Raw genomic sequence first — 45,919 nt, forward strand, 5'->3', positions numbered from 1 at the left:
TTTAGCAAAGTAATTTTTAAATCAAATTTTATATCACTTCAATTTATTGTAAGGTTTCTTAAGTTGATGACATTGGACGCCCAAACCCCTGGCAGGATTACTTATATTTATTTAGATAGCGGTAGATTGTGGGTTCGGATACCTGGAGGGCTTTGGCGATTTCGGAGACAGCTCCTTTTAGATTAAAGGCTCCTTCATCATAAAGCTCTTTTACTATATTTATTTTTTCTTCTGAAGACATCCTGTCCGGTGGTATTTTGGTTTTTGATATTGCTTTTTGTACCATCATATATAAAAGTTCATCGACATTGTCGTAAAATTGCTCTTGTGTATCAAGTGTTTTCCTTTTATCATTTATTGAATCTGTTGATATAAAGCTTAGGTTGTCCATTAGCTGCTTAACTTTATCATAAGGTTCCGTATCTATATTTACGCATAAAACTCCTATTATTTCATCGTCATCATTCTTTATAAAATAACTTGCAGATCTAAAAGTTTTAAAATTGCCAATGGCTTTGTAGTTCGAAACAAAGCTTTTGCTTTTGTAGCTTTTATTTTGAATTATATTTAAAACCAAATCTGTTAAAGGGCCACCTAATTTTCTACCGCTAAGGTGACCATTTTTTATAAAAATTATAGAATTATTTGGGGAGGTTATGTCGTGTATTACTACTTCACAGTTGCTGCCTAGTATACTTGAAATAAATTCTGCCATTGGTATATATTTTGCGAGGATGTCTTTGTTATTCATATTATATTCACTCCGTACTATAAAATCAGTGCACAATTATATAAATAGAATATAGCATAAATATGAAAAAATATACAGAGTTTATTTGCTAGTTTGCTAGTGCTTGTATTCCCCAGTCATTAAATTTATAAATAAGCCAGTTTGTTCCAGAATGGTACAATACTACGTTCATTGTGCTTGGTGTTGTATCACCATCAGCATAACCACTTATTTTGAGATAAAGTAAATTACCGTTAGAAGACCTTGATATTACTTTAAAGGTGTTATCGTATTGGAGCATAAGACCATAATTGCCAACAAGTATATAGTATTTTCCATTAATATATCTAAAGGTTTCATCCATAAACTTTCTTATAAAGGTTTGAGTGTAATAGGAATTTAAATTATAGTTTTTTCTCATAAAATTTTGGAGCATGCTATAGCTAGTTATAGATGGAATCATTTCACTATAGTATTTATTATCCAAAACAGTTGGACTATTGTGATTTGAATTTTTTAAATAAGCCGAAGTGTAGAAATTTCTTACGGCTATATCGCCATTATATAACAATGCTTTTATATCATTATCAGAAATTATAGAAGCAGAAGGTTTTGGTATTGGTTTTGGTGAAACTTGCTGCTTTATATTAGAAGATATTTTTCTAGAGGAAACTGTACTTTCATTTGGTTTAGAGGTAGAGGTTTCAGCAGCAGCATTTTCTGTATTTTTAGAACTATTTGCAGGAGAAGTAGTTGATGCAGAATTAGGATTAGCTTTAGGAGAAACTTTTGGTTTCACCAATTTAGTAGAGGTAGCTTTATTTGTAGATGAAGTTTTTTGCGATTTAAAAAAGTTAACATAAACAAAGGCAAAAATTAGAACTAAAATGATTGATAGGGAAATTATTATTATTTTCTTTTTTGGATTAAAAGACATAATAAAGCCTCCAATTATTTATGAATAACGTACATGATATTATATGATTTTATACATAAAGGATGTTATGGAATTTTGTTGATAATAATTATTAATTAGTATATAATATTATTAGATAGATTATAAATGAGAATAAAATGCTATGTTTTAGTAAAAAATATGAATAACGAAGATGTTAATAGATTATACTATCTTAGTTAATCTAAAGTTTGGAGGGATTGAAATGAATAAGAATACGAAAATTTCCATAATAGGCGCGGGATTTGTAGGATCATCTACTGCTTTTGCAATTATGAACGGTGGACTTGCATCTGAATTGGTAATAGTTGATGTTAATAAGGATAAGGCAGAAGGAGAAGCTATGGATTTATCACATGGTGCAGCTTTTGTAAAACCAGTTGAGGTTAAAGCCGGAGATTATTCAGATACAAAGGATTCTGATATTGTTATTATAACAGCAGGTGCAGCTCAAAAACCAGGGGAAACAAGATTAGATTTAATATCTAAAAACTACAATATATTTAAGTCTATAGTGCCAGAAGTTGTAAAGTACAATCCTAACGCTATTTTACTTGTTGTTTCAAATCCTGTAGATATACTAACTTATATAACTTATAAATTATCAGGATTTCCGAGTGAAAGAGTAATAGGTTCTGGAACTGTCCTTGATACTTCAAGATTTAGATATATGCTTAGTAAGCATTTTGGAATTGATGCGAGAAACATTCATACCTATATTATGGGCGAACATGGAGATTCAGAAATAGCAACCTGGAGTCTTACTAATATAGCAGGTATGGATGTGAATGAATACTGCAGAGTAGCATGCAATAAATGCGATGGAGGACTTAAGTTCAAGATTCATGAGGACGTTAAAAATGCAGCCTATGAAATTATTAAGAAAAAGGGAGCTACTTACTATGCAGTTGCATTAGCGGTAAGGAGAATTGTTGAAGCTATAATAAGAGATGAAAATTCTATATTAACCACTTCTTCGTTATTAGAAGGTCAATACGGCGTGAATGGAATATATATGGGAGTACCTTCTATCATAGGAATTAATGGAGTAAAGCAGATACTTGAAGTTCCGCTAAAAAAAGAGGAGATAGAACAACTTCATAGTTCAGCTAAAACTTTAAAAGAATCGTTAAAAGATATTGACTAAATAATCTTACTATGAGGCTGTGGCACTAAAAGGTTATTAAGTTGTAATTTATAAATAAAGTTAATTATAGAAAAAGTGAAGGGTTTTGCTGTGGCAAAACCCTTCACTATTATTTTTGTATATATATGGGCGTTGATGTAAAATATACATGTAATGTAGGGTATATAGTAATGAGCCGTTTAGCTAATAATAGATTGAAAGTGGTGTATATTTTATGAGCAAATTAAATAAGAAGAATATTTTAATAATAGAGGATGAGAGAGCAATAGGGGAACTTTTAAGCTACTCGCTTACAAGGGAAGGTTTTAATACAGCCTATAGTGAAACAGGTTTTGATGGCATAAAGCTTATTGACGAGTTTAAACCTGATCTCATTGTTTTGGACATTATGCTTCCAGACATAAGCGGATTTGATGTTTGCAGGAAAGTGAGTGCAGAATATAAGATTCCAATAGTTATGCTTACAGCAAAAACGGATATTGTGGACAAGATTCTTGGAATGGAACTTGGAGCCGATGATTATATTACGAAACCATTTGATATAAGGGAAGCCATAGTTAGGATAAAGGCTATATTTAGAAGAATAGATCAGGTAAAAGAGTCAATTGATGATGATAAGGATATTGTCAGCGTAGGAAATGATATAAAGATAATTAAAGAAAGTAGAACTGTAACTTATAAAAATGAAACTGTTGTTTTTACACCTAAAGAATATGATTTGCTGCTTTTGTTAAGTGAAGGAAAGGGAAAAGTGTTTACAAGGGAGCAAATTTTAAATGAAGTATGGGGCTTTGATTTTTATGGTGACACTAGAACTGTTGATATTCATATTCAGCGTATAAGAAAAAAACTTGGAATGAAAAATGATAATAATATTATTAAAACTATATTTGGAGTAGGATATAGGCTGGATTGAAGGTGAAATTATGAGATTTTCTATAAGATATAAAATACTTTTTGGATTTTCCCTAATTTTTCTCTCGGGTTTTTTAGTACTTGGTATGATTTTAAGTTCTTCAATAGAAAAAAATAATGAAAATTTAATATCACAAAATTTTAATGCAAATAAATTATATTTTGATGAATACATAAATGAATTTATATTATTACATGATAGGAGTTCACTTCAAAACATATCCTATAAAGAATGTTCAGATTTTGGAATGAAATTACACACAAAAGATAACTCTAGAATACTTCTATACTCATATAAAGGAAAGCTTATATATGATTCTGATAGCTTTCATGAAAAAATACTTGATAAAGACCTTAAGCAAGCTGAAAATAATAAAAATGCATATACCATAAATAAAATAAATGGAAAGACAATTGTTAGTTTTTCTTATCCTATAATACTTGATAACAAGATTTATGGAATCTTTAGGTATACGAAGGATTATACGGATATATTTTCTTACAGCAGCAATTTAATTGATAAGTTAATGTACTCTCTTGCTGCAATATTTGCTGTAGTATTTATCTTTTCAATATTTCTATCTAGAAGTATATCGGTACCAGTTCTTAAGCTAAGTAGATTAACCAGCGAAATGGCTGAGGGTAATTATAATACAGAAGCTTTAAACATAAAGACAAAGGATGAAATAGGAGTACTTGCGAGAAATTTTATTCTTATGAAGGAAAAAATACAAAAGCAAATCGAAACAATAAAGCAAGATAGAGATAATCTTATGAAGCTTGAAGAGCATAGAAAAGTATTTTTTGATAGCGCTACCCATGAGCTTAGAACCCCATTAACTGTAATTCTTGGATATGCCCAAATGATTAAAGAAAACGGATTTACTGATAAAGATTTTTTTCTTAAAGGTATGGGGCATATAGAAAAGGAAAGTAAAAGATTATATGATATGGTGGTCGATCTCTTAGAAATATCGAAATTAAAATCTGATACTAATGAAATGAAATTTAGTGAAGTTAACTTAAAAAAGATGCTTGAAAATACTTGCGAAGAAATGAGCATTAAGGCAAGTAAATATGAAGTGAAAATAGTTTTTGAAAGTGATGATGATATAGAGGTTATGGGTGATGAAAATTCGCTAAAGCAGGTTTTTATAAATATTATAGACAATTCTATAAAATATGGCGCTGTTAAATCAACGATAAGCTTGAAATTAGAAAGGGAGAATAATAGTGCTTTAGTCATTATAAACAATAGGGGCGATTGTATACCGAGGGACAAAATGGATAAAATATTTGAACCCTTTTATCGTGTTGAAAAGAAAGCTTCTAGGGAAAAAGGCGGCAGCGGCTTAGGCTTATATATTGTAAAAGATATTTTGGATAAGCACAATGGAGAGATAAGTATGGAGAATGTTGAAGATGAAGGGGTAAGAACAAAAATAAAGCTTCCAATACATATGTTTACAAAATAGATACAACTTTATATATTTTTGAAATAATAACTATCTATAATTTAATTAAAGGTTAAGTTAACTGCAGTAATTTAATCTAAAAAGGAGGGATGGAATGAATAAAAATTTAAAATTTAAGCTACCAATGCTTTTAATTACAGCAGTTGTTATTGGTGGAATTAGTGTTGAAAGTTATGGTATAAAGGCAAAAGCAGGAGATAACAATGGCAAAACTGTTGTAGTTAAAGCCTTAGCACAACCTAAGAGTACCGCTGATGATAAACTGGAGATTCAAAATATAAAACAAATACAGGATAAAGATTTAGATGATTTTAATATATTAAGGCATGGAAATCAAATTTTTCATGAGATAGGTAATGAAAATTATACAATGTTTTTGCATGAGGATCTTAATTATGACAATGGAAATTATAAAGCAAATGAAAAGTATGCAGCTGGCGAATCTGCACCAAGATTATCTGGAGTTGGAGAAGATGAAAAACAACAACAAAAAATGAACACGCTTCCACTTTACATTTCACTTTATGAAAAGAAAACTGATAAGGTAATAAAGGATTTTAAGCTTGAAAAGGATGGATGGAGATACCATGTTGAAAGAGCAGAGGCATCCGCAGATGGTAATAAAGTTGTTTTTGTTGGAACTAAATATAAACCTGAAGCTGACCATTTTAATGTTACAGAATCACTATATATGATTGACTTTAATAAGCCAGGTGAGATAGTAACTTTAAAGCAGGGCGAAAGTGAAGGCAATTTGTTCTACAATGCTGACTTTGATGCAAATGGAAATGTAATATATTCATATTTTGATAAGAACACAAGAGGATTATGCATGTATGATATGAAAAATGGTACAACTTCTAAGCTTGTTGACGATTGGGTTGATGCATTTAGATTAAGTGAGGATGGTACAAAAATAGCATATTCTACAGACAAAGATGCTGATAACAGTGCAAATGTTTATGCAGCACAAATAAAAGGAGATAACCTTACAAATGTAATAAGCTTGTGCAAGGATATAAATGTAGAACAGGGCGCTGATCAAAACTTCTTTTGGAAAAATAATGATAAGACACTTGAGATACAAGAAAGATATGGTAGAAGAGGTCACAAGAATTTTGAAGAATTAGATTGCTACAATTATTTTCATGGAGATTATACTAAGCCTGCAAAAAACAATTATATAATTAATTTTAAGTAAGATATGAACTACACCATAAAGGAGTAATATATATAAACAAACAAAAACAACCACGATATATTGCTCAATCGTTTTTGGAATGAAGGTATTTTTTAATTTAGCAGTTGAAATACTTTGACGCTGTTGCAATAATTTCTTAATGCAGCGGCGTTTTTTGCGCATATAAAATTTATATTGAAATAATGTTGTTATTGTTATATAATTTCTATAACAAAAATCAAATTTATTTTGTGGAGGAAAATATATGATAGAACTTACCAATGTAACTAAAACCTATAATGGAAAAAATAATGCAGTTGAGGACTTAAATTTAACAATAAATTCCGGTGAGATATTTGGATTTTTAGGACCTAATGGTGCAGGAAAAAGTACAACCATAAAGATGATTATGGGAATAATAAAAAATGATAGTGGCTGCATTAAAGTAGATGGTGTAGATATAAATGAAAAACCGCTGGAGGCTAAAAGTAAAATAGGATATGTTCCAGATAGTCCGGATATGTTTTTAAGGCTCAAGGGCATAGAATATTTAAATTTTATGTCTGATATATACGATGTTGAAACTTCAGTAAGGCAAAAAAGAATTGAGGAGTTAAGTAAGTACTTTGATATGGAAAGTGCTTTAAGCGATAAAATTCAAAGTTATTCTCATGGTATGAGGCAAAAGATTATTGTGATGGGTGCTTTAATTCATGATCCTAGTGTTTGGATATTAGATGAGCCACTTACAGGACTTGATCCTAAAGCTGCATATAATTTAAAAGAAATGATGAGAAGACATGCTGATAGTGGAAAAACTGTTTTCTTTTCTACCCATGTTCTTGAGGTAGCAGAAAAAGTTTGCGATAGAATTGCAATAATAAATAAGGGTAAAATATTATTTTGCGGAACAATAACTGAAATGAAGGATAGTCTTAAAGAGCAAGGCAGTTCTCTTGAAAAAATGTTTTTGGAGTTGGTGGAAGATGAAAACAAATAAATTTTTTGTACTAACTAAATATCTTATGATGGGCTCCGATATGAGGGGTGGTAGAAAGAAAAAAGGATTGTCAGATAACAGCATATATAGAACCATTATGGCAATTATTTTATTTTTGCTTTTGGCGTGTTCCGTTGGGGCTCTTGATTTGCCGATTTATGAAAGTTTAAAAATGATAAATATGCAATCATTACTTTTGGTTTTAAATTATTCACTTGTAGCCTTTGTTATTTTTTTCTTTGGCGTATTTTATGTAATGAATATTTTTTATTTTTCAAAGGATATAGATTATTTGCTTCCGCTTCCAGTAAAACCTGAGACAATTATAGCAAGTAAATTTGTAGTAACACTTTTGTATGAATATTTTATTGCAGGAATTATCTTGGTGCCATGTACAATTATATATGGAATTAATTCTTCGGCAAATCCATTGTTTTATGTATATAGCGTAATTCTTATAATTTTTTTACCTGTATTGCCTCTTTGTATAGCACTTTTATTGAGCATTTTAGTAATGCCGCTGATAAATTTATCAAAGAACAAAGACCTTTTTAAAATTATAGGGGGAATACTTGCACTTGTATTTGCATTTGGCTTTAACATAGTTGCAAATATGGGAGCTAGAAATGCAGGTCAGATGTCAAATAGCTTGAAAAATTTAAGTAACTCAGTAGGAAGCATTTTCCCAGGCGGTAAGATTGCGGCTGCTGCACTTATTAATAGCGGTAGTTTTTATGGCTTTTTACAGCTTGTGATTTTTGTATTAATAAACATCCTAAGTTTTGTTATAATTTTAGTTTTAAGTAATGCGCTTTATTTCAAAGGAGTTGTAGGCCTTTCAGAATCAGGTTCAAAAAGAAAAGCTATGAATGAAGCAGAACTATCCAAGGCAGTAGCTAGAAGGTCTGTTGTAATGTCTTATACTATTAAAGAATTAAAGCTGCTTTTTAGAACACCAGCGTATTTTATAAACTGCGTAATAATAGTTTTAATATGGCCGCTTGTTATAATAATGCCTATGTTTTTTAGTTCTCATCAAAATAATGGACCTTCTAAGGATCAACTTATAAGCTTATTTGCATCAAGTTCAAATTATCCAATAATTATAGCTGCAGCAGCTGCATTTGGAGTGTTTGTTGGATGCATGAATGTTGTTACTTGTACATCCATTTCAAGAGAAGGCGATAACTTTTTTGTTATGAAGTATATTCCTGTTCCATATAAACAGCAAATTACAGCGAAAATACTTTCGGGAGTTGCTATAGCATTGGTTGGGCAGATACTTTTAGTAATTACTGCAGCTATAATAATGAAAATGCCAATATATATGTCAATATTATGCATTATTATAGGATTAGCTGGAATGTTTCTTTCAGCTACAATTGGAATTTTAATTGATATAATGATGCCGAAGCTTGAATGGGACAATGAACAGAAAGCTGTTAAACAAAATTTAAATGTTTTATTTGCAGTTATACCTGCTCTTATTGTAGGAGTTATTACTGTTGCAGCTATAGTTATTGTGAGACCTAATTTTGCTATTACCTTTATGGTACTTTTAGTTATATATGTTGTTATAGATTTTGTAGTATACAAAGCTGTATGTGAAAAAGGAACTGATATTTTAAAGGATTTTGAAAATTAAGCCTATTTTTCATATAAGATTCTGTTTATTTCGTAGGAACTGCTGTTCCTGCGAAATTCATCTGGTGAAACTCCAAATTTCTTTTTAAAAACCTTTCCGTAATAATTACTACATGAGAAACCCACACTTTTAGCTATATTTTCAAGGGTTAAGTTGCTTTGTGAAGTTAAAAGCTTAACTGAATTTTCTAAGCGTATTTTAATCAGGTAATTATTTGGTGTAATGCCAAGCTCTTTTTCAAACTTTCGCGTTAAATGAAATTTAGAAATTTGAGCTGCTTTTGCCATATCATCTAAACCAATTTGTAAATTATAATGAGTATTGATAAAGTCTTTACAAAGTTCTATACTTGATGGAAGAACCTTTTGCTTTTGCTCCTTATGAAAATAACTGACAAGATTCATTATTAGTTCATAGGCATATTTTGAACACTGATATGCATCTTGAAATTCGTTCCTTACGGACATATCATAAATGTTCCACATTAACTTTTCTATAGCAGAGTCTTTTTTTATTGAAAATACTGGCCCTACTAAAGCTGTAAGCTGATTCCAAAACGGTAAAGCTTCATTAGAAAATTGTATATATAATAATTCCCACTTGTCTGATTTCTTTGGTAGCCTGTAGCAGTGAGAGCTCGGAACCTCTACAATGAAAGCGTCTCCTTCCTTTAATTTATATATGATATTATTGAGTTCAAGTTCACCTTCACCACTTATAGTATATTGTATGAGACAGTGCTCATCTTTACGGTATTTTCCGTTCCATATATAGTCATGAGAAGTAATCGTCTGCCACCCGAGGCCTTTAATAGTTAAAAGTGATATTGGTGATATAAAATTAAAGCCTATTGAAGTTTGTTTTAAATTACTGAGCAATATTTTACCCTCCAGTTGTTTTTTTTATTCTTGTACTCCAGTAAAAATTAAACTAATATAAATAGTATACAGCAATAAAGTATTTATGCATATATTGAAAACGATTGAGTGGAGGGAAAACTATGAATATATATTTCGATGAAAAAGAAAAAATATTTCATTTGCAGAATAAGAATATGAGTTATATTATGCAGGTTATGGAAGGTGGATATTTAGTTCATTTATATTGGGGAAGAAAAATTAAAGAATACCATAAGAGTAACCCTATTATCTTTGTCGATAGAGGATTTTCACCAAATCCGGATTCTAATAATCGTACTTTTTCATTAGATACTATTCCTAATGAATATCCTGCCTATGGAAATGGTGATTTTAGAAATCCTGCATATCAGCTTCAGCTTGAAAATGGGTCTACAGTTACAGACCTTAGATATGCAAAACATGAAATATATGATGGAAAAAGAAAGCTTAAGGGACTTCCAGCAGTTTATGTTGAAGATAAAAATGAAGCAAAAACACTTGAAATAACCATGGAAGATAAGGCTATAGGTTTGACTGTTATTTTGAGTTATACAATATTTGAAAAGTTTGATGCACTTACTCGTTCTGTGCAGTTTAAAAACAATGGCAGTGAAAAAATTAAAATTCTCAAAGCTTTAAGCGCAAGTGTGGATTTTAGAAGTAGTGAGTATGATGTGCTTACATTTCATGGAGCCCATACTAATGAGAGAAATATGGATAGGCGCCCGCTTGTATCTGGAATACAGAGTGTTGAGAGCCGACGTGGAGCAAGCAGTCCTCAGAATGATCCTTTTATAGCACTTCTTGAAAAAAATGCAGATGAAGACTGTAAAGAAGTATATGCCTTTAATTTTGTTTATAGTGGCAATTTTATAGCAAGCGCAGAAGTTGATCAATTTAAAAATACAAGAGTATCCATGGGGATAAATCCTTTTGATTTTTCTTGGATCTTAGGTCAAAAGGAAAGTTTTCAGACGCCAGAGGTTGTAATGGTATATTCCTCTAAAGGTTTAGGTAGTATGTCAAGAACCTACAATAAGCTTTATCAAAGTCGATTGTGCAGAGGAAAGTTTCGTGATACGGTTAGACCTATTTTGGTTAATAACTGGGAAGCAACTTATTTTAATTTCAATGCTGACAAGATAGTAGAAATTGCAGCTGAGGGTAAAAAGCTTGGCATTGAACTTATGGTATTAGATGATGGATGGTTTGGAAAAAGAGATGATGATTTTAGTTCTCTTGGTGACTGGATAGTTGATAAAAATAAGCTTCCAGACGGGCTTAAAGATTTAGCAAATCGAATTCATGATATTGGAATGAACTTTGGCTTGTGGTTTGAACCTGAAATGGTTTCTGAAAACAGCGATTTGTATAGAAGTCATCCAGATTGGTGCCTGCATGTTCCTAACAGACCGCATACCTTTGGAAGAAGTCAACTTGTACTTGATTTGTCAAGAAATGATGTTTGTGATTACATTATTGAAGCAGTATCTAAAGTTTTAAGTAGTGCGCCTATTAACTATGTAAAGTGGGATATGAATCGTCATATGACAGAGGTTGGTTCTGCTAAACTTTCACCAGAAAGGCAAAGGGAAACTGCTCATCGATATATGCTTGGATTATATAAAATATTAGAGGAATTAACCTCTCGCTTTCCAGAAGTACTATTTGAAAGTTGCTCCAGCGGCGGCGGTAGATTTGATGCCGGTATGCTTTACTATATGCCTCAAACCTGGGCTAGTGATAATACAGATGCAATATGCAGGCTTAAAATACAGTACGGAACAAGCGTAGTTTATCCAATTAGCTCCATTGGAGCCCATGTATCAACAGTTCCAAATCATCAGGTTGGAAGGATAACCCCTATGAATATAAGAGGACATGTAGCTATGTCTGGAAATTTAGGATACGAGCTTGACTTAACTAAGTTATCTGAAGAAGATAAAGAACTTGTGAAGCTTCAAATTAGCACTTATAAGGAGATAAGAGAAATTATCCAGTTTGGTGATTTTTATAGAGTACTCAGTCCTTTTGACGGCAATGAGGCAGGATGGAATTTTGTTTCCAAGGATAAATCAGAAATGGTAGGTTATTATTTTAATATATTAGCCCAACCTGCAGCAGCCAGCCGCATATTAAAATTTAAGGGCTTAGATGAAAATACCTTGTATGAAAATATAGCTACAAAAGAAGCTTTTTATGGAGATGAACTCATGAATGTAGGCTTGAGTATACCAATAATAAGAGAAGATTTTTCAAGTCTTATGTGGAGATTTAAGAAAATAAAATAAAGAGCGAAGTAACAATGCTTTGTCACATTAAAAAAATTCTATAAATCTAAAGTTTAAAAATCATAAAATACTAAGATATTTCAATAACTCGCTATCGCTCAGACAGATTGAAATATCTAAGTATTTGACGATTTTTAAACCAAGATTTATTAGAATTTTTTTAAACTGTTCCTTCAACATTGTTATTTCGCTGCCACAGCAGTACAAGGAAAAAATTCCTCCGTACCTACGGAATTTTAGGTGTGAATTTTTGTAACCAATAATTTCAGTACAATATATTGTACTTAATTTCTATTGATTAACTATGTTTACGGCTGATTTTTCGTAGAGAAACGGAGAAAAATCCACCTTGCATTTCTGGATTAGTGAAGTAACAGTATTGAAGAGGTGATTTAAATGAAAGCTAATAAATCATTGCCTTAGATTTATAGTTTTCATTTAACATCTCAAGATACTGTTACTTTGCTAGCATTTCATAAATACCTAGTAATATAATGATTAAGCCTGAAATTACGGCTGCATATTTACCGAGCTTATCTGATAAATATTTGTTGCCTATTGTGAGACCTAGGGAAATTGTAACTATGCTTATAAAAAAGGTTAAAATTGTAGTAAGTATTATGTTTAAACCTGATATACTTGCGCCTATTCCAAGCCCCATGTTATTTAAAGCAAGAGCAATAGAAAGTGAAAAGGATTCTTTTAAGTCTATGCTTCCAGAAGTATCTTTATCTGCGTTTTCTGGATTAGAGAGAATATCTTCTATATTTGACAGGCTATTTTTTTCGGTTGATTTAGATGATTTTTTGTTTTGTCGGAATTCACCGATGATAGCCCAAAGACCTATTAAAATAAGAATGCCGCTTCCAAGTATATTGGTAAAGCCTGTAGGTACAAAAATACCGATAAAGCTTCCTAACTCCATTGATAAAGCGGTTCCGACTGCTGATATTATTGCTATAAGTAAATTGATTAATAAATTTATTTTGATTTTTTTTATACCATAGCACAAGCCAACAACAAAATTATCTGTACTAGCTGATAAAACGAAAAGTATTGTTGAAAGTATTTGCATAGCGCTCCCCTTTTGAAAGTGATACACAATATACTATTCATCAGCTAGTATTTAAGTTACACTTACTGTGGATTTATATATTTAATGTAAGTAAGTGTGTATAAGGTGAAACTTAATATTGCTATTAGCCCATCCAAGATCCCATGGAACATGATACCTATCTGTTGTGTGTGAATTTATAAGAGGGTAACCATGAGAATCGAAACTGGTTACTATTGCAAAATGATCTATATTATTTTTTTTGTCATAGGCTATGAGATCACCTGGAATCAACTTTGAAATAGCACCCTCAGGATAGTAATTTGTTTTTTTAATTAAATTTTCAAAGGTTCCAACCTTTATTATTCTACCTCTTCCACTATATATAAGGTAATTTTTAAAGGCATCAGTATTTACAAAAGCTTTGCTACCTTGACCTTTAGCACAATGCCAGCCGCCATTATATTTTAGCGCAGCACCTTCTTTGTCACTTAAAGTTTGAGAGGCAAAATTTGTGCAATCACCTCCAATGCCTGTAAAATCTAAATATTTTTTATTGTAGTTAAGATAATATTTATCGGCATACTGAACCATTCTTATTCTTCTGTTGTTACCCCAAAGCATTTCATCAATGTTTTTGGGACTATTTGAAAGGTCATGAACCTTAAGTTTACTTGTATCTGGAATAGTTAAGTCTCCTTTATACAAGGCTAAGGCATCCTCAAAACAATCAGTATACCAATCGTTATATACAACCCAATTATTTTTTTTATTTACTAAATCTATACTGTGTCGCAGACCAATAGAAAATGAGTTGTTAACAGGATCTGAATCTGTTTTATACATATAATTAAGCTTGAATACTTCTATTAGATAAACGTGCAATTTGTTGCCGGAGTGTTTAACTCTTTTTAAATCTATAGAAGAAGTTATATCTGTAAATTTTATGTTTCTTCTGTAGCTCCATTCATTTAAATATTTAATACGTTTAATTTCGTGATCTAAAGACCATTTTCCATAGTTTTGAGAGGTGTCAAAAAGTGGAACAAGACTTTTTAAGTCCAATGATATAAATGCTTTAGATCTTTGACCATATATTTTTTCTAGCTCTTTTTTTGCTATTTCTTTATAATCTTTATTAGGTTCTACAATAGGATTTTTATTAATTGCATATATGTTTAGGGGATTTATACTTTGAAATATTGTTAAAAACATAATTGATAAAATAAATACTGCCTTTGCCTTTTTTTTCAAGTTAACCACCTCTTAAAATTTAGTATACGAGTATTATTATTTCCTAAAAGGTACATTAAAAATACTATAAAAAGTAATTAATTATTTTAAATTTAATATATTTTAAAATATGAGCAATAACTTTGGTAGGTAAATAGTGAGGGATAAAAAAATAATAAGAGAGGTTTTAGATGTATCATTACCAGTGGTTTTAGAATTAACGGTTTATAACTTTTTATATATACTAGATATGATGCTTGTGGGAAAGTATGGAGGAGGAAACGAGGTATCACAGTTTGGAATATGTAATAATATATACAATACTTTTTTAAATATATTTATTTTTACAGGAGTTTGTATAGGAGTAACAACTTTGGCAGCTCAAAGCTATGGTGCAAAAAGATACATACAAGCAAAGGAATATGCTGAGATGGGATTTTTTCTTGGAATAATAGTATCAGCAGTTACTGTCATAATTATTTTCTTTAATGCTGAAAAAATACTTATTATATCTGGAGTAAAAAGAGCAGCATTAAATCAAACTTGTGGAGTACTTAGGATGTTTTCAATTTCACTATTTTTTAGCATGAATATTAATGTTATAAATTCTATATTAAGGAGCTATAGAAATAGTGTAGAACCATTTAAAATTTCATTGTATGTTGGCCTTTTTAAGATTATATTTGATTTTGTGTTTATATTCTCAAATATATTTAATGTATCCTCTGTACTTGGAGTTTCAATAGCATCAGCTTTATCACAATTTTTAGGATTTCTTATAGATTATCATTATGTAGTAAAAGTACCAGGAGCTATAAATATAAATATAGTATTTAAGATAAAAATAAAGAAGATAATTGAACTTTTAAAATTATCAATACCATCCTCTGGTGAAGAAGCAGCATATAGCTTAAGCAGACTTGCGTGCACATTTATAATAATGAGGGCTGGAACTGTTGCTTTTGCAGCTAATGAGATTGCAAATTCAATAGAAGCAGTATCACTTATGCCTGGGACAGGCTTTGGAGCGGCAGTAACTACGCTTGTAGGAATTAACTATGGAAGAAGGAATCTTAGAGATTTAAAAAAGTGCACCTATGAATGTTTTTACTATTCATTTTTTATGATGTCATTTTTTGCAGTTATATTTCTGTTTTTTTCTCACTTCCTCGTTGGATTTTTTATAGGAGAAGAAAAAATTTTGTATTATGCCTCTATATGCCTTGCTATAGGAGCTTTTGAGCAACCAGCAATAGCACTTTCTATGAATTTTTCTGGTGCGCTTAAAGGAATGGGCGATACAAAAACACCTTTTATCGTTACATCTATATCATCCTGTATAATAAGACTTCCACTTACTTTTATTTTTATTTATATTTTAAAAAGACCTATATATTATGTTTGGTGGATTACACTTATAGAATGGGCTTTTGATGGAATAGCACTTTGGGTATGCTTTATTATTAAAATTAAAAAAACGAGAATTTAATTCAAAGTAAAGAGTAGAGTGAATGTGTATTGTTCTAAGCTTTTCTGTGAAAAATGATTGTAAAAAATATAACAAGAGCATAGCTCCTGTTATATTTAAAGATTTTTTGTAGTGAAACAAAAGAAAATTAACCATTGCTATGCTTTTTTTAGATTACTTATAAAATTCTCAAATTAGAATTTGAGAATTTTGGTAAGCCTTATTTTTTTAAGTTCAGCATAAAGCTTTCTTCTATAACATACAACTTGAATCCAAGCAGTTCTGCTATCCTTTTTAAAGCTACATCGGATTTTGAAAATTTAAATTGGAGTATCTTATTTTTAGAAAGTCCGCTAAGGCAAATGGATTTACAAAGAAGCTTTCCAGTGCCTTTTTTTCTGTAATTTTTAAGAGTAATAAGCTTTATATCTGCAATATTATTTTTAGTATACAATAGACTTGCTACTGCAATTAAATTGTTATTATGAAAACATCCTAAAACCAATGGAGCAGATAATTCAATTTTTACTTTTTCAAAATCTTCTTTAGAGCAATTATGTTTGAAATTTTCAAATAATTCTTTGTCTGAAAAAGTAAGAGCCCTAATAGTATAACTAGAATCATATATGTCATGTATTAAAGTGCTTTCAGAAAGATAGTATATATAGTTAGTAACGATATTAGAAACATTATCTCCATATTCATTTATAAAACAATCTGCATTAACGTTTTTATAAGAGTAATAACTTTCTATAAATTTATTTACTTCATCATAAAGTAAAGGATCAACTTTTAAAAAGGATCTTTTGTTTATATGATATATGGATACTTTATTAGATTGATTCAATTTATGATCTGAGGTTACCTGAGATGTATAGGACTTATCATGAGTTGTGTAATCCAAAATATCCTGCCAGTAATAATTTATCTTCTTTAGTTTATTATCTGGGATTGTATTCATCATAAATTACCACCACCTTACAATTTAATATGATAGCACAACAAAGTAAAATTAACAATGAATTCATAAAAAAATGGAATAAAATAGAAATTAAAACTCCAAATTTATTCTTTTATATAGTGAGACTAGCTCAATTACAAACTACTTATGTACAATAATCCCTTGGAAATTGGTATCTTGAAACATAAATAGTTTAAGCTTCGCAGTAGTTTCACTATAGATAAACCGCTTCAACTATTAAAGTTCATAATGCCATATTCATACTGTTAAATTATGGTTTAACTCAGAGCACAACTGACAGAGTACAGAACACAGTGAAGGTAAATTTACCTTTCGTTTCTCTAAGTAAAATATTAGTTTTTAGGATAAACTTGGTGTTGGTCATTTCATACTTTCATGTTGTCTATCTATAGTATGTATAATTTTCTATTTGGGGGAAGAGCATACATCTATATTATAGTAAAGATAATAAATAAATATACTAATGCGTTAAAATAATTATATGGAAACGGTTGACATACATTTTAAAACTGTATATAATAAAATTAAGTAAAGGTTTACAAGAATGATATTCTAATCATTAATTAAAGGATGTGGTAAATATGCAGATTTATGCGGAATGTCAAAGAAAAGGCTATATTTTAAGAGGAATGATACATAAACCAGAAAATATAAGTGGTAAGGCTCCAATAGTAATAATGTTTCATGGATTTACCGGAAACAGAATGGAAGGCGGAATTTTTACAGGAATATCAAAAGAATTAGAACAAAGCGGGATAGCAAGTGCTAGATTTGATTTTGTTGGTAGTGGAGAAAGTGATGGCAATTTTGAGGATATGTGTTTACAATCTGAAATTGCAGATGGTGAAACAATATTGGATTTTGTAAAAGAGTTAGATTTTGTTGATCCGAATAGAATTGGTCTGATTGGATATAGCTTGGGAGGATTGATAGCAAGTCTTCTAGCACCAAAAAGGCAAGCAGACATTAAGGCGATGTGTTTATGTTCTCCAGGATTTTCTTTGTACGATGATATTGTGGACAACAAGTCATTAACAGATATTAGTTTAGAAAATATAGAGAAGGATGGATATGTAGATATTAGAGGAAACAAAGTTGGAAGAGAGTTTACTGAGGATATTAAAAATCTTCATATTTCTGAAACCATATCTGCATATAAAAACGATGTACTTATTACTCATGGTAAAGATGATGTTATAGTTCCATATCATTACTCTATAAAATATGCAAAGAAATATGAGAAGGTTCAGCTGCACCTTATAGAGAACGCTTCTCATGGCTATGAAACAATTGGACAAAGGGCAGAGCTGCGAGAGGAAATTAAAAAGTTTTTTGAAAAAAAGCTAAAGTAGTTAAGGTCCTTGATTATTGTTTTATAGGGAGTATTTGAAAAAATATAGGTATTCTTTTTTATGAGTCAGTCATTAGAGTTATAGATAAACAATCTCAGCTTAATATTACTTCACTGAACCTAGAAAACGAGAAACATACACATAGAGAGTAATCGTAAGGCTCATATTATTAATGAACAAAGAATTATGGGATTTTTATTTTTACTCTTGATTTCAGCAAGATATCTAGCATTAGAGCAGAATTGTCTTTATTTTTCAACAATTCTTTCTTTATATGTATCATTGCACATATGGAAACGGATAATATTTATAAAAAATTATATGAAAACGGTTGACATATAAAAAAGAAGCGTATATAATAAAATCATCGAGTAAATGTTTACATAAAAAACAAATCAAAATATGGGGGGAAAAAAACATGAAATGTAAAAAAATATTATCGTTATTAGCCGCATTTACAATTACAAGTTCACTATTAGTAGGTTGTGGAACTAGCAGCAGTAGCAGTGGATCATCCGGTTCATCTAAAAAAGTCAAAATAAGTATTATGAACTCAAAAGGAGAAATTCAATCACAATTGGAAGAGGCAGTGAAAACTTTTTCAAAAGCCAATCCTAATATAACAATAGATGTTGTTGCATGCTCAGCTGGTCAGCCACCATTTGAAAAATTGAGTACAATGTATTCTTCACAAAATGCACCAGCATTAGCAATAGTTGATCCAGGTGATGTTATAAAGTTTAAAGATAAATTTGCTGATTTATCAAATGAAAAATGGGTTAAGGATGCACAAGAAGGAAGTCTTGATACTGTTAAACTTGATGGAAAAACAATGGGTTTCCCACTTACAGTTGAAGGTGACGGTATAATATACAATAAGAAAGTTCTTGATAAAGCAGGAGTAGATCCAACAAAAATAAAAACAACTAACGATTTAGAAGAAGCATTTAAAAAGGTGCAGGCTACAGGAGTAGCACCAGTTGCTCTTTCACCAATGGATTGGTCTCTTGGATCACATTTCTTTGGAACATCATATGCAACACAATCTAAGGATTCTAAAGATAATGCTAAGTTCTTAGACGATTTAAAAGCAGGAAAAGTTAATTTAGCTCAGAACAAACAATTTAATGGATTAATAGCAACTCTTGATGTATTGAAGAAATACAATATAGATAAAGGCGATGCATTAGCAGCTACTTATGAAAAGGATCAACAGTACATTGGAGAAGGTAAAGTTGGTTTCTGGTTCATGGGAAACTGGGCTTGGCCACAAATTAAACAATTTTCAGGAGACAACAAAGACTTTGGATTTATACCAGTTCCTGTAAGCAATAATGCTGATGACTATGGCAACAGTGGAATAGCAGTAGGTGTTACAAAATATATAGGTTTAGATAAAACAAACAATAATGCTGATCAACAAGCAGCAGCTAAGAAATTCTTAAATTGGTTAGTTTATGATAAAGATGGTCAAGACATAATGGTTAATAAAGCTAGCATAATTACTGCATTCAAAAATATAACATTAGCACCTAATGATCCTTTATCAAAATCAATAAAAGATCACATGAATAGCAAGAACACAATAGAATTTATGACAGTTTTACCTTCAGATCACGGAACAAAAGTTGGAGCAGCTATGCAAAAATATGTTGGAAACAAAGAAGATAAAGCAGCTTTAGCTAATGAAATTCAAGCATACTGGAAAACTGTAAAATAAGTTATAAAAAATAGAGGATAAGCATTTCTAAGCTTACTTCGGTAGAATTATTACCAAAATGAAAAGGGCTTTAGGCCCTTTCCATTTTTTTAAGGCAAATACTACAAAGATATCCCATTATGAATTTTTAATAATCCCACAATATTTAAAATAAATAAAATTATCTAGAAATCTTATAAAGGAAAGGATGGTAACTATGAATCAGGAAAAGAATTTTTTACAAAAGTTAAAAACTTATTTAGTATTTGCAGGACCAACTACATTCATATTTCTTACCGTAATTATACTACCATTTATATTTGGTATATATTTAACTTTTACTGATTGGAATGGTATTTCTTCCACTCATTCAATGGTTGGAGCTAAAAACTATTTAGAAGTTTTTAAAGATAAGGTATTTTGGACATCATTTTTACTAACATTAAAATATGTATTTTTTACTGTAATACTTACTAATGGAATTGGATTTTTACTAGCATATATTTTAACAAGCGGAGTAAAGGCTCAAAATGTATTTAGAAGTGGTTTCTTTACACCAAACCTTATTGGAGGTATTTTGCTTGGTTATGTATGGCAGTTTATTTTCTCAAATGTACTTGTTTATATAGGAAAAACCCTACATCTTACTATATTCTCTTCTTCATGGCTTGCTGATCCTAAAAAAGCGTTTTGGACACTAGTAATAGTTGGAGTATGGCAATATTCAGGATATATGATGATTATTTATATAGCAGGCTTTATGGGAGTTCCAAAGGATATATTAGAAGCAGCAGATATAGATGGAGCGGGCAGTTTTAGAAAAATGAGAAGTATAATACTTCCAATGATGATTCCATCCTTTACAATATGCATATTCTTATCCCTTCAAAGATGTTTCATGATATACGATGTAAACTTGTCACTTACAAAGGGTGGACCTTATGGTGCAACTCAAATGATAGCTATGACAGTTTACCAGAAGGCGTTCTTGTCACAGCAATACGGAGTAGGACAGGCTCAAGCATTCTTCTTGTTCTTAATGGTTGCAGTTATAACAGTAGCTCAAGTTTACTTCAGTAAAAAAATGGAGGTGGAAAGCTAATGAAGAGGCAAAGACTTATAGCAAATATTATAAAGACAATTATTCTTGCAGTTTTATTGTTTGTTTATTTAGTTCCATTTTTATTTGTACTATTTAATTCCTTAAAGAACAATCCGGAGATTTTAATTAACCCATTGACTCTAGGAAAGAAAATAAGTTTTGCAAATTATGCAAGTGCGTTTGAAAAAATGGATTATATGCATGGTTTTGTAAATTCATTAATAGTAACTTCTGTTAGCGTTGTACTTATAGTTGTTTTATCTGCTATGACAGCATATATACTTGCAAGAAGAAATTGGAAATTCAACAATGCTGTCTTTCTAATGATGGTTGCATCTATGATAATACCTTTCCAAGGAATAATGATACCTCTTGTTAAGATATATGGCTCTCTTAACATGCTAAACAGTAAATGGGGACTCATATACATGTATCTTGGATTTGGAGTAGCTCTTGCTGTATTTATGTATCATGGATTTATAAAGAGTATACCTAAAGAACTTGAAGAAGCAGCTATGATAGATGGATGCTCACAGCTTCAAACTTTTTGGAAAATAGTATTTCCGCTCTTGAAGCCAACTACAATGACAATATTAATACTTGATATATTATGGATATGGAATGACTTCTTGTTACCTTCTCTAGTACTTATGGTCCCAGATCAAAGAACTTTACCACTTTCAACTTATTACTTCTACGGAACTTATACAGTTGACTATGGTTTATCAATGGCAGGACTTATGCTCACGATTATCCCTGTAATAATAGTTTACTTATTCTTGCAAAAGCACATTATAAATGGTGTACTTCAAGGATCTATAAAATAATTGTGGGGTGATAATGTGGTAAAAAGCTGGTGGAAAGAAAGTGTTGTTTATCAGGTTTATCCAAGAAGCTTTAGAGATACGAATGGAGATGGAATAGGAGATTTAAAGGGAATAATAGAAAAGCTTGATTATATCAAGCTTTTAGGAGCTAATGTAATATGGCTGTGCCCCGTATATAAATCTCCTAATGATGACAATGGATATGACATAAGTGATTATAGAGACATAATGGACGAGTTTGGGACTATGGAAGACTTTGATAAATTACTTGATGAAGCACATAAGAGAGGTTTAAAAATTCTTATGGATTTGGTGGTCAACCATACTTCAGATGAGCATAAATGGTTTATTGAGAGTAGAAAATCTAAGGATAATAAATACAGAGACTATTATATATGGAAGGATCCTAAGGATGGAAAGGAACCAAACAACTGGGGAGGAGCATTTGCTGGCTCAGCTTGGGAATATGATGAGAATACTAACATGTATTTCTTACACTGTTTTTCAAGAAAACAACCAGATTTAAATTGGGAAAATCCTGAGGTTAGGAGAGAAGTCCAAGAGCTAGTTAAATATTGGCTAGATAAAGGTATTGATGGTTTTAGAATGGATGTTATAAATATGATTTCTAAAGATCAGACCTTTCCAGATGGAGTTAAAGCAGAAGGAAGTCTCTATGGTGATAAAGATCCTATAGTAATGAATGGACCAAGAGTTCATGAATATCTTAAGGAGTTAAACGAAAAAGTTTTAAGTAAGTATGACATAATGACTGTTGGCGAAACTCCATTAGTAACTCCTGAAATTGCCATGCAGTATGTTGGAGAAGATAGAAATGAATTAAACATGGTATTCGAATTTGAGCATATGGATATTGATAGAGATGAATCGAAAGCTATGAAACAGCCCTTTGACTTAATAAAATTAAAGAAGGTATTTACAAAATGGCAAAAGGGTCTTGAGAATGGTGGATGGAACAGTCTTTACTGGAATAACCATGACCAAGCAAGAGTTGTATCTAGATTTGGAAATGACAAGGAATATTGGGAGAAGTCTGCTAAGATGCTTGGTACATGCCTTCATATGCAGCAGGGAACTCCTTATATATATCAAGGTGAAGAAATAGGTATGACTAATGTTCACTTTGAAACCATAGAAGATTATAGAGACATAAGTGCTATAAATCGGTATAAGGAAGAAGTAGAAGTAAAAGGTAGGGATAAAGATAGTTTTATGAATTATCTTCATGAACTTTCAAGAGATAATGCACGTACCCCAATGCAATGGAATAGCTGTGAAAATGCAGGATTTACGGAGCCAGAAGTTAAACCTTGGATAAAACTGAACCCTAGATATAAAGAAATAAATGTAGAAACCCAAATAAACAATCCAAATTCTATATTTAATTACTATAGAGAGTTGATAAAAATAAGAAGAGAAAACGAAATAGTTGTGTATGGTAAATATGATTTGATTTTAGAAGATGATAAAGAAATATATGCATATACAAGGACTTTGGATAGTAAAAAGCTGCTTGTTATATGTAATTTCAGCAAAAATGAACCAGTATTTAATTTGCCGGAAGATATTAAATACAATTTCTCTCAAAAGATAATCAGTAATTATGATGTAGATGATAGTAAAATAGAAAAAATAAAATTAAAACCATACGAATGCAGAGTTTATATGCTTCAATAATAAATGGTAAAGTGGTGGAAAAAATGTTTGAATTTGAAGATAATATAGTGTTTAAAGAAAAAGAGAATGATGTTCTTACTGTAGGTGAACTTTTAATTGATATGATATCAAAGGATTATGGAGAAAACTTTGAATCAGATAGCTACAATAAGTTCTTTGGAGGATCACCTGCCAACATAGCAATGAATGTAAAAAAATTAGGTATAAATTCGTGTGTTGTTTCAGCAGTTGGAAGGGATAACCTAGGAAAATTTTTAATAAAAAAGCTTGAAAGTGCAAATATTAATACTGACTATGTTGATATGGTTGATTATTCAACAAGTTTGGTTTTAGTTACCAAAAGTAAAGCTACTCCTATACCAATATTTTATAGAGAAGCAGATTATCATTTGTGTTTTAGCCCTAAAATAGCCGACATTGTGAAGAATTCAAAGATTGTACATTTTTCTTGTTGGCCTATTTCAAGAAAAAATTCTAGAGAAACTATATTTAGAATTATTGAAGAATGTAAAAAGAATGGTACTATTATTGGCTTTGATCCTAATTATCATAAAATGATTTGGGATAAGAGCGAAGAAGGAACTCAATACGTAAAAGAAATAATTCCCATGGTTGATATTATAAAGCCATCAGAGGATGATGCAGAAAGAATATTTGGTAAAGATACCCTTGAGAATCAAATTAAGAAATTTCTCGAGCTTGGTGCTAAATTTGTAGTAATGACACTTGGGGAACAAGGAGCAATAGCTTCAAATGGAACTGAAACCATAAAATTTAATACCTTGGCTACTGAGGTTGTTGATACTACAGGAGCAGGAGATGCATTTTGGTCTGGATTTTATTCAGCCATAATAAAAGGTTATAGCATAAAAAAAGCTCTAGAGCTTGGATTTGCAGTAAGTGCTTATAAGCTTAAATATACTGGAGCTGTGGTAGAACTTCCAGTGCTTGAAGAAATAAAAAGTATATATAATTTATAGAGAGTACTTATATTATAAATGGAAAGCAAATTCTGCTTGAAATTTATGGGATTAAGGAAGATGGAAAGTATAAGATAGATAAAAAATTTGAAAATTATATCCCCGTATTAGAAAACAATATATTTATTTGGAAGAATATGTTTTACAGCATATATACACATATTCTTCCGCAACTGAAGAGAAATTGGTATAAGGTTATGGTAAATTGCAAAAAGTCAATTTATGGATGTTTTTTGGATTTATGTATTCTTCTTATGCTTATTTCTCTATTTGTTTTATATTCAATACTACTATCTAACATAAATGTAATTTTAATAGACAAGTTTACTTCAATATTATATAATTAAGTGTACTTTAACTTAAGGTTAGGGAGTGTTTTTATGGCAACAATTAAGGATGTGGCTCAGTTAGCAGGAGTAGCTGTTACAACAGTTTCGAGAGTGCTTAATAATAAAGGATACATAAGTAAAGAAACACGAGAAAAAGTTAATGAGGCTATGGAAAGGCTTAATTATCAGCCAAATGAAGTGGCAAGATCCTTGTATAGAAAAAAATCTAATATTATAGGACTTATAATTCCAGATGTATCACATCCGTTTTTTGCCAAACTTGCTAATTATGTTGAATATTATGCATATAAAAATGGATACAAGATATTGTTATGCAATTCTTATAGAGATAAGGCTAAAGAAAAAGATTATATAAATATGCTTAAAAGAAATCAAGTTGATGGTATAATAATGGGAAGTCATACTCTTGAGACAGCAGAGTATTCAAAACAGAAGTTGCCTATAATAACTTTTGACAGAAATCTTTCTGGTAATATACCATTTATAACCTCTGATAATTACAAGGGAGGTACCTTAGCTACAAAGCTTTTAATTAAGAAAGGCTGTAAAAAGCTTGCTCATATAAGTGGTACTCTTGAGCTCAATACTCCGGCCAATAAAAGGTATAATGCATTCATGGATATTGTAAAGGAGCAAGATATAGATTTTGTAGTTAAACAAACAAAATTAGATACCTTTGAAAATTACATAAAGCTAGTGCGCAACATGTTTGAAGAGCATCCTGATATAGATGGAATATTTGCCAGCAGTGATATGATAGCAGCATCCATTATACAAGTAGCTAATTCTATTGGCAAAGAAATAACAAAGGACTTAAAGATAGTAGGCTATGATGATATTGATCTTGCATCTTTAATTGTTCCTCGGATAACCACTATTAGACAGCCGCTGAAAGAAATGGGAAAAATGTCTGTGAAGCTTCTTATAGATCAAATAGATGGCAAAGAGGTTAAAACAGAAAATATTTTACCTATAGAATTAATAGAGCGTCAAACTACATAGAAATTAAAAAAGAGGGGAAAATATGTTTAAGAGTAATACTAATGTTAAAGTTAGATATGCAGAGACAGATAAAATGGGAATAGTGTATCATTCTAATTATTACATATACTTTGAGGTTGCAAGAGAAGATTTTATTAAAGAAGCAGGAATTAGTTATAAGGATATGGAAAATGTGGGAGTAATGATGCCTATAGTAGAAACAAGATGTAAGTATCATGATGCTGCTACATATGCAGATGAACTTACTATTCAAACTTCCCTTAAAGAACTTTCCCCTATTAAGGTTGTATTAAAATACGATGTTATAAGAAAAACTGATAATAAAGTAATTGCGGATGGAGAAACAACTCAAACTTTTGTAAGCAATAATACTTTTAAAATAGTTAATTTAAAGAGAAAATATACTGAAATATGGGATAAAATATGTGCCTTGAAATAGAAAAGGTTACAAAAACAACGCCGAAATTGATAAAATGATACTAAGTGCCCCTTGAAATAATCAAATTGATATTAATGGGGGACATTTTTTTCGTTTATTATGAAAATGTTAAAATTTTATAAATTATAATTGATATTATAATTAAAATGATTATAATAGTCTACATATACAAAAACCCTAAATTAATATTTTTTATTTGTATTACTAAGGAGGATAAAAATGTTAAAAAAGTTTCTTGATATACTTATAGGTGAGCCGTTGGCAAACGAACAAAGTGCTAGTGAAAAATACAATGTGCCTTTCGGACTTGCTGTAATGGCCAGTGATGCAGTTTCTTCTGTTGCTTATGCAGCACAGGAAATTTTGCTTGTTTTGCTGCCTGTAATAGGAGTTCTTTCCTATCAGTGGCTAGGCACTGTATCTTTTATGATAATAGGCTTACTCATTATACTTGGAATTTCTTATATACAGATAATAAAAGCTTACCCCCATGGCGGTGGTGCATATATAGTTGCTAAGGAAAATCTTGGAGTTGCACCAGGGCTTATAGCAGGAGCAGCACTTCTTCTTGACTATATACTAACCGTTGCAGTTAGTGCTAGTGCAGGTGTAGCAGCTATTACATCAGCATTTCAATCGCTTCATGATTATAAGGTTGTTATTACTGTAGTACTTATAATTGTTTTAACTATTCTTAATTTAAGAGGAGTTGGAGAATCTTCAAAAATATTTAGTATACCAACATATTTATTTATATTTAGTATGCTTTTTATGATTGTATATGGACTTATTAGATATTCTATGTATGGTGTGACAACACAGCCTATGGTTCATGAAGTTGTTAAATCAGGTGGGCAGATTGGAGTATTCTTAATTTTAAGAGCATTTTCATCAGGATGCTCTGCATTAACAGGAATAGAAGCTGTAAGTAACTCGGTGCCTAACTTTAAGGAGCCAAGTCAAAAAAATGCTATTAAAGTAATGCTTCTTCTTATTACTACTATATTTTTAATATTTGGTGGTACATCTATTCTTGCTAGATTTTATCATGCAGTATATTTTGAAAATAGTAAGGTTACAGTATTATCTCAGATTGCCTTTGCTGTATTTGGAGGCAGAACTTTTATGTTTTATGTCATACAAATAACTACTGCAATTATACTTATAATGGCATGTAATACTGCATTTACCGGATTCCCAATGCTTATGTCTGTAATTGCAAGAGATGGCTATATGCCAAGAAGCTTTGCTACGAGAGGAAAAAGACTTAGCTATTCAAATGGAATTGTATTTTTAACTTTTATAGCTTGTGTCCTAACTTTAATTTTCAAAGCAAATACGGATTTGTTAATCAACCTATATTCTGTTGGAGTTTTCTTATCATTTGTTTTAGCACAGACAGGAATGGTTGTACATTGGAATAGAAGTACTGAGCCTGGAAAATTTAAGGGGAAAATTATTAATGGCTTGGGAGCAGTAATAACCCTTGTAACAACAGTAGTTATAATGTCTGTAAAATTTGAAGAGGGTGCATGGGTTGTAATACTACTCATTCCTATACTTTCATATATGATGATGAAAATTAAGAAACACTATAACAAGGTAGCTGATGGGCTTAGGACAAGTGAGGATGAGCTTAAAAACTTTGAAATAAATGATCATTTTAATCATATTATAGTGGTTCCTATTTCAAGCTTAAATAAGGCAACTTTGGGAGCTCTTAAATATGCTAGAAGCATAACACCAGATGTAATAGCACTTAGTGTATCTCCTAATAAGGCGTATATAGAAAAACTTCAAGGAAGATGGAAGGAGCTTAATACAGATATACTCTTAGTATGTAAGTATTCTCCATATAGAGCTGTTATTAATCCACTTATTGAGTATATAGGTATAATAGCTAAAGCAGCAGATAAAAATGAGAAGGTGACAGTTGTTTTACCTCAGTTTATGACTACTGGTTGGGGAGGACAATTCCTGCACAACCATACGGGTTTGATACTTAGAGAAGCTCTTCTTAAATATGATAATACAGTTATCTCTATGTACCCATATCATTTAAAAGTATAGAACAGGCGAAGTAATAAATTTTTGGAGTGTTAAATAAAATTAATAAATCTAAGAGCCTAATCCTTAAAAAGCTAAGAACTTTCAATAAACTCACGTTGTTCAAACAATTGAAAGTTCTAAGCCTTTTAAGGATTAGGCTCTAATATTTATTAAAATTTTATTTAAATCACTCCTTCAAATTTGTTACTTCGCTCCTATGATAGTGCAAGGAAAAAATTCCTCCGTACCTACGGAATTTTCAAGTGGGAAAGGAGTCTAGATAATGTATAACTTGTGTGGACGCTCTATACCTTTTTATAATATAGGCATTAATGAAACAACAGTTATATCTATAGTAGAATATTTAAGGAAACATATAATAACTCTTCTAAAAGAAGTTTGCCATCTGATTGGTATAAATTTAGCAAGCTTGGAAATTTAGTAAATTCACTACAAATGCTCGGTGTTAAAGAAAATCTTCCACAAAAATATACTGACTTAAAATATATTGTTTTAAATATAATGGCTTTTTGATTACTAATATTTGCATATTCCAAGTAAAAATAAAAGCAAAGTTATGTAAATAATATAGACAAAGCGAAAAATTAGTTTGTAGAATTGATGTAAAAAAACAATACTTAAAATAATAAATTAATAAAAAAACGGTGATAAAAAGCAAAATCATTATTTTTAGGAAGACTTGGTTTACTTTTGTAAAGACGTAAAGTAAAATACAAAATAAACTTGAAGAGAATAATATTTTAAAAATGATGATAGGGACAAGTAAATATAAATATACCTTAAAGAGAGTGCGCATGATGAAAAAGCATAGCTATATTATATTGAAACTCACCCTTAAATTGCGATCTGAAATTAGTAGGGTTGTGCCGGGCAAAGCCGTTAAACTACATGGAGTCATCTTCAAAAAAATAATGGGGACATATAGCGATTAATTTTGCGTAATATTTCGCCAACTGAACCAGCTAAGACTGCCTAGTATTACGCAAAATTATCTTGCAACAAGACCTTATTATTTGTTTTAGATGCCTTAAGTAATAAATTTGGGTGGTACCGCGATAGACCTTTCGCCCCATGGAAAGGTCTATTTTTTATGCTTAATTTAGAAAATAATTTTTACTGGCCAGTGAAATTATATATTAAAAAATTAAATTTGAACTCATTGGATGGAGGTCTTTTAATGGAATCAGTTGGTTATATTTCTGAAAAAATGGATTATGTCCCGGTATCTAAACTGCATTATAAAATATTATGGCTTATAGGTCTTGGAATATTTTTAGATGGCTTTGATGTATATTTAGCAGGAGGGGTTTTAGGGGTATTGTTAAAGAGTGGATGGTCAAACATTGGCTTAAATGCTGCTTTTATTTCTGTAACTTTTGTAGGTCTTTTAGTAGGCTCGCTGCTTACTGGATTTTTGGGAGACAGCTTTGGTCGTAAATTTTCTTATCAGCTTAATCTTTTAATATTTGGAGGAGCATCTCTTGTGGCAGCATTTTCACCTAATATGATTTTTTTGATAGCTTGTAGAGGAATAATGGGAATTGGTCTTGGTGCTGAAATTGTTACAGGATACGCGCTGCTTGCGGAATTTGTGCCATCGAAGACAAGAGGAAAATGGGTATCTATGCTTTCTCTTATAACAAATTGTTCTACCCCAGCAGCTGCATTTTTAGGATATATTATAATACCTAGGTTTGGATGGAGATGGATGTTTGTATTTGTAGGAGTATTCTCTTTAATTGTATGGTATGTTAGAAAAAGCATGCCTGAATCTCCAAGATGGTATGAATCGAAGGGGATGGAAAAGGATGCACAGGATGTAGTGAATATATTTTATAATGAAGCAGAAAAAGAATTGGGGAGTTCAGTACCTCAGCCTAGTGTCATGAAGAAGAATACAAATAAGCATGAAGGAAAATTTTCTGATTTATTTAGTAAAAATATGATTTCAAGAACCATAGTAGGATGTGTGGTTCTGATTGCAATAAATACATTGATATATACTTTTGTAAGCTGGGCACCTACATTTTTTTTAAGAAAAGGCATAAATGTTTCCAAATCTTTAGGATATACAACTATAATGATGATAGGAGCACCACTTGGAGCTTTAGTTGGCAGCTTTATTGTAGATAAATTTGGTCGTAAATGGTGCCTAACTATATTTATGCTTTTAGCTGGAGGACTTGGATATGCATATGCTTCACAAAATGTTATGTGGATAATATTAACCTTTGGATTTTTCTTAACCGTAATTATATATATATTACTTACACTTGGTCTTGCTATTTATGTTCCAGAATTATTCCCTACTAATGTAAGGCTGAGAGGATCAGGGTTTTGCAATGCTATAGGAAGGCTAGCAACTATATTCAGTCCCTATGGAGTTGCATGGATACTTAAAAATTATAATACCACAATTGTGTTTATAGTACTTGGAATTATACTTGTAGTAGTAGCTCTTATTATTGCTATTTTAGGAGTTGAAACAAAACAAAAATCTCTAGATGAAATAATGTGAAGTAATGGTATTTCAAAACATTAAATAAAATTCATAAATCTAAGGGGCAAATTCTAAAAATCCTAAGAAATTTCAATAACTCGCTAACGCTCAGACAGATTGAAATTTCTAAGGCTTTTTACAATTTGCCCCTAAGATTTATTGAGTTTTATTTAAACTGTTTTTTCAATACCATTACTTCACTCAGAGGGGGAAAAGCAAGGAACATTTTCCGCCGTGCCTACGGAAAATGAATACTTAATAATTTTTATACAGAAAATTTTAATAAATCAATGTAAGCTTATGGAATTCTTGAATCCGATATTAGTACTTATTTCAATGGGGGGAGCTTTAGTATATTATTTTCTAGGCAAGATAAAATAACTTTTTATGGTAAGAGAAGATTGCATTATGTTTTTACATATGATAATATATCGTACATAGATATAATCGTTACACGATATAAATGAGGTGGAGTATGAATAAAACTGATAAAGCAAAAAAGGTAATAAAATTAAGAAGTGCAGTAGATGAATTGATACATGGAAGATATCATAAGCTTGCAAAGAAGTACAATCTTAGCCTTGAACAATTTCACTTATTAATTGAACTTGATGAACTTGCAATAAACCTTAGTGACGAGATTTCAGCGCCTACTATAGGTGATATTGCAAAGAATATTAATAATTCTCAAAATACTGTATCCGAGAAGGTGAATAGACTTGAAAAAAAAGGACTTGTCAAAAGAGTAAAAAATGATGAAGACAGAAGAATAAGCATGGTAATGCTCACGGACGAAGGAAGAAAGCTTATTAATGCTATAAATGAAGAAGCTAGCAGCAAATTTTTGCTTGATTCTATTTCAGCTTTAGAAGAAAGTGATATTGACAATTTGTTAAAGGGATTAGAAAGATTATATGAAAAAATGAGGAGTGAATAAAAAATGGATTTTGATAAAATTATGAATTATATAGAGGATTTGTACAAAAATGATAGTGAAATGGACAGAAAGACTTTTATCGAGGGAACTGAACTCAAAGATTTTATACCTGTTGTTGACAATGATGTTGCAAGAATGCTTAAACTGATTATATATTTAACTAAACCTAAAAAGATATTGGAAATTGGAACAAGCATAGGGTTTTCAGCTTCGTCTATGGCAAGGGTAGTAAAAGAATATGGTGGTAAGATTGTTACAATTGAATATGATGAAAAAGTAGCACGTCAAGCTGAAGAAAATTTTAGAAAACAAGGCTTAGATGAAGTAATAGAAATTAAAATAGGAGATGCTAAAACTATAATTCCAAGCTTGGATGAAGAGTTTGATATGATTTTTCAAGATGTAGATAAAAGGCTTTATCCTGTTTTATTTGAAGATTGCATGAAACTTTTAAGGCATGGTGGAGTTCTAGCAGCAGAAGATACTTTGTTCCCAGTGCTTGATTTAGAAGAAAGATGGCATAATCTTATAGAGCCTATCAAAGAATTTAATAAACTTGTTGTAAATGATGATAGACTTTTTAGCACAATGCTTCCTATTGGTGATGGTTTTGTAATTGCTATAAAAAAATAATATTTGAGCTAATAAATTGATAAAAAATTAAGAATAAAAAATCAAATCGTTATTTTTGAAAAAATAAAGTTTACTTTTAAATATGCATAATGTAAAATACAAAATAAGTTAATTAAAGAATATTGCAATGAACAGAAGTATTAGAAATCGAGTGAATTTTCAGAGAGCCGTGTTTGCTGGGAGGCGGTAATTTTTAGATTTTGAACTCATCTGTGAGCAGTTGCCTGAAGCTTTTAGGGTTAAACGGAATTCCACCGTTATAAGGATAGATGGTATAAACCATATTTTATAATATGGAGCGCTGTTGAAGGTGGGTTTTTAATTTGAACCAATTAGAGTGGTACCGCGGGTTAGCCTCGTCTCTTTATTTTATTTAGAGACGAGGCTTTTTTTATAGAGTACAGATTACTTGTAAGATTAATATAATGATAATTTAAAAATTTCAGATTTCTATATAAAATATGAATTATAAGGGAGTGTTTTGTTATGCATCACATAAAGTACAGTAAATATCCAAAGGTCGATATTAAGAATCGTGAGTGGCCAGATAAGGAAATTGAAAAAGCACCAATATGGTGCAGTGTTGACTTAAGAGATGGAAATCAAGCTTTACCTATTCCGATGAATGTTGATGAAAAAATTAAAATGTTCAAGATGCTTGTTGACATTGGATTTAAGGAAGTAGAAGTTGGTTTTCCATCATCCTCAAATACAGAATATGAATTTTTAAGAAGATTAGTTGATGACAAACTTATTCCAGATGATGTAACTATACAGGTGCTTACACAGTGTAGAGAGGATCTTATAAAGAAAACCTTTGAATCTCTTAAGGGAGTGAAAAAAGCTATTGTTCATATTTATAATTCTACATCAACACTTCAAAGAGAAGTTGTATTTAGGAAGGATAAAAAAGAAATAATAGATATAGCTTTATATGGTGCAAAGCTTGTTAAAGAATATGAAACTCAATATCCTGATACAAAATTTATGTTTGAATATTCACCAGAAAGCTTTACAGGAACTGAACTCGACTATGCACTTGAGGTTTGCGAAGCTGTGCTTGGTGTATGGAAACCTACGAAGGATAATAAGGCGATTATAAATTTGCCATCTACCGTTGAAATGTCTACACCGAATGTGTATGCAGATAGAATAGAGTGGTTTTGTAAGCATCTTTCAAACAGAGAAGCCGTAATAGTAAGTCTTCACACTCACAATGATAGAGGGACTTGTACAGCTTCGAGCGAGCTTGGACTTCTTGCAGGAGCTGATAGAATTGAAGGTACGCTTTTTGGAAATGGAGAAAGAACCGGAAATCTTGACATAATGAATATGGCACTTAATATGTACTCTGAAGGTGTGGATCCAGAACTTGATTTTTCAAATTTGAACAAGGTCGTAGACTTATATGAAGAGTGCACTAAAATGACAGTGCCAGAACGTCACCCATATGCAGGAAAACTTGTATTTACAGCATTTTCAGGCTCTCATCAGGATGCTATCAGAAAGGGACTTCATGCAATTAAAGAAAAAAACGGAACTAAATGGGAGGTTCCATATATTGCAATTGACCCACATGATCTTGGTAGGGAGTATGAAGAAATTATACGTATAAATAGCCAATCTGGAAAAGGTGGGACTGCATATATAATGGAAAGTGATTTTGGCTTTATACTTCCAAAGTCAATGCATCCAGAGTTTGGTAAGATAATAAAGGCAAAATCAGATGAACTTGGAACAGAGCTTACTCCACAGCAAATATTTGAGTTCTTTAAAGCAGAATATCTGGATAGAAAAGATCCGTATTATCTTAAAAATTATAAACAGCATTCAATTCAGAATGTTGAACAAGATGAAAATACAGTAGATATTGAAGCTGTCATTTCTGTAAGAGGAAAGGATGCAAAGATAGAAGGAATAGGTAATGGACCTGTAGATGCTTTCTTTAATGCACTGCACTCAAACAATATAAATGGCTGCAAGTTTATATCCTATGATGAACATGCATTAAATGTTGGTTCACATTCCAAAGCTGTTGCTTATATACAAGTTGAAAGCAATGAAAAAAGATACTTTGGAGTTGGAATATCAGATAATATAGATACGGCATCACTTAATGCACTGGTATGTGCACTAAATAGAATAAGTGCGAAGTAACAATGCTTCGTCACATTAAAAAAATCCTATAAATCTAAGGCTCAAAAATTGTAAAATACTAAGATATTTCAATAACTCGCTATCGCTCAGACAGATTGAAGTATCTAAGCATTTTACAATTTTTGAGCCAAGATTTATTAGGATTTTTTTAAACTGTTCCTTCAGCATTGTTACTTTGCTCTCCCACGGTAGTTCAAGGAAAAAATTCCTCTGTACCTACGGAATTTTAGGCATGAATCTTTATAATCAATTAAATTTTTACATAATATATTGCTTTTAATTTCCATTGATAATTATATTTACAACGAATTTTTCGTAGAGAAACGTAGAAAAATATACCTGCCATTTCTGGCTTAGAGAAGTAAGCACTTTTTTTAAATAGTCGCATAGATTTATAGTTTTCATTTAACATCTCAAAATACTGTTACCTTATGCAAAATTATAATTTATCAGGATCAATATTGAATTTAAAGTGTCCCTTAAATAAAAAATAAAAAAAATATAAATATTAAAAATTGAAAGTCTATGATAATTTTTGTTCAGAAATGTTTTATAAATTTATGTAATGTACGCTAGTATACTTTTAAATGTAGAGAAAATTAATACAGATAATTCTGAATATAACAAAAAATGATTTGAAAATATTTAACAATAATTATTTTACTTCATTTTTTCACATCTAGATAGTTAAAAGTGAAATTGTTTGTCTAAATTAAATATAGCAATATGTTTAATAATGTGCTAATATGTATGTGTATTAAATAACAATATAATAAAAAATACATATTTTTAAAAGCTAATTTTGATAAAATGATATTTTACAAGTGATAATATAAATTTGATTATATATATAAATTTAACATAAGTGAATTGATTTGGTCATTATTAAATTTAAAGTGACTGATGAAATTCGATAGCAAAAGGCAATCTTATTTAGGAGGTATGTTTTATGGAGTTTAGAATTGAAAGTGATTCTATAGGAGAAAAAAGGGTTCCAAAAGATGCATATTATGGAGTACAAACTTTAAGAGGTGCTAATAATTTTAATATTACGGGACTCAAGCTTAATGTAGAATTCATAAAAAGTATAATTCAAGTTAAAAAAGCAGCAGCTATAACAAATGAGGAAATAGGATTATTAAAAAAAGATATTTCTGAGGCTATTATAACTGCGTGTAATGAAATACTAGAAGGTAGCTTTTATGATGATTTTATAATAGATCCTATTCAAGGGGGAGCGGGAACCTCCATGAATATGAATGCCAACGAAGTAATAGCAAATAGGAGCATAGAAATTTTAGGTGGGGAAAAGGGAAATTATGATATCGTAAATCCAAATGATCATGTAAATATGGGGCAATCTACGAATGATGTTATACCTACAGCTGGGAAAATTACAGCTTTAAAACTAATGTCAAAAGTTATAAAAAAATTGAACGAGCTTTGTGATGCTTTTGATAAAAAAGGTGAAGAGTTTAAGGATGTAATAAAAATGGGAAGAACTCAGCTTCAAGATGCAGTTCCAATTACATTAGGGCAAGAGTTTAAAGCATATAGTTCTGTAATAAGAAGAGATATAAATAGAATACAGAAGCTTGAAGAAGAACTTAAGATTTTAAATATAGGTGGCACAGCAATAGGTACCGGAATTAATGCTGATACAAAGTATATAAAGAGGATAATACCTAATTTGTGTAAGGTTACTGGAATAGAGCTCTATCAGGCAGAAAATTTAATAGATGCAACTCAAAATTTAGACAGCTTTAGTGCTATTTCTGGAGCAATAAAAACTTGCGCAGTTAATTTATCTAAGATAGCGAATGATTTAAGGCTTATGTCATCTGGGCCTAGAACTGGCATAGGGGAAATAAATCTTCCAGCTATGCAAAATGGTTCTTCTATAATGCCTGGAAAAGTAAATCCTGTAATTCCAGAGGTTATAAATCAAATAGCTTTTAATATAGTTGGAAATGATGTTACTGTAAATATGGCAGTTGAGGCAGGCCAACTTGAATTAAATGCTTTTGAACCGGTAATTTTTTATAATATATTTCAAGCTGTAGAGATGCTTACAAACGGTGTTGATACCTTCATTACTAATTGTATATCAGGTATAACCGCAAATAGAGAGAGATGCAGTGAACTTGTTAATAATAGTGTGGGTATAGTTACAGCTATTTGTCCGTATATTGGATATAGGTCAGCTGCGAGAATTGCCAAAAAGGCAATAAAAACAGGAGAGCCAGTAAAGAGCATATTATTAAGTGAAGGTATCTTAAAAGAAGCTCAAATTAATGATCTTATAAATCCGTTGCAAATGATTAAACCCGGTATAATGGGAAGATAATAAAATACAGTTAAGGAAAATTTTTGTTTCACCAAAGATTTATATTTTAAGAATTAAGGATAGAAAAAATACTATTCTTAATTTTTTTTACTTATTATTGATATAATGTAATTTATATATCAATTTATATTGTATAATAAGATAAGTAATATTCATATAAATTTACCATGAGGATGGTGAAAAAAATGAAAAGAATTGAAAAGGTGTATGAGTTTATAAAAGAAGAATCATTAAAATACAATGAAGAGAAATTTAAAAACCAAGGTGGATTAACCGCTGTATACATATCTCAACAATTGAATGTTTTGAGGAATAACGTAAGTAGTGATTTAAATAGTCTTGTCCGTGAAAAAAAGGTTATAAAAATAAAGAAAAGACCTGTTTTGTATTTTGACAAGGCAAGAGCTGAGCAAATAGTAGGAAAAAAATTCTCAAAAGAAGAATTTGAAGTGCCAGAGTTCGAAAGAATTTTCCATAAAAACTTAGAGAAAAATGAAGATAATCCTTTTGAACGTTTAATAGGAGCAAAGGATAGTCTTAAAAATCAAGTTGAACAGGCAAAAGCGGCAATAATGTATCCACCGAATGGACTGCATACCTTAATTGTTGGACAAACAGGAGTTGGTAAAACTTTATTTGCAAACTTGATGTATAAGTATGGAGTGTACACAAAAAAATATAACAATAAAACACCTTTCGTAGTATTTAACTGTGCAGATTATTATAACAATCCACAGCTTCTCATATCACATATTTTTGGACACATAAAGGGGGCATTTACAGGGGCAGATACGGAAAAAGCAGGGCTTATAGAAAAGTCCAATGGCGGTATATTATTCCTAGACGAGATACATAGACTTCCACCTGAAGGACAAGAAATGATTTTTTACTTTATGGATAGTGGAACCTATAACAAGCTTGGAGAAACAGATAGAAATAGAAGCGCAAATGTACTTATAATCGGAGCAACTACTGAAGAACCAGATTCATATCTTTTGAAAACCTTTGTAAGAAGAATACCAATAGTAATAAATATTCCACCACTTGAAAATAGATCTATAGATGAAATATTGGCGCTTATAAGATATTTACTTGTTAAAGAAGCTAACAGGGTAAACAAAAATATAGTAATAACGTCCGAGGTTGTAAAAGCATTAATCGGAAGTGTTTCTTTTGGTAATATAGGACAGCTTAAATCTAATATACAGCTTATATGTGCAAAAGGATTTTTAAATAGTATTAATTCTGAATCTGATATTGAATTGAATTTGAAGATTTTGCCTTCAAATATTAAAAATGGGCTAATTAATATTGGGAATAGGCGTGATTTAATAAAGGTTATAACAAAATATGTAGACTCTCATATAACTATAACTCCACATAGTGAAGAAGAACTTGTAGTTGAAGAGGATCAATATGAGCTTCCTTTTAATTTATATAAGATTATAGAAGATAAGTCTAGTGTACTTAGAAATGAAGGTATGGATGATGAAAGTATAAAGAAATTTATAACTACAGATATAAATGTACATCTTAAATGCTTTTATGAAAAATTTAGTGTTAATGTGGAGAATCGTGATAAACTTTTAAAAATAGTAGACAAGCAAATAATTGATATTGCAGAAGAAATAAAAAATATTGCAGAAGTTAAATTAAATCGTAAATATAATGATAGATTTTTATATGCTTTAAGTTTACACATAAGTGCATTTTTAAAGAGAGTTGAAAATGGAGAGAAAGTTAAATATACAGATATGAGTGAGTTTGCTTCAGATAGCCACAAGGAATACAGTGTTGCTGTTGAAGCTACTAGACTTATAGAGAAGGAGTTTAAGTTAAAGGTTCCTAAGATGGAGGTTATGTATTTGACACTTCTACTTAGTTCCATAGAGGAAGATAAAGTGGGGAAGGTTGGAATTATAGTAGCAGCCCATGGCGATAATGTTGCTACAGGAATGACCAATGTAGCCCAAAAATTGCTTGGGGATAGTGATAACATTGTGGCAGTTAATATGCCCTTGGAGGTTAGTCCTAAGGTTGTATTAGATAAAGTAATACAAAAAGCAAAAGAGGTTGATCAAGGTAAGGGAATCTTATTATTAGTAGATATGGGATCACTTACTACCTTTGATACTATTATAGAAAAAGAAAGCAATGTTAAAGTTCGATGTATAGATATGGTATCAACTCCTTTAGTACTTGAGGCAGTGAGAAAAGCGAATATGCTTGAAGTGGATGTTGATATGCTTTATAATTCCTTAAAAAACTTTAAAGGATATAGCTCTGGATATGATGATAGCAGCAAGGAGGCTGGAAAGAAAAGGGCAGTTGTAACTATTTGTTCAACAGGAAGTGGCACTGCTGTTAAACTTAAAAATATTGTTCAGGATATTATAAAGGATTCCACAAATGAAGCTATAGAGTGTATTCCAATATCTATAAAGGGTGTAAACGAAAAAATTATTAAGCTTAATAAAAGTTATAATATCATAGCGGTAGTAGGAGTAGTCAAGCCAAAAACGGATGTACCTTTTATATCTATAGAAAACCTCATAAATGGTATGGGAGAAAAGTTTCTTAAGGAATTAATAGTGGATAAAAAAATAAGTTCTTTAAATAATGATAACAATATAGTTGTAAGGGACATTTGCGAAGAAAGCTTAAGTCAATTCCTTACGTATTTAAATTCTAAGAAAATAGTTGGTATATTAATAAGTTTTGTAGATTGTGTGGAGAAAAGTTTAGAAATAAAATTTAACAATTCCGAAATGCTTAACTTAATGCTCCATGTTGGATGTGCATTAGAAAGAATTGTTATAAAGGACAGCTTAAAATACACAGGAGATATAGTAAAGGATGACACTTTTTATAAGATAAAAGCAGCTGGTAATAATTTTAAGGAAATACTTAAATTAGAACTTACTGATGATGAACTAATGTATATTATTGATATAATACATTCAAAAGCATCATAGTGTACCACATTTTAGTTATAGAGGAACAAGGAGTCTAGAAATACTCAAATAATAGTTGCAGTTGCCAAGTATTTAATAAAATATAAAAGAATAGTATATTCATTTTTGGATATCCTATTCTTTATTTGTTGTGATAAAATATAAATATATATAATAATTTTGTTTGGAGATGTTTAGATTGGATAAGATAGAAGAATTAAAAAAAATAATTGATAGCAGCTCTAACATTGTATTTTTTGGAGGGGCTGGAGTTTCTACTGAAAGTAATATACCTGATTTTAGATCAGAAACTGGTTTGTATAAAACAAAAAACAATTATTCTTACAAACCAGAAGTTATGTTAAGTCATACTTTTTTTAAGAATCATCCAGAGGACTTTTTTGATTTTTACAGGGCTAAAATGATATTTAAAGAAGCTAAACCTAATAAGGCTCACTATGCACTTGCCGAACTTGAGAAAAGAGGAAAATTAAAAGCCGTTATTACTCAAAATATTGATGGTCTCCATCAGGCAGCAGGGTCTAAAAATGTGCTGGAACTTCATGGCTCAGTTCATAGAAATTACTGCCTGAATTGTGGTAAACACTTTGATCTTGATTACATTGTTAACAGTGAAACTAATATACCTAAGTGTGATGAATGTGGTGGCATGGTAAGACCAGATGTTGTACTTTATGAAGAGGGACTAGATAATGATGTCATACAAAAGACAGTAAGTTATATAAGAAATGCTGATGTACTGATTGTTGGAGGAACCTCTCTTGTTGTTTATCCAGCTGCTGGGCTTATAGGTTATTTTGGTGGAAGCAAGCTTGTACTTATCAATAAATCTACAACAACTTATGATAAGGATGCAGATTTAATTATAAATGATAGCATAGGGGAAGTATTGGGCTCAATCATATAAATATGAGGGAAATATGAAAAAGAATAGAATAATATTTCATGTAGATGTAAATTCGGCTTTTCTTTCGTGGACTGCGGTAGAAAAGCTTAGAAAAGGTGAAAAAATTGACATAAGGGAAATTCCATCTGTTATAGGTGGCGATGAAGCAGCAAGGCACGGTGTTGTACTTGCTAAATCCACACCTGCAAAGAGATATGGAATTGTTACAGGTGAGAGTCTTTATTCAGCGAGAAAAAAGTGTCCCGAAGTTTTAATTTTTTCGCCTTCTTTTAGTATTTATAGAGAATCTAGTGCTAAACTAATGAAGCTGCTGAAGGAATATACTCCTTTAATAGAGCAATATTCTATAGATGAATGTTTCATGGACTTAACCCTTGATATAGGGGGCTTGAGTTCCATGGAACTTGCACAGCTTATAAAAAGCAGGGTAAAAAAAGAACTTGGTTTTACTGTAAATATAGGCATATCAACAAATAAAGTTCTTGCAAAAATGGCATCAGAACTTGAAAAGCCAGATAAAATAAATACATTATATGAAGATGAAATAGAAACTAAGCTTTGGCCACTTCCTGTAGGTGAGTTGTTTATGGTTGGAAGAAGTGCCAAAGAAAAGCTAAATAAATTATTTATCCGAAACATAGGTGAACTTGCAAATTTTGATGTAAATATTTTAGTTAGTAAGTTTAAAAGCTATGGAAGATTGATATGGGAATATGCTAATGGAATAGATAATTCAAAGGTTAACAGTAGTGATGAAGTGGTGAAAATTATTAGTAACTCGACAACCCTATCAGCCGACATTACAAAACTGGAAGAAATCAAAAAGGTATTGGTTGAACTTTGCGAGACAGTCTCCTCAAGATTAAGAAAAGATGGAAGGTGCTGTACATCTGTAACAGTTGTTATAAGAACTAATAATTTTAAAAATTATTCACACCAAAAAACCTTTAAAAATCCTACCAATAGTACAAAAAGTATTATTGAAATTTCAAATACTATATTTGTTGAAATGTGGCGAAGAGAGCCTATAAGACTTTTAGGGGTACAGCTTTCAGGATTGTGTAATGGTGAAGTAAAACAGATTTCAATATTTGATGATAATAGCGATGAAAAAAATGCTGCTTTAGATAAGGCTATAGATTCAATAAGACAAAAGTATGGAGTTTCTTCTATTAAAAGGCTATCAACGTTAAAGGGTAAGAATTAGATTGCCTTGGATTTAAATATTAAGTTTACAATTATTTTACACCTTGTAGTATGTTTTGCTATATAATTAAAATGGATAATTTAAGCGATTTTTAATTTACAAATGTAAAGGAGATAGGGAGATTGGGCAAGAGAATTTTAATAGTGGAAGATGATGAGGCAATTTCAAATTTAATAAATATAAATTTGAATATGGTCGGATATGAAAGTAAACAGGAGTTTGATGGTATACAAGCGCTTGAAACAATAAAGAAAGAAAATTTTGATTTGATAATTATGGATATTATGCTTCCGGGAATGGATGGTTTTAGGCTCATGGAAAAAATAAAGGATAAGAACATACCAGTAATATTTTTGACAGCAAAGAATTCTGTTATAGATAAAGTGAAGGGACTAAAATTAGGCGCGGAAGATTATATGGTAAAGCCATTTGAAACTATAGAATTATTAACTAGAATTGAAGTTGTTCTTAGAAGATATGGTAAAAATGAAGATTACATAGAATTTAAAGATTTAAAGATATATGAAGAAGAAAGAATAGTAAAAAGAGGCGATGAAAAAATAGAGCTTACGCTTAAGGAATTTGAACTCTTAACTTTGCTTATAAAAAATAAAAATATAGCGCTATCAAGAGAACAAATATTAGAACAAGTCTGGGGATATGAGTATTTTGGAGAAACACGTACTGTAGATACTCACGTTCAGAGAATTAGAAAGAAACTAGGACTTTTAGATAATATAAAGACGGTGTATAAAGTTGGATACAGGCTGGAGGATTAACTACTAGTATGAAGCTATGGAAAAAAATTTATCTTTTTTCTTTAATTATATTCCTGGGAACTCTTAGTCTATCAGGGGTAATGCTAATAAGTAAGATACATAATGATTCGTTAAAAGAAGAGGTTGATAAGGGCTTAAGCAACCAAGAAATTATTTCATCACAGTTATATATTGATTATAAGTTGTCAACAAATTCAGTTGATTCAAATGATTTGAAAGATAACTTTAAAAATAATGTTTATGAATGTATGGGCCATGTTGATAAAAAAGATGGAGATGTAGAAATTTTAGATAAAAAAGGCAAATATGTGTATAATAGTACACATTTTAAGCTACCTGATAGTAGGAATGAATTAAAGATATCATCTCAGAATGAAAAAAAGTTTGTAATACGAACCTTAAATGGAAAACAGTATTTATTTGTAAGCAGTTTAATTAACTTAAATGGTGAAAATTTAAGTCTATCCTATATAAAGGATATTTCCAATGTTTATAAGCAACAGATAAATTACTATACTTTTTTTATTTACATAGAAATATTTATTTCAATTATTTTTGCTGTTTTTATGTTCTTCTTTGTAAGAATAATAACGAAGCCTATTAATAATTTAATAGATTCAACAAAGAAAATATCTCAAGGAGAATATTCTGAAAGAGTAAAGATTAATTCCAAAGACGAATTTGGAAGTCTGTCAAACAATTTTAATTTAATGGCGGATACTATAGAAGATAAAATAAACGAGCTAGAAGAAAATAATTTAGAAAAGCAAAATTTTATAAATAATCTTACACATGAACTTAAAACACCTCTAACCTCAATAATAGGATATGCAAATTTATTGAGAACATCAAAGTATAATGAAAAAGTGTTTTATGAAGCTTCAGATTACATATATAAAGAAGGCAAAAGAATGGAGCAGATGGCTTTTAAGATGATGGAGCTTATATCAGTAAAGGCAGAAAATATTGATTTTAAAGAAGAAAAAATAATGGATATAATTTCGGAAGCTAAGAAGTCATTGTTCTATAAACTAAGCAATAAGAGCATTGAATTAATTGTTGAAGGAGAAGATTTTACTATTTTAGCAGATAAAGATTTAATAAAAATAATGATTTGCAATTTTGTAGATAATTCTATAAAAGCATCTAAATCTGGGTCGAAAATTTTTATAAAGCTATATAATTTTGAAAAAGAGACGAAAATTGAAGTAATAGATAGTGGAATAGGTATTCCAAAAGAAAGCTTAGATAAAATTGGACAACCATTTTATATGGTTGATAAGTCAAGGAGCAGGAAAAATAATGGCGCAGGAATAGGCTTCTCAATATGTAGAAGGATAGCAGAAGCACATAATGCTGAAATAGAAATAAAAAGTGAGATAAATAAAGGTACAAAAGTAAGTGTGATTTTTGAAAGGTGTTAGAAAAGATGGTGAGAAATATAAAATGATAAATAAGAAGTTAGTAGGTGGATTACTTTCGGTGGCATTTGTTTCGGCAACATATGCAATTTTTAATAATTTTATTAACCTAAATAAGATTTTATCTGATAGCATAAAGCAAAATGTGGTATATACAACCCCTAAGGCAAGTATTTGGTCTAAAAATATAGTTGATAAAGCTCTAGTTAGTAAATCGGAACCTAAAGAGACCAATAATATTGTAAATAACTCAGTTCAAGTTAATAAAGTTAAGGTTAATGATATGCAGACTTATAAACCTAAAGTTAATAAACCGATAGAAAACAAGACGCCAAGTACCGAAGCTGTAGCCAATAAAGGTGATGATACAAAGGATAAACCTAAAGATGTTATTGATAGTCGTTCCCAAAGCCAGGCGATGCTTGCGATAAATAAATATTTTGGAATATCACCTGATATGAATGAAAATAGCACCAATACTGATTTTAAAGTGAAAATGGTTGGTAAGCATGAACAATTTTCGTGGATATCACTATCACTTCGAAGGTTTTATTCAATAATTTATAATATAGATAACAATGAAATTGAGGGTATTAATTATATGCCGCTTGAAGTCTCCTATGAGGGTAAAACTATTTTATCTTTGGATCAGTGCAAGGGTTCAGCAGAAAAGTTTATTATAGATAATGGAGTTGCAGGTATACAAGTTCCAAAGTTTATACGCTCAGAAAAATATGAACAAAACATTTATTGCTCTAATTTTTACTATGAAGATGCTAATGATTCAAGTAAAAAGGTAAATATAAATGTTAATATCTATACTGGTGAAATTATGGGTTTTTATTTGGATTCTATTTCTGATTTAAAATCTCAGAAAGATTTCTTTTTTTATGAATAGAAAAATATAAAGAGCTTCAATATTTAAAAATAACGCGAAGTAACAATGCTTTGTCACGTTAAAAAAATCCTATAAATCTAAGTGGTGATTCTAAGCGAGTGCTTGTTTTTGGTTATAGAAGGATAACAATCATATACGGGGTTTGGGATGTAATCCCATTATCCTTCTTTAACTTGTATTAGTCATCTATATATTAGCCCATGCCCCGTGCATGTTTACTCGCTAAAAAAATGCTCACACAATTGAAATATATAAGCATTTTACAATTTTTGAACCAAGATTTATTAGGATTTTTTTAAATCGTTCCTTCAGCATTGTTACTTCGCAGTATTTATCAGTCAAAATTCCGCAAAGGCATGTATACTCTACCTAGAGTATCTTGATGCGTAAAACCAAGTATTTTAAATATATAGTTAGAATAATAAAAATAAATTTGCATAATAGCCTGTTTCTCTATAAATAATATAAAAGAATATGGTACTATATTAAACGTCGTCGCGAGATGACAATACTTAATGAGTTCTGAAAAAACTTAAAAAAAAGTGTTGACAGAGCAAATTAAAAATGATATTATAAATAAGCTGTCTTGTACAGCACATTGAACTTTGAAAATTAAACAGAGAAAAGATAATGAACCAGCAATTCTTTTGAATAGAAGAAATTCT

35 protein-coding genes and 2 other annotated features are annotated in these 45,919 nt (G+C 30.6%); of the genes, 29 read left to right on the forward strand and 6 right to left on the reverse strand.

The window, feature by feature from the left end; all coding sequences use genetic code 11:
- Window positions 1-97: 97 nt before the first annotated feature.
- Both ACJDT4_RS22090 and ACJDT4_RS22095 read right to left on the reverse strand, forming a co-directional pair.
- A complete protein-coding gene (locus ACJDT4_RS22090; protein ID WP_406789777.1) occupies window positions 98-751 on the reverse strand; it encodes a helix-turn-helix transcriptional regulator in 654 nt (217 codons plus the stop codon).
- A gap of 88 nt (window positions 752-839) precedes the next feature.
- Window positions 840-1,667, reverse strand: coding sequence for a DL-endopeptidase inhibitor IseA family protein (locus tag ACJDT4_RS22095; RefSeq protein ID WP_406789778.1), 828 nt, complete (start codon window positions 1,665-1,667; stop codon window positions 840-842).
- A gap of 223 nt (window positions 1,668-1,890) precedes the next feature.
- Between ACJDT4_RS22095 and ACJDT4_RS22100 the strand changes: the two genes are divergently transcribed.
- The 6 genes from ACJDT4_RS22100 to ACJDT4_RS22125 all read left to right on the forward strand — a co-directional run bounded on the left by ACJDT4_RS22100 (window position 1,891) and on the right by ACJDT4_RS22125 (window position 9,047).
- Window positions 1,891-2,832 carry an L-lactate dehydrogenase gene (locus ACJDT4_RS22100; protein WP_406789779.1) on the forward strand — a complete coding sequence of 314 codons (942 nt, stop codon included), beginning with the start codon at window positions 1,891-1,893 and terminating at the stop codon, window positions 2,830-2,832.
- Between the two features lie 214 nt (window positions 2,833-3,046).
- Window positions 3,047-3,748 carry a response regulator transcription factor gene (locus ACJDT4_RS22105; protein ID WP_406789780.1) on the forward strand — a complete coding sequence of 234 codons (702 nt, stop codon included), beginning with the start codon at window positions 3,047-3,049 and terminating at the stop codon, window positions 3,746-3,748.
- A gap of 10 nt (window positions 3,749-3,758) precedes the next feature.
- Window positions 3,759-5,222 carry a sensor histidine kinase gene (locus ACJDT4_RS22110; RefSeq protein WP_406789781.1) on the forward strand — a complete coding sequence of 488 codons (1,464 nt, stop codon included), beginning with the start codon at window positions 3,759-3,761 and terminating at the stop codon, window positions 5,220-5,222.
- Between the two features lie 94 nt (window positions 5,223-5,316).
- Window positions 5,317-6,423, forward strand: coding sequence for a TolB-like translocation protein (locus ACJDT4_RS22115; RefSeq protein WP_406789782.1), 1,107 nt, complete (start codon window positions 5,317-5,319; stop codon window positions 6,421-6,423).
- Window positions 6,424-6,667: 244 nt separating this feature from the next.
- The gene (locus tag ACJDT4_RS22120; protein WP_406789783.1) at window positions 6,668-7,402 is read left to right on the forward strand and encodes an ABC transporter ATP-binding protein; all 735 of its coding nucleotides are present in this window, start codon (window positions 6,668-6,670) and stop codon (window positions 7,400-7,402) included.
- On the forward strand, window positions 7,389-9,047 hold the full coding sequence (locus tag ACJDT4_RS22125; protein WP_406789784.1) for a putative ABC transporter permease subunit: 1,659 nt from the start codon (window positions 7,389-7,391) through the stop codon (window positions 9,045-9,047). Before ACJDT4_RS22120 ends, ACJDT4_RS22125 begins: the two co-directional genes overlap by 14 nt.
- A 2-nt stretch (window positions 9,048-9,049) precedes the next feature.
- Here the strand turns inward: ACJDT4_RS22125 and ACJDT4_RS22130 are convergent, their stop codons facing one another.
- On the reverse strand, window positions 9,050-9,925 hold the full coding sequence (locus tag ACJDT4_RS22130) for an AraC family transcriptional regulator (protein WP_406789785.1): 876 nt from the start codon (window positions 9,923-9,925) through the stop codon (window positions 9,050-9,052).
- A 122-nt stretch (window positions 9,926-10,047) separates the two neighbouring features.
- On the opposite strand from ACJDT4_RS22130, the gene ACJDT4_RS22135 reads away from it, so the two are divergent.
- The gene (locus ACJDT4_RS22135) at window positions 10,048-12,237 is read left to right on the forward strand and encodes an alpha-galactosidase (protein WP_406789786.1); all 2,190 of its coding nucleotides are present in this window, start codon (window positions 10,048-10,050) and stop codon (window positions 12,235-12,237) included.
- Between the two features lie 457 nt (window positions 12,238-12,694).
- On the opposite strand, the gene ytaF is transcribed toward ACJDT4_RS22135, so the two are convergent.
- Together ytaF and ACJDT4_RS22145 are read right to left on the reverse strand one after the other, a co-directional pair.
- Complete coding sequence (ytaF, locus tag ACJDT4_RS22140; RefSeq protein WP_406789787.1) at window positions 12,695-13,312, reverse strand: sporulation membrane protein YtaF; 618 nt, start codon at window positions 13,310-13,312, stop codon at window positions 12,695-12,697.
- A gap of 81 nt (window positions 13,313-13,393) precedes the next feature.
- Window positions 13,394-14,545: an amidase domain-containing protein gene (locus ACJDT4_RS22145; protein ID WP_406789788.1), complete on the reverse strand. Its 1,152-nt coding sequence runs from the start codon at window positions 14,543-14,545 to the stop codon at window positions 13,394-13,396.
- A 136-nt stretch (window positions 14,546-14,681) separates the two neighbouring features.
- Here ACJDT4_RS22145 and ACJDT4_RS22150 point away from each other — a divergent pair, with 136 nt between their 5' ends.
- Window positions 14,682-16,013 (forward strand): MATE family efflux transporter, encoded by a 1,332-nt coding sequence (locus ACJDT4_RS22150; RefSeq protein WP_406789789.1) that lies wholly within the window; start codon window positions 14,682-14,684, stop codon window positions 16,011-16,013.
- A gap of 199 nt (window positions 16,014-16,212) precedes the next feature.
- On the opposite strand, the gene ACJDT4_RS22155 is transcribed toward ACJDT4_RS22150, so the two are convergent.
- Window positions 16,213-16,956: a hypothetical protein gene (locus ACJDT4_RS22155; RefSeq protein WP_406789790.1), complete on the reverse strand. Its 744-nt coding sequence runs from the start codon at window positions 16,954-16,956 to the stop codon at window positions 16,213-16,215.
- Window positions 16,957-17,555: 599 nt separating this feature from the next.
- Here ACJDT4_RS22155 and ACJDT4_RS22160 point away from each other — a divergent pair.
- The 21 genes from ACJDT4_RS22160 (at window position 17,556) to ACJDT4_RS22260 (ending at window position 45,254) form a co-directional block, all read left to right on the forward strand.
- A complete protein-coding gene (locus ACJDT4_RS22160; RefSeq protein ID WP_406789791.1) occupies window positions 17,556-18,326 on the forward strand; it encodes an alpha/beta hydrolase family protein in 771 nt (256 codons plus the stop codon).
- Window positions 18,327-18,744: 418 nt separating this feature from the next.
- Window positions 18,745-20,046 carry an ABC transporter substrate-binding protein gene (locus tag ACJDT4_RS22165; protein ID WP_406789792.1) on the forward strand — a complete coding sequence of 434 codons (1,302 nt, stop codon included), beginning with the start codon at window positions 18,745-18,747 and terminating at the stop codon, window positions 20,044-20,046.
- Between the two features lie 196 nt (window positions 20,047-20,242).
- Window positions 20,243-21,127, forward strand: coding sequence for a carbohydrate ABC transporter permease (locus tag ACJDT4_RS22170; protein ID WP_406789793.1), 885 nt, complete (start codon window positions 20,243-20,245; stop codon window positions 21,125-21,127).
- The gene (locus ACJDT4_RS22175; RefSeq protein WP_406789794.1) at window positions 21,127-21,954 is read left to right on the forward strand and encodes a carbohydrate ABC transporter permease; all 828 of its coding nucleotides are present in this window, start codon (window positions 21,127-21,129) and stop codon (window positions 21,952-21,954) included. The genes ACJDT4_RS22170 and ACJDT4_RS22175 overlap by 1 nt, the downstream gene beginning before the upstream one ends.
- Window positions 21,955-21,969: 15 nt before the next feature.
- Window positions 21,970-23,652, forward strand: coding sequence for a glycoside hydrolase family 13 protein (locus ACJDT4_RS22180; protein ID WP_406789795.1), 1,683 nt, complete (start codon window positions 21,970-21,972; stop codon window positions 23,650-23,652).
- 23 nt (window positions 23,653-23,675) lie between these two features.
- Window positions 23,676-24,632 carry a carbohydrate kinase family protein gene (locus tag ACJDT4_RS22185; protein WP_406789796.1) on the forward strand — a complete coding sequence of 319 codons (957 nt, stop codon included), beginning with the start codon at window positions 23,676-23,678 and terminating at the stop codon, window positions 24,630-24,632.
- Window positions 24,633-25,012: 380 nt separating this feature from the next.
- Window positions 25,013-25,984 carry a LacI family DNA-binding transcriptional regulator gene (locus tag ACJDT4_RS22190; RefSeq protein WP_406789797.1) on the forward strand — a complete coding sequence of 324 codons (972 nt, stop codon included), beginning with the start codon at window positions 25,013-25,015 and terminating at the stop codon, window positions 25,982-25,984.
- Window positions 25,985-26,006: 22 nt separating this feature from the next.
- Window positions 26,007-26,423, forward strand: coding sequence for an acyl-CoA thioesterase (locus tag ACJDT4_RS22195; RefSeq protein ID WP_406789798.1), 417 nt, complete (start codon window positions 26,007-26,009; stop codon window positions 26,421-26,423).
- Window positions 26,424-26,642: 219 nt separating this feature from the next.
- Complete coding sequence (locus ACJDT4_RS22200) at window positions 26,643-28,493, forward strand: APC family permease (RefSeq protein ID WP_406789799.1); 1,851 nt, start codon at window positions 26,643-26,645, stop codon at window positions 28,491-28,493.
- Window positions 28,494-28,755: 262 nt separating this feature from the next.
- On the forward strand, window positions 28,756-28,914 hold the full coding sequence (locus ACJDT4_RS22205) for a hypothetical protein (protein WP_406789800.1): 159 nt from the start codon (window positions 28,756-28,758) through the stop codon (window positions 28,912-28,914).
- A 319-nt stretch (window positions 28,915-29,233) separates the two neighbouring features.
- Window positions 29,234-29,568, forward strand: a binding site (T-box leader).
- A 102-nt stretch (window positions 29,569-29,670) separates the two neighbouring features.
- Window positions 29,671-31,011, forward strand: a complete 1,341-nt coding sequence (locus ACJDT4_RS22210) for an MFS transporter (protein ID WP_406789801.1) — start codon at window positions 29,671-29,673, stop codon at window positions 31,009-31,011.
- Window positions 31,012-31,468: 457 nt separating this feature from the next.
- Entirely contained in the window at window positions 31,469-31,930 is a 462-nt protein-coding gene (locus ACJDT4_RS22215) for a MarR family winged helix-turn-helix transcriptional regulator (RefSeq protein ID WP_406789802.1), read from the forward strand.
- Between the two features lie 3 nt (window positions 31,931-31,933).
- Window positions 31,934-32,563: an O-methyltransferase gene (locus ACJDT4_RS22220; protein WP_406789803.1), complete on the forward strand. Its 630-nt coding sequence runs from the start codon at window positions 31,934-31,936 to the stop codon at window positions 32,561-32,563.
- A gap of 118 nt (window positions 32,564-32,681) precedes the next feature.
- Window positions 32,682-32,930, forward strand: a binding site (T-box leader).
- 119 nt (window positions 32,931-33,049) lie between these two features.
- Complete coding sequence (gene leuA / locus ACJDT4_RS22225) at window positions 33,050-34,720, forward strand: 2-isopropylmalate synthase (protein WP_406789804.1); 1,671 nt, start codon at window positions 33,050-33,052, stop codon at window positions 34,718-34,720.
- A gap of 949 nt (window positions 34,721-35,669) precedes the next feature.
- The gene (locus tag ACJDT4_RS22230; protein WP_406789805.1) at window positions 35,670-37,067 is read left to right on the forward strand and encodes an aspartate ammonia-lyase; all 1,398 of its coding nucleotides are present in this window, start codon (window positions 35,670-35,672) and stop codon (window positions 37,065-37,067) included.
- Between the two features lie 185 nt (window positions 37,068-37,252).
- Window positions 37,253-40,042: a sigma-54-dependent transcriptional regulator gene (locus ACJDT4_RS22235; RefSeq protein ID WP_406789806.1), complete on the forward strand. Its 2,790-nt coding sequence runs from the start codon at window positions 37,253-37,255 to the stop codon at window positions 40,040-40,042.
- 169 nt (window positions 40,043-40,211) lie between these two features.
- Window positions 40,212-40,949, forward strand: a complete 738-nt coding sequence (locus ACJDT4_RS22240) for an NAD-dependent protein deacylase (RefSeq protein ID WP_406789807.1) — start codon at window positions 40,212-40,214, stop codon at window positions 40,947-40,949.
- Between the two features lie 13 nt (window positions 40,950-40,962).
- Window positions 40,963-42,156: a Y-family DNA polymerase gene (locus ACJDT4_RS22245; RefSeq protein WP_406789808.1), complete on the forward strand. Its 1,194-nt coding sequence runs from the start codon at window positions 40,963-40,965 to the stop codon at window positions 42,154-42,156.
- A 122-nt stretch (window positions 42,157-42,278) separates the two neighbouring features.
- Window positions 42,279-42,935 carry a response regulator transcription factor gene (locus ACJDT4_RS22250; protein WP_406789809.1) on the forward strand — a complete coding sequence of 219 codons (657 nt, stop codon included), beginning with the start codon at window positions 42,279-42,281 and terminating at the stop codon, window positions 42,933-42,935.
- 8 nt (window positions 42,936-42,943) lie between these two features.
- The gene (locus ACJDT4_RS22255) at window positions 42,944-44,359 is read left to right on the forward strand and encodes a sensor histidine kinase (RefSeq protein ID WP_406789810.1); all 1,416 of its coding nucleotides are present in this window, start codon (window positions 42,944-42,946) and stop codon (window positions 44,357-44,359) included.
- A gap of 22 nt (window positions 44,360-44,381) precedes the next feature.
- Window positions 44,382-45,254, forward strand: coding sequence for a hypothetical protein (locus ACJDT4_RS22260; protein WP_406789812.1), 873 nt, complete (start codon window positions 44,382-44,384; stop codon window positions 45,252-45,254).
- Window positions 45,255-45,919 lie beyond the last annotated feature (665 nt).

This window comes from Clostridium neuense (assembly GCF_045310695.1).
GTDB classification, from domain to species: domain Bacteria; phylum Bacillota; class Clostridia; order Clostridiales; family Clostridiaceae; genus Clostridium_S; species Clostridium_S neuense.

Bases quoted from the DNA above. Each gene is read 5' to 3' on its own strand.
- ACJDT4_RS22090 (WP_406789777.1), bottom strand. From the start codon at position 751: ATGAATAACAAAGACATCCTCGCAAAATATATACCAATGGCAGAATTT.
- ACJDT4_RS22095 (WP_406789778.1), bottom strand. From the start codon at position 1,667: ATGTCTTTTAATCCAAAAAAGAAAATAATAATAATTTCCCTATCAATC.
- ACJDT4_RS22100 (WP_406789779.1), top strand. From the start codon at position 1,891: ATGAATAAGAATACGAAAATTTCCATAATAGGCGCGGGATTTGTAGGA.
- ACJDT4_RS22105 (WP_406789780.1), top strand. From the start codon at position 3,047: ATGAGCAAATTAAATAAGAAGAATATTTTAATAATAGAGGATGAGAGA.
- ACJDT4_RS22110 (WP_406789781.1), top strand. From the start codon at position 3,759: ATGAGATTTTCTATAAGATATAAAATACTTTTTGGATTTTCCCTAATT.
- ACJDT4_RS22115 (WP_406789782.1), top strand. From the start codon at position 5,317: ATGAATAAAAATTTAAAATTTAAGCTACCAATGCTTTTAATTACAGCA.
- ACJDT4_RS22120 (WP_406789783.1), top strand. From the start codon at position 6,668: ATGATAGAACTTACCAATGTAACTAAAACCTATAATGGAAAAAATAAT.
- ACJDT4_RS22125 (WP_406789784.1), top strand. From the start codon at position 7,389: ATGAAAACAAATAAATTTTTTGTACTAACTAAATATCTTATGATGGGC.
- ACJDT4_RS22135 (WP_406789786.1), top strand. From the start codon at position 10,048: ATGAATATATATTTCGATGAAAAAGAAAAAATATTTCATTTGCAGAAT.
- ytaF (WP_406789787.1), bottom strand. From the start codon at position 13,312: ATGCAAATACTTTCAACAATACTTTTCGTTTTATCAGCTAGTACAGAT.
- ACJDT4_RS22155 (WP_406789790.1), bottom strand. From the start codon at position 16,956: ATGATGAATACAATCCCAGATAATAAACTAAAGAAGATAAATTATTAC.
- ACJDT4_RS22160 (WP_406789791.1), top strand. From the start codon at position 17,556: ATGCAGATTTATGCGGAATGTCAAAGAAAAGGCTATATTTTAAGAGGA.
- ACJDT4_RS22165 (WP_406789792.1), top strand. From the start codon at position 18,745: ATGAAATGTAAAAAAATATTATCGTTATTAGCCGCATTTACAATTACA.
- ACJDT4_RS22170 (WP_406789793.1), top strand. From the start codon at position 20,243: ATGAATCAGGAAAAGAATTTTTTACAAAAGTTAAAAACTTATTTAGTA.
- ACJDT4_RS22175 (WP_406789794.1), top strand. From the start codon at position 21,127: ATGAAGAGGCAAAGACTTATAGCAAATATTATAAAGACAATTATTCTT.
- ACJDT4_RS22185 (WP_406789796.1), top strand. From the start codon at position 23,676: ATGTTTGAATTTGAAGATAATATAGTGTTTAAAGAAAAAGAGAATGAT.
- ACJDT4_RS22190 (WP_406789797.1), top strand. From the start codon at position 25,013: ATGGCAACAATTAAGGATGTGGCTCAGTTAGCAGGAGTAGCTGTTACA.
- ACJDT4_RS22195 (WP_406789798.1), top strand. From the start codon at position 26,007: ATGTTTAAGAGTAATACTAATGTTAAAGTTAGATATGCAGAGACAGAT.
- ACJDT4_RS22200 (WP_406789799.1), top strand. From the start codon at position 26,643: ATGTTAAAAAAGTTTCTTGATATACTTATAGGTGAGCCGTTGGCAAAC.
- ACJDT4_RS22205 (WP_406789800.1), top strand. From the start codon at position 28,756: ATGTATAACTTGTGTGGACGCTCTATACCTTTTTATAATATAGGCATT.
- ACJDT4_RS22210 (WP_406789801.1), top strand. From the start codon at position 29,671: ATGGAATCAGTTGGTTATATTTCTGAAAAAATGGATTATGTCCCGGTA.
- ACJDT4_RS22215 (WP_406789802.1), top strand. From the start codon at position 31,469: ATGAATAAAACTGATAAAGCAAAAAAGGTAATAAAATTAAGAAGTGCA.
- ACJDT4_RS22220 (WP_406789803.1), top strand. From the start codon at position 31,934: ATGGATTTTGATAAAATTATGAATTATATAGAGGATTTGTACAAAAAT.
- leuA (WP_406789804.1), top strand. From the start codon at position 33,050: ATGCATCACATAAAGTACAGTAAATATCCAAAGGTCGATATTAAGAAT.
- ACJDT4_RS22230 (WP_406789805.1), top strand. From the start codon at position 35,670: ATGGAGTTTAGAATTGAAAGTGATTCTATAGGAGAAAAAAGGGTTCCA.
- ACJDT4_RS22235 (WP_406789806.1), top strand. From the start codon at position 37,253: ATGAAAAGAATTGAAAAGGTGTATGAGTTTATAAAAGAAGAATCATTA.
- ACJDT4_RS22240 (WP_406789807.1), top strand. From the start codon at position 40,212: ATGTTTAGATTGGATAAGATAGAAGAATTAAAAAAAATAATTGATAGC.
- ACJDT4_RS22245 (WP_406789808.1), top strand. From the start codon at position 40,963: ATGAAAAAGAATAGAATAATATTTCATGTAGATGTAAATTCGGCTTTT.
- ACJDT4_RS22255 (WP_406789810.1), top strand. From the start codon at position 42,944: ATGAAGCTATGGAAAAAAATTTATCTTTTTTCTTTAATTATATTCCTG.
- ACJDT4_RS22260 (WP_406789812.1), top strand. From the start codon at position 44,382: ATGATAAATAAGAAGTTAGTAGGTGGATTACTTTCGGTGGCATTTGTT.